Raw genomic sequence first — 57,671 nt, 5'->3', positions numbered from 1 at the left:
TTCCAGGACAGATTCTCAAAATTGCCCCGAGAAGGATGAATATGCAAGGGGAACACATTTTAATGACAAAAGAGGAATTTAAAGATTGGCTCTTCAATCAGAAGATTAAACGAAAAATAAGTCTTATCCAGCAGCATCATACATGGGTCCCAGACTATAGTCGGTTTAATGGCTCCAACCATTTTGGGCTGTTAACCGGTATGGAAAATTATCATAAGAATCATATGGGCTGGAAGCATATCGCCCAAAATATTACGACTTTTCCAGATGGGAAGGTTGCTGTCTCAAGGCCACTACATATTGTCCCAGAAGGCACAATTGGTAGTAAGGCTAACTCTGTCGGTATTGCAATTGAACACCTTGGAAATTTTGATATTGGCCATGATGGGATGACGAAAGAACAAAGCGACACAATTATTTATGTCAATGCTGCCCTTAGCCTTAAATTTGGATTAACTCCTTCCGTTGACAGTATTACCTACCATCATTGGTGGGATCTGCGAAACGGCGAAAGAGTGCTGGATAAAGGGCCTGACTATAATGTTAAAACCTGTCCAGGAACTGGATTTTTTGGCGGCAACTCTACAACAAGCGCCAGAAAATATTTTTATCCCTTGATAACACGCAAAATGGAAGAGCTTCGAAAAGAAATGGATTAAGACAAACCCACTCTACCTTACGGCTGAGTGGGTTTTTAGCTAATGAAATTAAATCAACATACTTTCTTTCTTAAAATAGTCAGGTTGTTCCTTCTTAAATTCATACAAATGAGCTATACCTTTTGTAATATGCTCATTTACAACCTCTTCTGCCGCTACAACATCCTTACATTTAAGAGCATTAAAAATAGCTCTATGTTCATCCAAAACAGTCTCCCAATCCGCAGCCTTTGTTGTGATAAGTCGAAGCATTCGAACCCTCTTATACTGCCCGTTCATTTGGTCGATTCCTTTCCAAATACGGTCCATCCCTAACCCTTTATAAATGAGTTCATGAAATTCATCATCATAAGCTAAAAAGTCTTTTTCGTTTTCTTCCCGTAAGGCAATTTCCTGCATAGTTAAGCATTTTTCTAATTTATATAATGAGTCAGGAGTTAGTTTTTCCGTCGCTTCTCGAATCACAGCAAGCTCCACAGCTTTCCTCATAAATCGCGATTCCTCAATATGTTTCGGATCGATTAAAGATACAAAAGTCCCAATCTGTGGCTTTATTTCTATTAATCCTTCCTTTGCAAGTTGCATCAGAGCTTCCCTAATCGGTGTTCTGCTAACACTTAGCTGAGACCCAATCTCAGATTCTGAAATTGGAGAACCCGGACATAACGAAAAATCTATAATTTTTTCATTTAGATAGGAGTAGACATATTCTCTTCTTGTACCGCCATCACTTCGTCTAACTTGATTATATTTCATAACCCAAAACTCCCTTAAACAAATATCATCCGTAAGCATTTACTTTCACCTGGACAATATAAACTATTATTCTATTATAATCATTTTATACTAAAACGCTTACATAGGATAGTATGAATTACAAAAAAAGGAACCTGGTACTTTTTCCAGGCCCTCTTCTATATTTTAACTATGTAAAAATTTCACGCAGACTGGGTATGGTACAGTGATATCTGAATCAATTAGTGTTAATTTTCCCGTTTGTTCGTCCCTCGCATATAACACAAGGTTACTTGATTCCTGGTTGGAGCCCACGATGAATTTTTCTGTTGGATCAAATACAAAGTCACGTGGCCAATCCCCTTTTGACGATGCCATTTCTACTAATGTTAACTCCCCTGTTGCCTCATTCACTTGGAAAACAGCAATACTGTTATGCCCACGGTTAGCCGCATATACGAACTTCCCATCCTTTGAAATATATATAGCACTACCTTGACTGTTTTCAGTAAAGTCCTCAGGAATGGTTGAAATATATTGAACTTCCGTAAAGCTTCCATTACTGCTGTCATAGGCTAAAACAACCACTTCATTGCTTATCTCTGTCATCAGATATGCATGTTTCCCATTAGGATGAAAAGCAATATGTCTTGGCCCGCTTCCTGGTCGAACCGATAAACTACTTACTTCTTGTAATGACCCATTCTCTACTGCATAAGTGATGAGCTTATCAATGCCTAAATCAACTGCCACCACATATCTTTCATCTGGAGTAAATCCTGAAAAATGGGTATGAGGCTTTTCTTGTCGTTCATGTGGCCCCTTACCTTGATGCGCAGCAACCGATTGGGAAGATTCAATTCCTCCTGTTTGACTGTTAACTGAATACAGTTCGATTGTGCCTTTATGATAGTTAGCCGTTAAAACTTGGTTATTTGCATGGTTTACACTGACATGACAAGGTGATGCCCCTTCAGAAACATAATGGTTTACTCGCTTTAAATCACCTGTTTGGCTATCGATTTCATAAGCAGCAACTCCACCCGATTCTCCATCTTTTATAACCGAATAAAGAAAACGATTATCCTGGCTCACTGTTACATATGTAGGATTTCCTAATGTTGCCGCAAGCTTTATATCCTCTATTTTTTGTTCGTCTGTATCTAAAGTAAACGTATAGACTCCTTTGCTGTCCCCTTTTGTATAAGTACCAACATATCCGATAAACTTGCCCATTGTTGAACCCCTTTCATCATTTATTAATTTGCGTTTCATGCGGTAGTAATTCTCTTACAATCTACATGATCACAGATTTTTATGTCGATTTGTGACTCGATGAATATGTACGGTCAAATAAACTTCTTCTTCCTTGGAAATCTTCCAACCAAACTCTGTCTTTAAAAACTTTGAAACTTTCTTCGTACATTTATAAGCATCTGAATATTTAAGTTTGATCTGCTTATGGAAAAAATCTTCAATGGAATCAGATAATTTTTCCTTGCGCATATACCTCATTCCAAAGAAGCGAAGATGGGTTACAAATCGTTCATAGTTCAGAGAAGTCTCATCAAGCTCCATATCAAAGTGATCTTTCACTATGTTTAGTATATCATTTACCATCTGTGCAATTTGAACGGCTGCTCCCATATTATCTCCTGAGAGTTGCCCATTTACCAAATGTAGAGCAATTGACGCAGCCTCGTCTTCATCAAGTTTAATACCCGTCTCTTTTTCAATAATATCCAAGGCTTTTAGTGCAATTTGGAATTCGGGTCTATAATATTTTCGAATTTCCCATAATAGGGCATTTTTCAATTGAATCCCTTGGTTATGCCTACTAATGGCGAAACTAAGGTGATCTGTTAAAGCCACATATAGGTAATCATCTAGTTTATTAGGTAATTGAGTTTTAGCATATTCTAAAATTTTGGAGGAAATGCTTAAATACAGCTCTGATGTATCTTCGAGTAACTTGGCAAGCTTTTCGGTTATCCCATGCTTTTGCAAGATAAATGTTTTCTCAATTTTCGAAGCATTAATAGTATCTCCAGACTTACGTTGAAAAGCCAAGCCCTTGCCCATGACCACTATTTCTTGATCGAGTTCATTTCTACACATCACAACATTGTTATTTAAAACCTTTTCGATTTTCATGCATCCACCCCGTCCCTAAATAGATTCCCTACTTAATGCTTGTAGATTTTATTAATAATGCTCTTTTAGCATCTCTTCTATTGCGAAAGCTACCCCATCTTCTTCATTTGTTTTTGTATGGTATTTACAGATGCCTAGTATTTCTTTATCAGCATTCCCCATGGCAACACCACGGCCAGCCATTTCGAGCATACTTTTATCGTTTAGGTTATCTCCCATCGACATGACATCCTTCATTTCAATCCCCATGCTTTTAGCTAATTCTGCTAGGGCTAAGCCCTTGATAGCTTCTGGGTGGTTAAACTCTAGATTTAAGTAACCAGAAGAAGTGATTACCACTCCAGTCTCATCTTTTAGCTCATTATACACCTGCTGATGTCTTTCCTCATCGTCTGCAAAGCTTAAAAGTTTATAAATTTTCAGATCATCAATGGCCTCTAATTGTTCATAACTCTCGATAAACTGAACACTTTCATCTTGGAAACGCTGTTCAATTTTTTGATTAATTTCTTCATCTGTAAAATTTGGATTGACTGTTTTCCACCATCTAGTCATCCGATCAATAAAGCTATCTCTTCCAAAAGAAAACAAGCCCTTGTTGGTAAAGAACTCCGTATACATTTCACCATTATGACATGCTGTGTATACCTTTTTACAAACCAATTTATCCATTGGAATATCACGTAAAACGTTCCCGTTTATATCAAAAGAACTAGCGCCGTTCAAAGTAATAATTGGACAAGTAATTCCTACTTCTTTAATGGGCATATTTGCAGCATCATAAGACCTTCCTGTTACAACAACAAATTTTATCCCTTTATCCATTGCCTTTTGAATCGCGCGTACATTTGCCTCACTTACTTTATGATTATTGTTTAATAGAGTCCCATCTAAATCTGAAGCAATCAGTTTCATCCCAAATCCCTCTTTCGTATAAAATGAAAAAACCTAAATAAACTGTCTCCTAAAACAGAAACACCTTACTTAGGTTTTGCCTGCTTTACCAGTAACAATCCTACTTTCTATTATAACAAGATATATATTTAACACAAAGCTAACGCTACTTACATAAAAAAGGCTACTTACAACTTTATGTTATAAGTAGCTTTTCGTCTTATTCTTTAATTGGCTCTGGGTTAAGAGCACCATGTTTAATGATACTAATTAAATAGCCAATTACACCACCGATTATTGCTGGTACAATCCAGCCTAATCCAACTGAGTATAATGGAAGAACTGATGCTAACAGGTCATTTAAAGCAGCAATTTTTACACCTGCTGCATTTAATCCATCATTAACACTTAGGATCAATGTAACTAAAATACTTACCTGGTATACTTCCTTACGTCCCTTGAATAGTGGGTGTAAGAAAGTCAATGCCATTAAGCAAATCGCTAATGGATATAGAGCTACTAAAACTGGTATAGAAAAACTGATAATCGTATTTAAACCAAAGTTTGAAATCACCGCACTAAATACTGTAAAGACAACAGCCCACTTCTTATAAGAAAGTGCAGGAATTAATTTTGAGAAATAAGACGCACAAGATGTAATAAGTCCAATACTTGTTGTTAAACAAGCTGCGATAACAATCACTGCAAGAATAACTTTACCATACCAACCAAAGAAGTGTAGCGAAGCAGCAGATAGGATTGATCCACCATTATCTAAGAATCCAAGACCTTCTACACTTGTTGCACCTAAGAATGCTAGTGAAGAATAGATAACTGCTAGTAAAACCCCTGCTACTAATGCAACTTTACCTGTTGAGATCATGATTTGTTTTTTAGAAGTTGCTCCACGTTGCTTCATGATGTTAATAATGATAATTCCAAATACAAACGCTGCAAGTGCATCCATTGTGTTATAACCTTCTTGGAAACCTTTAAAGAAGCTATTTGACATATAAGTTTCTGTAGGCTCTTGAATTGCACCAATCGGATTTACGAATGCCGCTATAATAAGAATAGCAATTACAATTAATAATATCGGTGTTAACATTTTCCCAACAATATCAACAATCTTACTAGACTTTAAAGAAAAGAATAATGTTACCCCAAAGAACACAATTGTAAATAGGAATAACGGGAGATAGCTCGTTTGATTTTCTAAGAATGGAACGATCCCAATTTCATAAGCAACTGTATTCGTTCTTGGAATTGCAAAAAAAGGACCGATTGTTAAATATAATGCAACAGTAAAGAAAATACCATATATAGGATTAACTCGTCCTGCTAAAGACTCCAAATCACTTTTACCTGAGAATGCTAATGCTAGTATACAAAGAACAGGTAACCCTACTCCTGTAATAATGAAACCAAGATTCGCTGTAAAAACATTGTCTCCAGCTAACTGACCTAATTGTACCGGGAAGATTAAATTCCCTGCTCCAAAGAATAATGCAAACAACATAAAACCAACTGCAATTACATTGCTAAATGAATCTCTCGATGACATATCTATTCCTCCTAAAACACTCTAGACACCTAATTCTCCGAATACATCTAGAGCATAAAAAATTATACTAGTAAACTCACTTGCTTACAAACATCAACTTGATAGGAACTAATATATCACACAAAATATCCAAAAGCAACACTTTTCAGAAAATAAAATTATATCAAAATACTTTTAATAATAAATGTAAGTACTGTTATTTAGTTCCATTGATGGCCTTAATCTATCTCTTGATCCCCATACATATTCTTATACTTTTGACTTGAAGAAGAACCTCAAAAGAAATGGATGAAACTATTATTTGTAAATATGGCTCATTTCATAACGATGCATATCCTTGTTTATCAGAAAAGAATCTTATACATATTAGTAAGCCTGACAACCCAACGCAAAAAAAGGAACCATTTAATTCCGCTGAATTAAATGGTCCCTTTTTAATAATACACTTTAAAATAAAGCAATTTAACGTGTTACCCCACTACAGTATCGGCCCCACCTTCGCCAAATACCATGATGACCACACATGTCATCCACCTGACTTCATTATAATTGACAGCGCTTTCATTTTCAATTAAAACCTTTCCCTAAGATTCGACAATTGAAAAATGTAGGGAATGGTTAGAATCATCTTCATCCGGTATCAACCCGTTTGGAGTCTCGTGTGTTTGTGGGCTTGTCTATCTTTGAACCACTGAAAAGTCCATATTGAAAATCCAAGCCAAGTAGCACTTGCTAAATATCCGCCTATTATATCGGTTGGATAATGAACTCCTAAATAAATTCTGCTGATTCCAATCCCTACTATCATAATTCCACTAAATAAGAGTAGCACTGTTCTCCCCCACACTACTGGAATATGTCGCCATAATAAGAATGTGAAGATACCGTAAAACGTGAAAGCAGTCATCGCATGACCACTCGGAAAGCTATAACCCGAAATTTCAACTAATCTGTGGAATTCTGGTCTTGCCCTTTCAAATAGTCCTTTTAGTAACATGTTCAAAATTGGCGAACCGACCATCACTCCTATAAACAAGACCAACTCATGACGATGCTTTAGTACTTTATAGAGGAAATACAAAATAATAAGGGATAAAACAATGACGACTGGTGCAGATCCGATAAACGAAAGGAACTTCATCATCAAGGTAAGTCCCGCTGATTCCATCCCCTGAACCAAATCTATCACATGACTATCAAAATAAATCACATCATGGACATGAACAAAATAGGCCAGAATCCCAAACACAATAATTGATGAAAGACAAAAAACAACAGCAACTGATAAAGGTTTTCTTATGTTCATTAGCTCCACACTCTTTCTTCTTTGATCGCTCTTAGTATTTTTTCACCTAAAAAAATGTATGCGAAATGGGTATTCCTCACTAAGACGTAGGGTGTGCTAAAATAGAAGAACCTATTATTGTAAAAAGGTTGTGTGTTGAGTGAGACGAATGCTTGCGATAAGTGATATTCATGGTGATTTAGATAAATTTGAACGGCTTTTGGAACTTGTAAACTACAATGATCAGGAAGACCAACTTTTGTTGTTGGGAGACTATGTTGATCGAGGACCACACTCAAGGGCTGTTTTAGATAGAGTAATTGAATTACGCGAAAAAGGAGCAATCGCTTTGATTGGCAATCATGAAAAGATGATGATGGAAGCCTTCCGCGCTGATTCAATGAGTGTCAAACGATGGTTTTACAATGGCGGGATTAAAACATTACAAAACTATGGCTATTACATTGAAAAGGATGATGCAAAATATTGGTACACGACGGAGGAAATGCCTAATCTTCTTCAAATAAACAAAGAAATATACCCACATTTAGAAATTTTAAAGGAATTTCCATACTACTATGAAACAGAAACTCATATTTTTGTTCATGCAGGGGTTCATCCTGAAACACCATTAGAATCAACTGACCCCCATTTATTAGTCTGGATTCGCGAGGAATTTCACAATGGCTACACGGGACATAAGACCGTTGTTTTTGGTCATACACCAACCAAATATCTACATAAGAGTAATGAAGTTTATTTCGGAAAAAATAACATTATCGGTATTGATGGCGGCTGTGCATATGGAGGAAGACTCTACTGTCTCGATGCTACCAATTCGCAGATTTACTATGTGGACTAGGTAGAGTAGGGACGGTTCTTTGGGAACCATCCCTTATCATCACCCGTCACTTTTAATAATTTCAACAAATTTTGTAGATGCTGGTGATAATGGAACATTTTTAACGTAACAGATTCCAATGCTCCGTTTTGGGATCTGTTCTGTAAGCTTTACCTCATGTAAGATGCCACTTTTTAAATATTCCTGCGAAAATTCTCTCGTGACACAGGCAATACCTAGATTTATTTTAGCAAACTCCAATAATAAATCATGGGAACCCAGTTCAAACTCGGGTGATATCCTTAATCCCTTTGACAATAAATATTCCTCGACATATTTCCGCGAAATGGATTTTGGCTCTAAAAATATTAATGGATATTCTACCAAATCGGAGACGTTTACTGCCTTATGTAGAAGCTCTTTATAATTTTTCCCGCACACAAAAATATCATGAATATCCATACATGGTATTTGCGCAAGGGTAGGGTCATTAACTGGAAAGTTACAAATGGCTAGGTCAACTTCACCTAACTTCAATAAAGAAATAAGCTCCTGGGTTGTCCCATTTTCTATTTTAAACTTTATATTGGGATACTCCGTATGGAAGGTTTCCAAAAATGCGAGTAAAAAGTATTTCGATATTGTATCACCTACCCCTATTCTTAGTTCCCCTTTTGTTAGGTTCTTAAATTCCAAAATCATTTCCTCACCAACATTGATGAGATTCATTGCCGAATGGACATATTCATATAAAAGCTTTCCCTCGTCAGTCAAAGAAACCCCTTTAGGTGTGCGATTAAACAGTCTTATATCTAATTCTCTTTCTAGCTGCATCATCGCTTGACTAACTGCAGGCTGTGTCATAAACAGGTCCTTGGCAGCTTTGGAAAAACTCCCATTCTTAGCAACTACACTAAAAACCTTATATAAATCTAATTTACCTACCATATTAATACTCCTTATACCCATTATTAGATATATTAATTTTACTTATATCACATGATAGATGTATAGTACTAGTAGATAATATTTACATAAAAACTAATCAGCATGTAGGAGTGATTGTTTTGGAAAGAGTAGTTGGAACAGTTGTAAGGGGTTTACGTGGCCCAATCATCAATACAGGTGACAGCATCGAGCAAATCGTTGTTAATACTGTATTAACCGCTTCTGAGGTGGAAGGCTTTACGATTCAAGATAAAGATATCATTACGATTACAGAATCTATTGTCGCACGTGCTCAAGGAAACTATGCGACAATCGACCATATTGCAAAGGATGTACAATCAAAATTTGGTGATGACACAATCGGTGTTATTTTTCCAATCCTAAGCCGTAACCGTTTTGCAATCAATCTTCGCGGAATTGCAAAAGGCGCAAAGAAAATCGTCCTTATGTTAAGCTATCCATCTGATGAAGTAGGTAACCACCTAGTGGATCTTGATTTACTTGATGAAAAAGGCGTAAATCCTTGGACGGATGTGTTAACAGAGCAACAGTTCCGTGAACTATTCGGACATAATAAACACACTTTTACAGGTGTAGATTACATTGATTATTATAAATCGTTGGTTGAGGAATATGGCGTTGAATGTGAAGTCATCTTCTCAAATAACCCAAGAACGATTCTAGACTATACAAAGAGCGTGCTAACTTGTGACATTCACACAAGATTCCGTACAAAGAAAATTTTAAAGGCAAACGGCGGAGAAAAGATTTATAGCCTTGATAATATTCTTTCAGAATCAATCGATGGTAGTGGCTATAACGAAAACTATGGTTTACTTGGTTCTAACAAAGCAACGGAGGAAAGCGTGAAGCTCTTCCCTCGTAATTGCCAACCGGTTGTAGATCAGATCCAGGAAGTTCTTAAAGAGAAAACTGGTAAAACGGTAGAGGTTATGATTTACGGTGACGGTGCATTTAAAGACCCTGTCGGAAAGATTTGGGAGCTTGCTGACCCAGTTGTTTCACCTGCCTTCACAGCTGGCCTTGAAGGTACACCAAATGAGGTTAAATTAAAATATCTTGCTGATAATAATTTTGCTGACTTAAAAGGTGAAGAACTTAAAAAAGCAATTTCTGAGTTTATTAAAAATAAAGAAGGCGACCTTGTCGGACAAATGGAAGCTCAAGGTACAACCCCTAGAAGACTAACGGACCTGATTGGCTCTCTATCTGATTTAACTTCAGGAAGCGGAGACAAAGGTACCCCGTTCATCTATATCCAAGGTTACTTTGATAACTATACGAAATAAACAATACCAAATCCCCTGTAATCAAACAGGGGATTTTTTTCTACGTAGACATGTTTCCTTTTTGCGATTTGTGGTATTCTCTTACTAAACAAAAATAAGTACCATGGGGACGGTTCTCCTGGTTCGAAAACCCAAGAGAACCGTCCCTGTGGTTCATGACACAAGGAAGGATGATATTTTTGTTTGATTTTCTCGATATCAATTGGGAGGCTCTACTCCTGAATACCGGAATCATCATTTTAAAACTAATCGGGGTCTTTATCGCATTTTTCATTGTTAAAAAGATTGGAAACAAAGTGATTGACCGAACTTTTACAAAGTTACAGGATAAACAAAACATTACCATAGGACGGGCTCATACGCTTCAAAGACTAATGGAAAACATTCTTTCATATGCATTAATCTTTATGTTAGTTGCATCCATTTTTGGCATTTTTAATATTCCTGTTGCAAGTCTGATTGCCGGTGCTGGAATTGTTGGACTAGCGGTCGGTTTTGGTGCACAAGGACTCGTAAGTGACGTTGTGACAGGCTTTTTCTTATTATTAGAAAAGCAAATTGATGTTAACGACTATGTCACCATCGGAGCTATTGATGGCGTTGTAGAGGCAGTGGGTTTACGAACCACTCAAATTCGCGGTTTTGATGGAACCTTACATTATATTCCGAATCGCGACATTACAAGTGTAAGTAACCATTCCCGCGGAAATATGCGTGCTCTTGTAGATATTGGGATTGCCTATGGGGAAGACATTGATAAAGCGATAACCGTGATGCAAGAAGTATGTGACCAGGTTGCTGCCGAGAATCCAGTTATTGTTGAAGGACCAAATGTCATTGGGGTTCAAGCACTTGGAGCATCAGATGTCGTTTTACGTGTTATTGCCAAAACAGAAAATGGTGAACACTGGGGCGTTGAGCGTCAGCTTCGAAAAGCTTTTAAAGATGCCTTTGATAAAAACGGGATTGAAATACCATTTCCTCATCAAGTCACCATTCATAAAAATGACGAGAATCCGCAAAGAATGGGACAAGCATAATGTAAAAAGGGGCATCCAGATGAGGATGCCCCTTCTCTATTATCGATTAAAATTAACTGCTTCTGTCTGATCCAATGTAATCATTGTTTCACTTGGCTTTGTTTCTGCAATGATTTTTCCATTTCTAAATGAGTAGCGAACTTTCGCTTGTTTACGGATTGTTTCATATTCATTTTCTGCTGACATGACAATGAAGTTTGCCGGCTTTCCTTCTTCAATTCCGTAGCGATCTTCAATGTGCAGTGTCTTAGCACTGTTTGTCGTAATTAAATCAATGGAATTCACAATTTGCTCATAGCCCATCAATTGTGAAGCGTGGATTCCCATATGAAGAACCTGTAGCATATTGCCCGTTCCTAGTGGATACCATGGGTCAAAAATATCATCATGGCCAAAGCTTACGTTTAGTCCCGCTTCTAGTAATTCTTTAACACGAGTAAGACCTCTACGTTTTGGATACGTATCAAATCTACCTTGTAAGTGAATATTCACAAGTGGATTTGACACAAAGTTAATATTTGAAAGCTTAAGTAAACGGAAAAGCTTGTACGTATACGCATCATTGTATGAACCCATCGCTGTAGTGTGGCTTGCTGTTGTACGAGTACCAAGTCCGCGCTCATAGGCTTCCTTTGCTACAACCTCAACAAATCTTGATTGTTCATCATCAATTTCGTCACAATGAATATCAACTAATCGATCATATTTTTCAGCTAAATCAAAAGCAATTTTCATTGAATTTACACCATATTCACGGGTAAATTCAAAGTGAGGGATACCGCCAACGACGTCCGCACCCATCTTTACTGCTTCTTCAAGCAATTCTACTCCATTTGGGTAAGATAAAATTCCTTCCTGAGGAAAAGCTACTAGTTGAATATCTACGTAATCCTTCAATTCCTCTTTTACCTCAAGCATTGCTTTTAATGCTGTTAGACTTGGGTCTGTAACATCGACATGCGTACGAACATGCCCAATCCCCTGAGCAATTTGCCATTTTAGTGCTGTTTTCGAACGTGTTTTTACATCTTCAAGGGTTAAGGTTTCTTTACGCTGTGACCAGCGCTGAATCCCCTCAAATAAAGTACCGCTTTGATTCCACTCCGGTTCGCCTGCCGTTAATGTTGTATCTAAATGGATATGTGGCTCAATGAAAGGTGGCAAAACGAGTGAGCCACCTACATCAATTACTTCCTCATTTGCCTCTAATTCACTCAGTTCTTGCGTAATTTTTTCAAACTGGCCTTCTTTGATCACGAGATGCCAGAGACCTTCTTTTCCTCGTAAGGTTGCATTTTTAATAATCAACTGAAATCACCTTTGCTTCTTTAAGTTTTTTTGCTTCCGCTAGTTTCATGAATACGAAGTAAATAACTGCTGTTCCTAGTAGTGCATTTAGTGGTGTAATCCCAGGTGCTACTTGCGCAAAGGCTACACCTACGCCCCATGCCGCAATTGAAACCCAGTTTACTGATTTAAAAGTCATCTCATCAAAAGCTTTATATTCTCTGTGCTTAACAAAGAAGTAGTCTGTAATGATGATGGCACCGATAGAAGGGATCGCAGCACCAAGAAGTGTTAGGAATCCTACAAAGTTGTTGTACATCCACATTGCTAGTATAGTTCCAACTAGTCCATTTACCACTACAAATACTTTTTTAGGAATCTTCGTGATGTTTGCAAATCCTAAACCTGAAGCATACAGTGCATTGTCATTAGTTGTCCAAATATTTAACCCGAGTACAATAATAGCCGGAATCATTAATCCTTGTAGAAACATTACTTCAGAAATATCTGCTAAGCCATAAGACATCGATCCGATTGCTCCGAAAAAGAACATTAAAGAGTTTCCTAAGAAAAAGGCAATCACTGTTGCAATTACTGCTGAGCGTGATGTTTTGGCAAAACGTGCAAAGTCTGGTGTTAACGTTCCTGCGCTAATAAATGACCCGATGCAAATCGTAAGTGCTGCTGAAAGTGTGATGGATACGGTTGGTTTGTACTCCATTAGAGCCCCTATTCCACCTAATGACTCGGTTGCCTCAACTGCTGAGTAGCTACCGAGAATCGCAATTGCTGGTACTGCTACAAATCCTAAAATAACCAGTGCTTTCATTCCAAAAATTGAAGTTGCTGTCATTGCAAGCCCAAAGATGAATATTAAGGCGTACACATTCCAGTCCATTGCATTTGCAACTGGAACCGCGAACATCGCTACACCAACTCCGAACCAACCAACTTGGGTAAATCCTAGTAAAAAGGATGGTAGATACGATCCCTTATCACCAAATGCATACTTTGCCAAAAGGTGTGTCGATAATCCTGTCTTCGATGCGATATAAGCTAGGGTTCCTGTAAAAATTCCTAGCGCTAAATTCCCTGCTAACACAATTATGATAAACTCTGAAAAAGTTAAGCCCATCCCAATTTCCCCACCAGCCAGCATACTTGCTGAGAAAAACGTAAGGCCTAGCATTACCGATAATGTCTTCCAAAAACCGTTTCGATTAGATTGTGGCACTGCTTGCCATGAGAACTCTGAATCCATTTTTTTCATAAATGATTCCTCCTGTATGATCATTTCTGATACCAGAAGCAAGCAGAAAAAAAAAGAGGCTAATTACCAGGTATCCTGACAATTAGCCTCTTCATCTATTAAAAGAGCACAGGGAAAGTTTATACACGTTTCCCCACGTCTTTTAATAAAATCCCGCCGTCCTTGTCAGCCTCTCTGGACTGAATTAAAGGTACCAGTTATTAAATTAATGTTATTATTGCACAAAAATCTCCATATCGTCAACAACTATATTTAAAATGTTAGACTAGAATACTATTTCCCCGAAAATATAAAAGCCCATCACCAGTAGGGTGATGAGCAATTTTATTATTGAGCTGTATAGCCACCGTCAACGATTAAACTGTTTCCTGTCATGAATGAAGAATCATCACTAGCAAGGAATAATACAGCTTTAGCCATTTCTTCTCCTTGTCCAAGGCGCTTCATTGGAGTCATACTACGTAACACTTCTTTGCTTTCTTCAGGAATAATTGGAGTATCAATGAAACCTGGGCAAAGAGCATTTACACGAATATTTTGTTCAGCATATTCAAGTGCTAATGAGCGAGTTAAGTTCACTACGCCACCTTTTGCTGCGTTATAGGCTGCTGAACCTGGTGATCCCACCCAACCATACATAGATGCAGTGTTTACGATTACTCCACCATCTGCTTTTAAGAATTCACGGATCGCTTCACGTGCTACTAAGAAAACACCATCTAAGTCAACATTAACCGTATTTCTCCACTCAGAATATTCTAATTCATGTGATGGTTGAACTCGTCCAATACCAGCATTATTGAAAACAATATCCACTTTACCGAATGCTTCAATTGTTTGTTTATAGATATTTGCTACTTCTTCTTCACTTGTAATGTTTGCTTTTACAAATAAAGCTTCCGCGTTTAGCGCTTTCAATTCTTCCTCAAATGCTTTTCCCTTTTCTTCATTTAAATCAACAAGGACAACCTTTGCTCCTTCTTCAACAAATAAACGAGCTGTTGCCGCTCCAATTCCTGAAGCTCCCCCAGTAATGATAGCTACTTTATCTTGTAATTTTCCCATTATAAAGTCCCCCTTATTGTATAATATGGATAGTATTACCCTATAGTAGAGTAATATTTACTCCAAAAGGCTTTGTCACCATTTGGTCACAATTCTATTTTACTATCTTGACTAGACTTAACAATCATCAAAGAAATTCAAAATGTCTATATAATAGACATTTCCAATAAAAATGTCTATTTTGCGGAGGTTTTTTTATGAATGATGAATTGGATCTCATTTCTAAACGACGAAATCGAACCCAAGAACACTTAAAGCATGCTCTTATTGACCTTATCAAAGAAAAGGGTTACCATTCCGTTTCTGTAAAAGACATTGTAGATAAGGCCTCCTATAATCGCAGCACCTTCTATGTTCACTACCATGACAAAATTGATTTAGCCGAAGACTTGTTAGATTTCATGATGGTAGGCTTGTGGGATTCGGTTGGAAAACACCATCTTCCTGGACAAAAAGTGTATACATCTAAGATTGGCAAGCCTTCTTTTAATATCGTTTCCTATATTTATGAGCACCGGGATTTTTTTGAACTCATTAAATATGACGACACTCTACCAGGGCTACATACAAGTTTCCCTCAAACCATTTTAAAAATTTATCAAGAAAAATTTATATTTGAAACAATCAACAATATCCCGGTCAACATGGACTATTTTAAACGCTATACAGCCTATGGCTTTTACGGACTCATCCAAAATTGGATTACAAGCGGCTTTAAAGAATCTCAAGAGGAATTTATTGAGGAAGTCATTGAATTAACAAAAACACATATCTATTCGTTTAAATATACAGGTCATTAAAGAGGACAGGTTCACAGAACCGTCCTTTTTTTAGATATGCTTCCGAAGTTCCAATTCTACTAGTTTCATATCCTCCAAAAGAAGGGGATACAAATTCGGCCTTCTTCTGGCCGCAAGTGGATGATAGCCAACTGTCGTTTGATAGCCGTTCGTCTGATAGAAATTGCCCCTAAGCCCTTTGACTTCAAGCTCTGGATTCTGAAAAAAGGATTGCACTGCTACGTTGCCTAAACAAACAATAAGTTTAGGTTTTTGTTCCTCCAGTTGAGAATACAAATGGTTTATACAAATTTCGCGTGTCTTTTCCTTATCATAGGCTCGTTTCGGTTGTCTTTTTAAAATATATGTAACATATATTTGCTCTTTATCTAATCCCGCTTCATAGGTTGCCTTTTGCAAGGTCTGCCTCGTTCCACAAACCATTGGATTACCTTCACGACCTTCACGAGCACCTGGATTATCCAAAATAATCATGATCGGTGCTTTCGGATTACCCTCACCCCAAATCATTCGCGCCCCTTGCTGATACAACCCACAATCCTCACAATTCTTCACATCTTCGGGTACTGGATCCTCATCCCACATCACCGGACAAAATGAATTCATCTTATTCACACTCCTTGAGATTAGGATTACCAGATGAAATGAAAATCAACTAAAAAAATCTGGACTATTGAGTAAGTCCAGATTTTTATTTAAAGAACATTCTCGGTTACAATTTGAAAAATAAGAAGTACCGTTACAACCCTTAAAATCGGCTTTACATATTGAGGCTTTAATTTCTGCGCAATACGCACCCCAATTTGTGCTCCTGTAAAAGAACCAAGTAACAAGGCTATGGCAACTGGCCAAATGAGCTTACCTGTCGCAATATAGGTCACCGCAGCCCCAAAGCAACTAGAAAACGTAGCAAGGCGGACCAACCCAACCGCACGAATGTATGCAATATTTAAATGATTATATAGATAAAGCATTAAAGTCCCCTGACCAGGTCCAAATAGCCCATCATAAATGCCAATACTATATAGCCCGGGTGCACTAATTTTATTGAACTTCAAAGGCTCATTTCCGGTAAAATTTCCTTTTCCCACAAAAGAAACAATGAAAGCGAATAGGAGCAGGACAATCGCTACAATATACATATTTTCAGCCGATATCTGTGACGCGATAAGTCCCCCGCTTACCCCACCAGAAAGACTAACCGGTATAATCCAAATTGATTCTTTTAAAGAAAGCTCCTTCTTCCGTAACAAGTAGAAGAAACTTGAGAACGAACTAATTGTATTGGCAACCTTATTCGCACCAATTGCTGAATGAACAGGAACACCTAAAAGCAACATCGACGGCAAACTAATTAATCCCCCACCACCAGCAAGCGTCCCCAAAGTCGTCGCACAAATCCCAATAAAAAACAGAATCAAATATTCCATTCAATAACACCCCTTGTACCCTAAGTATAGTAGCAAAAGAGTGATTAAGAAATTTAATCTTTATTATTGAAATGGATAAGTATTTCCTATGGAGTACCGGACACAAAATGTTAACGGAATATTCACACTTAAAGGGTTGATTTTCTATTAAAATAGGGATGAATAAAAAGAAAAGAAGTGGAAGGTTGTTACTTAAAGTGCGAACTGAATCAGAGGAATTGTTAGCTCTACGTTCATTAGATACTCGAATGGAGTTAAGATCCTTTTCTAACTTAAAATACAGAAAACAGCCTAGCTTAATTCGCTAGGCTGTTTTAAACTGTCTATCCTATTCCTAATGACCTATATTCTCCTGAAGATTAAATTGACAGTCATACATATCAATGTAAAAGCCTTTTTTCTTTAGAATCTCTTGATGTGCTGTTATAAATGATTACTCCCTTAACAGACTTGTTAGAGAATTATTGATTATTTTTATAGGATTCATTAAACTCATTGATTACATCTGTACCGCCAGATTTCTTCCATTTTTCAATGGCATCCTTAAATCCTTCTTTATCAATATCACCTAACATATATTGGTAGCTTGCATCTTTAATAATTTGAGCAAGTAATTCACTTTTTTCTATAAATGTTGGAGAATCAAGTGGTACAGTCGGATCATGAATCAGATATTTTTCGTTATCAATGGTTAGTGCCTCCGCCTTTTCTTTTACATCATAAGTAAACGCACCGTCATATCTACCATTTGTTGCTGCTTCTCCAATCTGAATGGAATTGTATGGCTTCACTTCTCTTGTAGATAAATCTGAGTCAAGAACTAATGCTTTTCCATCCTTTACTTCATAATGTTCACCCTCAACACCCCAATAGATTAAATTAGCACCTTCTGGGCTTGCAATGAAATCATAGAATTCAAGAATATCCTTTAATTCCTTTTCCGTTTCTACAGATGATTTTGGAAATAATACCATATTTCCATAGCCAGGAATTGCCCAAATTCCAAACTTTCCATCCGGACCTGTAATTTTGTTTTGGACATCAAGAACAACATCTGGATTTAATTGAACTGCGTCATTATAAAGACCTTGAACATCGCCAATTGCCCCAATGTACATCCCGGCTGTTCCATTTTTAAACAAGGCTTGCTGATCATCCTTACTTGTAACAGGGAAATCACTATTCATATACCCTTTTTCCCTTATGTCTTTAATGAAATCCATAGTATCCAAATACTCATCAAACATAAATTCCGGTAAAAGTTTCCCGTCCTTTTCGCCCCAATTATTTGGTGTGCCAAACCAAGATGATACTGATTTAAATGCACCATATACTAAATCTGAACGATCAGTAATACCAATTGTATCTTTTTTACCATTACCATCCGGATCATTCTCAGTAAATGCTTGAGCCATTTTATAGATATCATCTATCGTTTCAGGTGTGCCTAGTCCTAGTTTATCTGCCCAATCCTTCCGATAGATTAAGCCCTGTCGTGAAAGTGGAGCCCCCTGATAAAGACCATAAATTTTACCGTCAACAGCTGTATTATTTATTATCGTTTGGTTTAAGTTACTTAAGTGTTCAAAGTCTTTGAGATAAGGACCGATTTCCCAAAACTGCCCATCACGAATCGCTTCTTTAAAGTTTAGGTATAATGCCGTATTCCCTACATAAACAGCCTCTGGTAATGTACCCGTTGCAAATGCAGAGTTAATCTTTTCCTCGTAATTCCCACTTGGTACCCATTGAAACGTTAGGTCCATTCCACTCTTCTCTTCCAATAATTTTTCAATTCTGTCATTTGGCACCTCAGGGTTATGTAACACCGTCATAATTGTCATACTTTTCTTTCCAGTCTCTCCTGACGATTTTTTGTTATTACAGCCTGATAAAGTTATAACTGTTATTAATAGCAATAAAATGAGGACTTTTACATTTTTCTTACCAAAGCTCAACTTACCCACTCCTTTGAATCATAAATTTTATATGATTTCATAATACTCGTATTTTTATATTACAAATATAATCATTTCATAACATTGAGTGAATTTTCATAATATTATGTCCCGTTGACACTATATGATCCATCAATTCTTTTTCCTAGAGAACAAAACTACTAATAATTACGCCACATTAATAAATAATAAACTAATGGAATCTAGATCCATAAGGTAAAAATAGTCCGAGTAGTAAAATGATAATCAATCCTGGAGTCAATGTATATTCCTCCAATCTCTGTGTTGTTCACAGCTACTTTATCTTAGTAATTCCTATGTATTGCTGGGTAAATTTTTTTAAAAATTTTTCCTCTCTATGAAAACACAAACTATACTCTTTTTGTTTTACATATTTTTCAGAAGACTTTCAGAAGCTCCCGGATTATAGACAAAATCCGAATATATACATAGTTAGTTGTCTATAATGAATCCTTTCAAATCATAATTACGCATATTTAGAAGCATATCAGCCGTATATTTCGGTATTTGGGGCTAATTCTAAGATAGACCCGGATTATGTAACCTAGACATGTTATAAATAGGTTTTATCGCGGAATATGCTGATTTATCGCGTTTGATGCATTGTTATCTTTAATGATATAGTTATTCTAGTTAAGCGAACTGTGCATTTCATTTTTATTTAACAAGAGATATTCTTGTGAAATTATTCACAAAAAAAGGGAGTTGATAAGATGGGATCTAATATCCAATCGGAGCAAAATCGCAACGAAGCGTTGAGTGATGACTATTCCTTGGATAGAGTACCTCTTAACAAAAGAAACATGAGTTGGTTAAGTATAACGAATATTACATTCGGAATTGCAACGGCTATATTTTATTTTCAAATGGGAAGTGTAATGGCACTTCAATTTGGTGCTATTAACGCCATCATTTCCGCTATATATGCGATTATCGTTGCCGGTATTCTTGGAACATTCATTGCGTACCTATCTGCAAAGTCAGGTATGAACGTAAATTTATTATCAAGGGGTGGCGGGTTCGGCTATATTGGCGCATCATTAACCTCCATTATTTATGCCACAAATTTCATCATGTATTGTGCACTTGAAGGTTTAATCTTAGTTTCCGCAGTCCACGAATTCTTACCTAGTATTCCAGAATGGGCTTTAATTCTTTTCTTCGGTACTATTGTCATTCCATTAAACTGGTTTGGAATTAAGCAGTTGGATAAATTACAAAAGTGGTCATTGCCATTGTTCGGTGTCTTTTTAGTTGCGGCAATCGTAGTGGCAGCTATCAAGCCATCTGTTTATGATGGAACTTTCTGGTCCTATATGCCAGAAAATGTCCAGGTTGGAGGAACCGCTCTCTTGCTTTGTATAGGCATGCAGCACGGGATTATGGGATTAACTCCACTACTCGCATCCGATTATGCACGATTCCTTAAACCTAAGGACACGAAAATTGGAGTATTTGCAATCGGGTTTGTCCCGCAGATCTTCTGTTTTGGTGTAATGGGCGGCTTAGGTATTTGGTTTGGTGTTCGTCTAGGCGAACCAAATCCTGGCGTGTATATCGTAATGCTTCTAGGAATGTGGGGAGCGTTGTTTACGATGATTACCCAAGTAAGAATTAACGTCACAAATATCTATAGTGGTTCACTATCTCTTTCAAATTTCTTCGAAAACATATTTAACTTTAAACCCGGAAGACGCTTTTGGGTAGTTGTAACCGGAGTATCTGCCATCTTCTTAATGCTAACCGATATTGTCAATCATCTTGGCACAGTCTTAACCTTTCAAGGGGTCTTCTTACTATCTTGGGCAGCTATTTTAGTTACAGATGCTGTCGTTGTTAAGAAATTATTAAAAATTGGCCCTGGATATTACGAGGCGAGACAAGAGAACTTGTATAAATGGAATCCCGTCGGTGTTGTCGCTTTACTAATTTCAAGTGCCCTCGGTACAGTAGCTGCACTTGGATTTATGGGAACCTTTTTACAAAGTACAGCAGCATTTTTCGCAGCAATCCTAGCATCTATCCTAACGATTATTTTAGCCATTGCCACAAAAGGAAAGTACTATATTAAAAAAGAAGCAACTGATATCAAAAAAGAAGAGTACGTCGCTTAACATGTTAACCCTCTACTATCTTATAAAAATGTAGAGGGTTTTTTTATAACCTTTAATGTGTAACTGGGTATGGGCAGCGCCCTCACTTGGCACCGGCAGTAGATTCCTTGGTTCCTAACCGTAATGTTGTATTTGTTCGGGGGCATAGCCAAGACCTCATCCATATTTGGCAAGGCCCATAAGAAATTGAAAACCAAGTTCAACTCAAATGGGGGTTCTCAAGCTTTGAACCTCCCCTTTATTTATCGCCATTAGTGGTCGTCAATTCATCATCAATTCTACTCATGAATTCCTCTGCCGCATTGTAACCTTGTTGTTTTAAATACCAGTTGTTTGCGGCTGCTTCAATTAGCCCTGCGACATCTCGCCCAGGCTGAAGCTGAATCTCAATTGAAGGAATCTTAACACCCATAAATTCCATCGTGTTGATTTCTTGTTCTAGATCATTATACAAAGCATCTTTTTCCCACTTCGTCAAATGAATATCAAGGGAGATGCGGGTTTCATCCTGAAAAGCTTTTCGTCCGTACATTCGAACCACATTTAATAACCCGATACTGCGAAGAGCTAAAAACTCCTTTGTCTTTTCATCATGTGTACCTAGAATCGTTTGTGGACTTAGCTTTTTTAAGACGACGATATCATCTGCTACAAGCCGATGTCCCCTGCGAATCAAGGTATGCGCAGTCTCACTTTTTCCTACACCAGAATTCCCCCGAATCAGGATACCAATCCCCGACACATTCATACAAACACCGTGTACAGCAATTTCTTCCGCTAATTCCTTAATTAAAAAGGCATCTAACTTTACGATAAAATCAGACGTATCCTCGGTCAATTTTGTGACCAGTAACGGAATGCCTTGCTCCACACAATGCTGTGTTAAATACGTTAAGCCCTCTTCCCCACATGTTACGATAAAACAAGGAGGATGATATTGAACAATATTCCCAATCCGAATCCTACGCTCTTCTTTTGTGAGCTTATGTAAATACGTGACTTCCTTTTTCCCTAAAATTTGAACCCGCTCTGTTGGAAAAAAATCGAAGTGACCAACGAACTCTAGACCCGGTCGATGTACTCGGGATTGCGTAATTGTATTCTTTAACTGGTCTTCACCAGCCAATACCTTCAATGAAAACCTACGGACCAAGTCTTTCACGGTTATCCTTTTCACTGTACCCTCACCGTCCAAATCATATTTAAGTGTATTATACTTTATTAAGGGTGGAAACGTCATCAGTATGTTAATGAAAAAGAGCCTCCCTTTAGGAAAGGCTCTTATCTCTCATTCCCTTTTTCAACCGGATTGTCTTCATAAGAAACCCAATCACTATAACTGCCTGCATATAGCCTGACATCCTTAAATCCTGCCATTTTCAAAGCAATATAATTTGGAGTAGCTGTTACACCTGAACCACAATAAACAATGATTGAGTCCTCTTCATTAAGGTCTGCAAATCTCTTCTTCTGTTCTTCACTACCTTTGAAGGTTCCTCGCTCCATACCCTCTATCCAACATCTATTTATTGCGCGGGGAATATGTCCTGCGATTCGATCGATAGGTTCAATTTCCCCTTTATAGCGGCTTTCATCTCTCGAATCTATTAAAATGGGAGAGTCTTTTTTCTGATCAACGATTTCCTTAACTTCTTCATAAGAAGCTAACATGTTTTCACGTATATTTATGTTAAATGAAGCTGATTCTAATTCTGGTATTTCATTTGTTGTGGGATAACCTGCTTCAGTCCAACCTTTAAAGCCTTCGTTTAGTACATAAACCTTCTCATGTCCAAGATAGGTTAGTAACCACCAAAAACGGGATGCAAACTGACCTTCACCACCATCATAAGCAACCACCGTTTTTGAATGATCAATTCCAACTTTTTCAACTTCACGTTTAAACTGCTCTATCTCTGGAAGTGGATGTCTTCCCCCATGCTCCGAAACAGGAGCGGATAGCTGCTTTTCTAAATCAAAATAAAAAGCACTCGGAATATGACTTTCCTGATAGAGTCTTTCTCCTTGGGTTGGATTTCCTAAAGCAAACCGGCAATCCACAATTTTTACATCCTTGTTATGTAATTGTTCAACAAGCCATTCCTTATTCACTACGAAATCCATCTCATCGCCTCCATCTTCATTCTTAGCCATTTAGCTTTTTGACAAATACTACTTTTAGATAGTTTCCTTCCTTATACTCCGAAATTGTTTGAAAGTCCGAAGGTAATGTAAATTCCTCTTTAATTTCGTATTTGCAATTACTTTCCTTAAAGGCCGCATCAATAAAGCCCTTAAATTTTTTCATATCAAAGGATGCACTATTTGTTGAAGCAACAATTATCCCATTATTTTCTGTAATGACAATTGCTTCCTTCAAAAGATTTTTATAGTCCTTTTCAGCACTAAATGTCATTTTTTTCGACCTTGCAAAACTAGGAGGATCAAGAATGACCATGTCAAACTTTAAGTTCTTTTTACCTGCGTATTTAAAATAATGAAAAACATCTTCAACTATAATATCATGGGCCTCATAATCAATTCCGTTTACACTAAACTGCTCAATCGTTTTCGGCAAACTACGATTCGCTAAATCCACACTCGTTGTCTTTGCAGCTCCACCTATTGCTGCAAACACAGAAAAAGCGCCTGTATATGAAAAAGTATTTAATACCGTCTTCCCTTCTGCATACTTATCGCGAATTGTCCTTCTTACATCCCGCTGATCAAGAAACACCCCAACCATGGCTTCTTCGTTAAAATACACGGCAAAATTAACCCCGTTTTCTTTAACAATAATCGGGAACTGGCCACGTTCACCTTCTACAAACCCGTCTTCTTCAATTAATTTCCCGTCTTCACGAAATCGTTTTTTCTGATAAATTGCTTTATACTGGGCTAGATTTTTAAGAGAGGTTATCACATAATCGGAATATGTATAGATACCTTTACTGTACCAATTGATTAAATAATACCCATCAAAATAATCAATGGTGAAGCCCCCAATTCCGTCTCCTTCCCCATTAAATACACGGAAGGCATTTGTTTCCTTGTCATTAAAAAATGACTTTCTTTTGTCTATGGCAGCTTTTATCTTCCTTTCAAAAAAGGACTGATCAATCTTTTCATGCTTGTTTCTCGTTAGGATCCAGCCATATCCTTTGTTTTGCTTGCCATAATAGCCCTTCCCAATAAATGAATTTCTTTCATCAACAAGGTTAATTTGGGCTCCTTCTTCTAAATGGCTTGTATTATTCATCACTTGCTTTGTAACAAGAGGATACCCTCCTTTATACTTATTCGCGAGTTTTGAATTAACTTGTATATTCAATTCCGTTTCCATGTTCTCCATCCTTATCCTTAGGTTTTCTTTCTACTATGATACAGTTCTCTTCGTTCATTTAAAAGGGACAGTACCACGCCACCATATAGTAACGAGTACTGTCCCAATCTTTTTTACTTATTCATTGCAGAAAGAAAATCCCCCAATAGACTGTCTAAATCAGCATCCTCCGCATCATTTTCTTCTTTATTGGGTTCATCTTGCTTGGCAGCTTCCCAGTTAAAATTATTTAAGTCATCCTCAAAGTTGGCCGCATCTTCAGCTACCGCGACTTCGTCAACCGATTGTAATTGGCCTTCCTCAGCGATAGGCTTAACCTTATGTTCCTCCACGGATAATTCCTCTTGAAGATATAGGGCTTCATCTAAATCTACTGATTTGCTATTTAACGAAGCCAGTAGTGCAGTCGCCCGAACCGGGTCAGATAAAAGGTGGTAAATAATACTTCCTAGCAATGCCTCAGAATGCTCATGTTTAAGCCAATTGCGCTGTGATTTACTTAATTTATGAGGGAGTGGAACGGTAATCACTTCCCGCTCCCTTGAATAGGTCTGGCCGACTCCTTGCATGACAAACTCAGCGATTTTACTAGAAAAATTCCTTCGCTCTGTTTCCTTCAGTTTTTGTAGATGCTTTAATAAATGATCAGGTGTATCAGATGGTACTCGAAACGAAATCGCTTGGCCCCTCTTTACCTCAGGTGAGGTTGTTTTCATAGGATCACCTTATCTTATTTTTTTGAAAAACTTATTTTTTTACTGGCTCTTGTGGTACCTTTTGCTTCTCATTTTTTCTTATAAAGTCAGTAATGAGCTTATAATAGGCATTTGCCATCATCCAAATACTTTCTTTTTCATCTTCAAAGAATTCAATATTATAACCGTCAAGGTTGTTATTTAATGTTTTAATATAATCCTTTAGCACATTTGATCCGCCACCCACGAAATAGCAGATTTCCGTCTGAGAGTTTTTCAGCCAAACATTTCGAAGTAATCGATATTGCTTTTTCGCCAATTCAAGCAAGATTCGGTCCGTAATATCATGAACGCTTGTCCGACTACCTTTTACCATAATATGATTTCGGTTGTTTTTTCTCGTAATAATATCAACTACATCTCGGCGGCTATCTAACTCTATTCCATGCTTAGAGCGTATTTCTTCTCTAATTGCTTCTAAAGACTCAGATACCCCAAGATTAAAGCCTTGGGCCTTATCATCATCGACAGTTCGGTTACGAATCACCGCAATATCCGTGGAAAGACCACCAATATCCTGAATTAAAATCCGTTTATCAATTAAATCCTTATTGATTACTTTCAGATTATTATCCATTACAAGATTAATATAAGCGGCAAAACCTTCTGGATAGATTTTGACTTCATTGAATTTAATGTTGACCTTTAATCCTTGATATCTTGGTGTTACAAGAAATTCCACTTGATGAACAGATCCAGTTAGCTTTGAACGATATCCAGCATCTTTTCCTTCTTTTACTTCTCGAAGTGGTAATCCTGTTCCTAGCGTGTAATTTGCATCAATTACATTTTTTGACCTTGGAAAGGAAGATGTATTACCCTCCCGTACCGCATCCAATGCCAAAGTAGCAAAAAGCATAATTAATGTCTGATCCTCTTCTGATTTGCTGCTACCTGGGTCCAACTCTGATGCACTGTTACTCTTGGTTGCTAAATGCCCTACACGATAAATGACATTATTCTCTTTTAGGGCAGGGGAGTGAACCTTGATATGAATTCCTTCCAACGGATCCTTACTATTTAATTCTTCTATTCCAATTACCGGACGGTCCTCGGTGTCTCTTGCAATAATATTAGGTATATTTAATTCGTACTCTAGTTCTCCGAAGATCGCCTTAATAGAGTCATTTCCAACATCAACTGCTGCAATTCTGGACATAGTCATTCAAACATCATCCCTTTTCAATTTAGTTAGATTTGTTGCTATGTACGTCTGTTGAACTTTTTTACCTAATAAAAGCGTATAAGAGATTACTAGATTCCACAATGATTCTCAGTAAAAAGAAACAAAACTGTAAACCTGTAAACACTTTGTAAACATGTCGTTTTTTGTATACATTTCTGTAAACATTGAACACAAACTCGTTTACATGTTGTCACACCGGGATGTATACAGATTTGTAAACGTGTAAACGGATTCGTATACACCTTGTTTACTTTTTGTGTACGTGTAAACAAATTTGTAAACAACAAGAAAATAAAAAAGATGCTCCCAAAATTATTGGAAACATCCCTATATTTCGGATTCAATTATTACTTAATTTGCCCGTTTCCACGAATTGTATATTTTGTGGAGGTTAAGGCCTGTAACCCCATTGGTCCACGAGCATGTAGTTTTTGAGTACTAATTCCAATTTCTGCACCAAATCCAAATTCAAATCCGTCTGTGAACCTGGTTGATGCATTATGGTAGACAGCTGCTGCATCCACTTCTGTAAAAAATTTCTCTACATTTTCAACGCTCGATGAGATAATGGCTTCGGAATGCTTTGTTCCATATCGATTAATATGAGTAATGGCCTCTTCTACACCCTCAACCACTTTCACGGCAATTTCTAGCCCTAAAAATTCCGTACCCCAGTCTTCCAAGCTCGCAGGAATAATTTCCTTTCCTACTTTTTGGACCATTTCATCCCCATGTATTTGAACGTCTTTTTCCTGCATGGCTGTTATCAATTCTTGTATATGCTTTGATGCCCAATCCTTTTGGACAAGAACATTTTCAATCGCATTACATACCGATGGACGTTGTGTTTTCGCGTTAATTGCAATCTCAATCGCCATTTTTGGATCAGCTGTTTCATCTATATAAACATGACAATTTCCTGCTCCTGTTTCTAATACAGGTACTGTCGAATTTTGAACAACAGTCTGAATTAATTTCGCACCACCACGCGGAATCAACACATCTAGATACTCATTTAATTTGAACATTTCCGATGCTGTTTCTCGGCTTGTATCCTCTACTAATTGAACAGCATCAACTGGTAGATTACTTAACTCAAGCCCACGCTGAATTACCTTCACAAGCGCTTTATTTGAATGAATCGCTGTAGAGCTACCACGTAGGAGTACTGCATTTCCCGTTTTCAAACATAAACTTGATGCATCAACCGTTACATTTGGTCTTGCCTCATAAATCATTCCGATTACCCCTAAAGGAACTCGAACTTGTGCAATCTGAAGTCCGTTTGGACGCTCCCATTCCTCTATTAATTGTCCAATTGGATCCTCTAGTTTCGTTAATTGAACAAGGGCATCTGCCATATCTTGAATCCGCTGTTCATTTAACTTTAAGCGGTCAAGTATAGACTCACTCATTCCATTTTCTTTTCCTGTTTGTAAATCCTTGTTGTTTTCTTCCAAAATAAACGTTTGTTCTTTGATCAGTTGCTCAGAAATTGTCGAAAGGGCCTTATTTTTTTGTTCTGTGGTTGCCTTTGCTAAAAGCGATGCTGCTGATTTTGCCTTTTTCCCTTTTAGAATTAACTCACTCATACTTAACTCTCCTCTCTTTTTGACTTACCCAATTATCTCTATGAATGACAACACGTTGATCACTGTTTACCTTAACCATAGCCTTTGTGCTCGATAAACCTTTAATTTCTACTAATTGTTCAGAAGAATAATTTACTTTTCCTTTTCCGATTATATCTCCTTTAAGGTTTACAACCTCCACAACATCATTGATTCTAAAATCTCCAATTATGTTTGTAACACCTGCAGGTAGAAGACTTTTACCATGCCTTAAAATGGCTGCTGCAGCACCCTGATCGACTTCAATTTTCCCACTTGGAATTGAGTGTAAGGCTAGCCACTGCTTCGACGTATTCATACTAGGTCGTGAGGAGTCTCCAATATACGTTCCATCCCCTTTTCCTGCAAGAATATCGACAAATTTTTCGTCTCCAGAACCAGATCCAATAAACACTTTTACTCCCAAACCAACTGCTGTCCTTGCTGCCTCAATTTTTGACTTCATTCCTCCAGTGCCTACCTTTGACCCTGCCCCAGAAGCTCCACTTACTAATTCATCGTTAATCTCATTGAGGAAGTTGTACCTCTTTGCATTTGGATGTGTTCGTGGATTTTGATCATAGATGCCATTGACATCTGTTATGATAATTAAAAAGTTAGCATGTACAAGGCCACTTACTAATGCCGATAACATGTCATTATCTCCAAAGTTTAATTCTTCTAGTGATACGGAATCATTCTCATTAATAATCGGTACAACATTCCGTTTTAGAAGTTCTGATAAAGTTGCATTAGCATTATTGTACTGATCCTTGTATAGAAAATTTTGTCTTGTTAATAGTAATTGCGCGGCAACAATACCATGCTTTTTAAATTCTTCCGTATACCCTCTTAGTAGAAGTCCTTGGCCCACTGCTGCAGCTGCTTGCTTGCCAGCGACAGTTTTAGGGCGGGAAGAATAGCCAAGGTCCATAAATCCAGCTGCAACGGCCCCAGATGAAATGAGAATGACTTCATGCCCAAGTTCTTTTAAACGAGCTATCGCATCCACATGTTCTCTAAGCTTATCGTTACTAAGGCCACCATTTTGATTTGTTAAAGAACTGCTCCCTATTTTGACAACAATTCGCTTCTTCTTCATTTCATTCACCACCCATTAAAGTGTATAAAAAAAGGCCCTTTCATCCCTATAAAAAAGGACGAAAAGACCATGTCTTTCGTGGTACCACCTTTATTGATACTAAAATCGCTCTTAGTATCCACTCGAAACCTTTAACGCAGGCAACGGTTAGGTTTTCCTAACAGTTCAAGGGACAGGTTCAATAGCATTGCAGGTTATAAAATCTTTCAGCCCATGGATTTTACTCTCTTTTACCTGAGGACTACTTACTAGTTCCCTCTCATTACTTCTTATTATTGAATTAGTCCGTAAATAACTTTTAAATTATAGATTAGGAATATTATGAATCAAATTTACACTTGTGTCAATGGAAGTCAGCATTAATCAAGAATTACCATTTATAAAGGTACCTTTAAATACAAAACCTACTAATTGATATTTGAATATAATTGTCTTAGCATTTTAATTGACATAAATAATAACATCTATATAATAATTATTATAAACAAGTATTAATTATAGATTTATTAGTCAATAATGCTAATAATCTATATTAAATATAATTAATTGGAGGAATTTTATTATGTCACTTATTGGAAAACAAGTAGAACCATTCACATTACAAGCTTATAGAAATGGTGATTTTATCGAGGTTACAGAGGAAGACTTAAAAGGTCATTGGAGTATTGTTTGCTTCTACCCTGCTGACTTCACTTTCGTATGTCCTACTGAATTAGAAGATTTACAAGAACAATACCCAGCATTACAAGACCTTGGTGTTGAAGTATTCTCTGCTTCTAGAGATTCTCATTTCACTCACAAAGCATGGCATGATTCTTCAGAAGCAATTGGTAAAATTACTTATACAATGATTGGTGACCCTGCTCACGTACTTTCTCGTCAATTTGATGTATTAGTTGAAGAACTAGGACAAGCTGACCGTGGTACTTTCATCATTGATCCAGATGGTGTAATCCAAGCTGTTGAAATCAATGCAGACGGTATTGGCCGTGATGCAAGCACACTTATTAACAAAATTAAAGCTGCACAATATGTACGTAACAACCCTGGTGAGGTTTGCCCTGCTAAGTGGAAAGAAGGAGAAGCAACACTTAAGCCAAGCCTAGACCTAGTAGGAAAAATCTAAGGAGTGCTTTAAATGATACTAGATGCTGATATAAAGCAACAATTAGCTCAATATCTCCAACTTTTAGAAAGTGATGTTCTACTCAAAGTTAGCGTGGGTTCTGATAGTGTATCAAAAGATATGCAGGCCCTTGTTGATGAGTTGGCAGAGATGTCTTCTAAAATTAAGGTTGAGTATGTTCAGTTAGAGAGAACACCAAGCTTTAGCATCAATCGTATCGGCGAGGATTCTGGTATAACATTCGCTGGAATCCCTCTCGGACATGAGTTTACTTCATTTGTGTTGGCTCTTTTACAAGTAAGTGGAAGAGCTCCGAAGATTGATCAGAAGCTAATTGACCAAATAAAAGAGATCAAAGGTGAATACCACTTTGAAACATACGTAAGTTTAAGTTGCCATAACTGCCCTGATGTTGTACAAGCTTTCAACGTAATGAGTGTTCTTAACCCTGGCATCACACATACAATGATTGATGGTGCTGCTTTTAAGGAAGAAGTTGAAAGCAAGGATATCATGGCTGTTCCGACTGCTTTCTTAAATGGAGAAGCATTTGGTAATGGTCGTATGTCACTAGAAGAAATTCTTTCAAAAGTTGGCAGCGCACCTGATGCATCAGAATTTGATGAGAAAGATCCATTTGATGTTCTTGTTGTTGGAGGCGGACCAGCAGGCAGTAGTGCAGCCGTATATGCAGCGCGTAAAGGTATTCGCACAGGTATTGTTGCTGAACGCTTTGGTGGCCAGATTATGGATACACTTGGTATTGAGAACTTTATCAGTGTTAAGTACACAGAAGGTCCTAAGCTTGCAGCAAGTCTCGAAGAACATGTTAAAGAATATAATGTTGATATCATGAACCTACAGCGTGCGAAACGCATTGAAAAGAAAGACTTTGTTGAAATTGAACTAGAAAACGGTGCTGTATTAAAAAGTAAAACCGTGATTCTTTCAACTGGTGCTCGTTGGCGTAATGTCAATGTACCAGGGGAAGCAGAGTTCAAAAACAAAGGTGTCGCATACTGTCCACATTGTGATGGTCCATTGTTTGCTGGTAAAGACGTAGCTGTTATCGGTGGCGGTAACTCTGGTGTTGAAGCAGCAATTGATCTTGCTGGTATTGTCAAGCATGTAACAGTTATTGAATTTAATTCAGAGCTAAAAGCTGATACAGTGCTTCAAGATCGTCTTTTCAGTCTTCCAAACGTAACGGTAATTAAGAATGCACAAACAAAAGAAATTACGGGTACTGACAAAGTAAACGGTATTACTTATGTTGACCGTGATTCCGGTGAAGAAAAACACATTGAATTACATGGTGTATTTGTTCAAATTGGTCTTGTACCAAATACCGATTGGCTTGGCGACACAATCGAACGTAATCGAATGGGTGAGATTGTAGTTGATAACCACGGTGCAACAAGTATTCCTGGTGTATTTGCTGCTGGTGACTGTACAGACAGCCCATATAAGCAAATCATCATTTCAATGGGATCAGGTGCAACTGCATCATTAAGTGCATTTGACTACCTAATTCGAAACAATTGGGATACAACTACTGATGATTCTAGTCAAAAGAATCTCGTTCATCAATAATCCTTTTCAATAGTAAAAGTCGCTATCAACCTAACTGGTTAATAGCGACTTTTTTACTTTTATATTTTCTTAACAAATTCAGACTTTAATTTCATCGCACCAAATCCATCAATTTTGCAATCAATATCATGGTCCCCTTCAACTAAGCGAATACTTTTTACCTTCGTACCCTGTTTGAGTACAGATGAACTCCCTTTTACCTTCAGATCTTTAATTACTGTAACGGTATCTCCATCAACCAACACATTCCCATTTGCATCCTTGATGACTTTAACGCCTTCATTAACTTCCTCTTCTTGATTCAATGGCCACTCATAAGCGCATTCTGGGCATACTAGTAATGCTCCATCCTCATACGTATACTCTGAATTACATTTTGGACAATTAGGCAAATTACTCATTATTCCTCCTATAAAGTTTAATATTTGATATTCCCTATCTTGATTATATCCTTAAAAAAAAGATTATGTTTCTCTATCAATTTAATGATGCCCCTGATGTTCCCCATCCGTACCGTTAGTAGGAAGTGTTGTTGGCACCTGTGATTCAGTACCGGGTTCTACTAATAAGAATTGGCCCATCATGCCGTCATCTTCATGTCGCAATAAATGGCAGTGATACATCAACGGAAAATGAGGGTCAGCATAATTGCCAAATTCCACAACAATTCTTACCTTTGAACCATTTGGAATAAAAACAGTATCTTTTCTTCCTCGCTCATACTCTGAAGGTGGCTTATCATTTATGTCTAAGACTCGAAAGGCGGCATTATGAATATGAAAATTATGCGACCATCCAAAGTTGTTGATCTCCCATATTTCTGTTGCTCCTGCTGGAACAACCTCGTCAATACGATACATATCCATTAACTTGTCATTAATCTTATTCTCCATTGTAAGCTTGAACTGACGAACTCTAGCATCTTTTGGTGCCTCTATTGGTGGTACGCTTGAAAGTTGCCCAGTAACTGGGGTTGACTCTTTTAATTCAGAAGCTGCTACTATCTTTAACAAATCGAATTCACCATTATCTATACCGTTATTTCCGCTATAACTATGGAGAATCGTCTCCTCACCTGGCTCAAATTCTACAACAATTTCTGCACGTTCACCTGGACTTAGCATAAATCGTTCCAGGGTTACTGGCTCTTGAAGGAGGCCAGCATCGTTGCCTACAAGTTTGAAAGCTCTCCCATCGCTAAAGCCAAAATTATAGGCTCTTGCATTCGAACCATTGAGCAATCGAAAACGAACCTGACTCGTTTTAACTTCAAGATAGGGGTCATACGTTCCATTCACAAGTATTTCATCACCAAGTGTGCCAAATACTCCCTCTTCGTCCTCAGTTAATTGTCCCTCATTCGTAAACAATTTATCTTGTATAATGAGTGGAATATCATCTACTCCATATTCAGAAGGGAGTTTTTTTGAATCCTCATCATCGATGATGAACATGCCTGCAAGTCCTTTATATACATGCTGGGCTGTCTTTCCATGTAAGTGAGGATGGTACCACGTGGTTGCAGATGGTTGATCAATCGTCCAATGGGGAGTCCAAGTTTCCCCAGCATCAACCATTTGGTGTGGACCTCCGTCCATTTTGGCTGGCAATCTCATTCCATGCCAGTGTAGAGTTGATGGTTCGTTCAAACTATTTACAACATTAAAAGAAACCTTGTCCCCACGAGAAACTCTAATCGTTGGACCTAAATAGGCCCCATTAATCCCCCAAGTATCCGCAATCTTACCTGGTAACAATTCTGTCTCTCCCGTTTGCATGGTCAATGTAAAGTTTTTTGTACCATCGGCCTCTATTGTAGGCTCAATAAGTGGTGGAAGTTTTAATGGCTGATCAAAGTCTAGTTTTCCCACATTTGTAACAATATCTTCCTTACCACAACCAGCTAAACTAATCATAAGTAACATACTAAAAAGCACAAAAAATCTATTATTTGATCTCAATTTTTCCCCTTACTTTCTTTCTTACCCATACGGTAGTTTTATATATACCTTGCTTCTAGCCTATTTTACTATCATTTTTTCTTTAGCCTTGGTGATTCATGGTTTTGTCATAAAATCGACACAAATCACCTAGGAAGTAATATAAGCTTCGCCCCATTTTCTATGCCTGATGACCTAAAGCAAGTCATACTGCTGGTACAAATATGATACAATAGTCTAATAGTATTAAAGCTTCATGGAGGTTTCATAATGAAAGTAAATAAGGGCATATTGTTTGTATTATTGGGTGCTGGATGTTTTGGCTTTACACCAGTCTTTGCGAAATTGGGGTTTAGCTACGGCTACTCACTTGGCCAAATAAATATTGTTCAAATGTTGATTTCCTCGTTTTTATTATGGTCTATCACTCTAATTAAACGACCTAGCTTTAAAGGACTTACCAAGCACAATCTTCCCCTAATCATGATGACCGGATGTTTTACCGGATTAACTAGTATTTTTTATTATGGGGCCATGCAATATCTTCCTGCTTCATTGGCCATTATTTTAATGTTTCAGTTCGTTTGGATTGGAATTATATTAGAGTGGATTTTCAGCAAAGTGAAACCCGCTCCTATCACTGTTTTGTCCATTTTTTTAATATTAATCGGCGTCTTTTTTGCTTCCAATATAATAAATGGCGACATCCAAGGGCTACCTCTTAAAGGTTTCCTGTTTGGTATTTTATCTGCATTTACTTATGCAGGATTTATTTTTTTCAGTGGAAAAGTCGCTGTAGATGTAGACCCATTGGCTCGTACTTCATTAATGGCAACTGGGTCAACCATATTAATACTAATCATATTCATGCGCGACATTCCATCTGTTTTTCCATTAGAAACAAACTTAGTTGCAACAGCTGTTGGTGTATCCTTATTTGGTGCAGTCTTTCCTCCACTCTTCTTCGCGGTGGGAGCACCGTTGGTTTCTGGAGGAATTGCAAATATCTTAACATCCATCGAATTACCCATCGCCATCCTATCAGCTAGTATTATATTGTCCGAAACTGTCACACCACTTCAATGGGTCGGAACTGCTATTATATTAGCAGCGATTGCGTTGAATGAGCTTGGTGGTAAACTATTTAAAGTTCGAAAGCATAATAAAGAAGTTATATATCGATAAAAACAAACAGCCCCTCTAGTAGGAGCTGTTTGTTTTTTCTATTTAATGTCTAAATTCCTCAAAGCCCTGTCACATAGGTAAGAAATAACCGTTTTCGTCAAACTTCATTTCATGTAGGTCCTCTAATACTTCAATGTTTTCTTGATCCTTTAATTCATTAAATATAACTTCAGATACATATAGTTCTCCGATATGAAGTGTATTTGGAATCCTAGCAATTCTAGCTTTTTCAGGTGATACACCCCAATTTGCACGGAGTGCCGCTTTTAAAGCTTCTTGATCATTATCAAGAATAATTGGGATACTTGCTCGAGCTAAAAATGTACTTGTAATTACATTTTCATTCATTGCCTGATAATCAATTTTTTCAAATAAGCGCTTTGTAGTTAAGTCGGCTAAGCCAATTCCCAATGCATTGCCATGGCTCGCCTCACTTAAATTTGAAGCAATGACATATTTAATGCTTGGCTTTTGGGGCTCTTCAACTCCGAGCACCCGGATACGCCCAATAATATTGGTATCCATTCCTGTCCCACTATAGTTTTTCCCAATCTCGTCAACGACTAAGATATCCATATTTTCGACTGGAAGGCTTGGCATTAACTCAAATGCCTCTTTTAATAATTCTCTTTCACGCTCTTCAACTCGATCTTTTTCGATAGCCTCGATGATGGCTGTTTCTTCATGAGCGTTTTCAACAATAGCTATACCAAATAAGGTTTTAGAATTGGCGATAGCCACTTTGCCGACCTCTGGCATCATTTCGCTAATTCCTTTAATACCATGTGTATGTAAAGCTAGGGCTTGTTTGTGTTTCCCCATTCCAATTGACGCCATTTTCAAAACGCCACTCTCAACCTTGTTTTTAAAATCAGTATGCGGCTTAACACGGCCCATAACGATTATTCCATCTGCTTGATAAGCGTTCTTATCAATATAAACTGGGACTCCATCAGAAGTTTTACCCACTTCAACAACATCCATGGATGAACGTATTTCACATCCTGTTGATTCTTCAGTAACGCCTAACCCCTCTAAGACTTCGATTTGTCCTTCAGCGGTGGCTCCACCATGACTTCCCATTGCTGGGATTATAAATGGAGACGCTCCTCTTTTTTTAATTTCATCTGCAACACTTTTAACGATTAATGGAATATTGGCGATTCCTCTACTTCCCACAGTTATTGCAATCTCCATACCTGGCTTAATTTTTTCATCCGCATTTACATGAAGAAATTGCTCTACAATCGCTCCTGGGATATCTTTTATACTTTCCGTTTGGAATTTCTGACGTATCTTTGCAACCTTTGGTAAAGTCATCATCCTTGTCTCCTTTACAGAAATACTACTTGTTGATAAAAAAATGGTTTCTATACAAAGTCAGCAAGAGATCGTTTGACCTCTTGCTTGATATTCTTCCTATTATGCTTTTTTCTTTGGAGCTAATTCAACTGCCATACGTAGAGCTTCTTTTAATGATTGCTCGTCCGCAATATTTTTACCAGCAATATCAAAAGCCGTCCCATGGTCAACACTTGTACGAATGGTTGGAAGACCTACTGTAATATTAACCCCAGCCTCTAGACCTAACACTTTAATTGGTCCATGACCTTGATCGTGATATTGTGCAACAACTATATCAAAGTCTCCACGTCTAGCTCTAAAGAATAATGTATCTGCTGGAAGTGGTCCTTGAACATTTATTCCTTCTGCTTGCGCTTTTTCAATAGCCGGAACGATCTTTTCTTCTTCCTCACCATGACCAAAAAGCCCATTCTCACCAGCATGTGGGTTAATTCCACAAACAGCGATTCGAGGAGATTCAATTCCTGCCTTTTGTAATGTCTCATGTGCAAGTTTGATAACCGTATATTGACGTTCAGCATTAATCTTATGAATTGCATCAAGAAGTCCAATATGTGTTGTCACATGAATGACTCTTAACGCTGGTGCAGAGAGCATCATCGCAAAATCCTTTGTATTTGTTAATTCTGCTAAAATCTCTGTATGACCCGGATAAATATGGCCAGCTTTATGAAGTGCTTCTTTATTTAGTGGCGCTGTACAAATCCCTTGGATTTTGCCTTCATTTGCGTATTGAATAGCTCTTTCTAAATAACGGAAAGCTGCATTTCCAGCTTCTGGTGAAACTTGTCCCCAAGGTAAATCTTCAGAAACTAAATCAAGATCGATAATATCAATTGTGCCATATTGAGACTTTGCTTCTTCTGGTTTGGTAATGCTATTTAATTCAAGATCAATATTTGTTACGTTTAAAGCTCTTTTTAAAATTTTTACGTCGCCTACAACAAATGGACTGCAGTTATCATAAATGTTTTTATCATTCAAAGATTTTACGATAATTTCAGGTCCGACACCAGATGGATCTCCCATTGTAATCGCGATACTTGGTTTATAGCTAGTCATATCTAATTCCTCCTGTAAATTTCTCTTATTTGGACATGCAAAAATCAATAATGATTCCTATATCAGTACTCATTGAGTACGTGTACTTAATTCAGTAACCTTTTGAAGTGCCTTAGAAAGTGCTTGTTCGGTTCCAAACGCACCCGCCTTGGTGACGAGTGGAATGCCGTCATATAATCCTCCAAAGAGCTTTCCATAAGGTATACCAGGCTCTACTTCACCAATGACTCGAATCCCTTCACCTTGTAACTCTTTACATGTAGCACCTGCAATATCTCCACCTGTTAAAACGGCACCGCAAATTTTCTTACTCTCGATTAATTGACCAGCAATTTCTCCCATTGCATGGGCTATTGTATTCCCAACATCGAAGTTTGATAAACCAAGTTCACGTTGTAAATCCTTTACTTTCCCTATTACTTCCTGGTCTCGGTTCGTCGTCACTACTAAGTCGCCTTTATCTAGCAATGCTTTACTTTCTTTCACAATACGATCAATTTCAAGTTTTCTCCTATCCTCAAAAAAGAATTCTTCAGGAGAAATAACAATTTCTGCTACATCATTTTTTTCTTTAAGGACCTGAATTTGCTGCTGAGTAATAGAATTGACACTACCCGCAACCACTAATACAGGATCTCGGTCACAAACTTTAGTTGTATTTATTACCTCTTCCTGGGTTTCTTCGAAGAAGATGTGTGAAGCGATTCCTGCGGATCCCACCCAGAGATATTTCTCTTGTAAAGCTTGTGCTGCTTTAACGATGATTTCAAGTTCCTCATCTGTCGTTGCATCGATAATGATGATTTTCGAAGTATCACTTAAGGATAATTCCTTCATTATATTAGATAAGTGGTCGATCCCTTTTCTAACATGAGAGATTGTAATTAGTTCAACATCCCTTTTACTTTGTTTCTGTACCAATTTTGGCAGATAACTTTCATTTACTGGGCTGGCAGGGTCTTTCGCCATTTCAGCTTTCTCTAATGGAACTCCGTTTACAAAATGTTCTCCATTAATAGTCGCGCGATTACTTTTTGGAAAAGCTGGTACTACAAATGAAACCTTATAGTCAAAAGCATCCATTACTGCATCAATTTCTGGACCAATATTTCCCCTCATCGTTGAATCTATCTTCTTAAAAACAGTAGAAACACCTAATTGCTTCAATTGTGACGATAGATCAAAAACGATGTCATAAGACGTACCGGCTTCTATTGCTCGACTGTCTGAATTTAAAACAATGACATCTTCAGTAAGATGTGACGGTTGTAATTGTGTATATGAAAATAGCACTGTTGTATTTAAACCCTGTTTTGCAAACTGAACTCCCGTGTCGTTTGCACCCGTTAAATCATCTGCGATTACCGCTAGTTTCACCTACATCCCGCCCCCTTTACTAGTTAGTTTGTATAATTTAGCTTTTTTTATTTTGTTTCGAAACAAGCTTCACACTGCATGTAGCGTTTCAACTCTTCTTTTTAAAGTACGTTATATCCTTTTTATGTGGCATTTTTAAACAAAGACCTAAAAACGCTTACACTTATCATAAAACAATATGTTGCATTTAGCAATAGATTTAATGATATTTATTCTTATTTTTAAAATATGTTGCATTTTACATCAAATCATAAGAAAGGCACAAGCTTTATTTTAGCTTGCGCCATAATGTAGAACGGTTAATCCCTAATCGCTTAGCTGCTTTCGATTGGTTCAACCCTTCTTCTTCTAGTACTTTTCTGATCACTTGTTTTTCTATATCTTCTAATGTGCCGGTTATATCAATCTGTACGAATAGATCATCTTTCTTTTCCTTTAGATCTATTCGTTCCAAAAGTGCCTTAACTTCTTCTTTTTCAATATAATAAGTATGTGATTGTAAAAATAATTGTTCAATTACTTGTTTAAGTTGTTCGATATTTCCCGGCCAATCGTATTTAATTATCTCTTCCATGGCTTCCTGACGAATCCCTATGACTCCATTTCCATACTTCGGATGTAATTCAGTAATAAATAAATGGACTAAATCCTCGATATCCTCCCTACGTTCTCGTATTGGTGGGATATGGATTGTTAGCCCCGCCAAAGCATTATATAACTCTTGATGGAAAGAACCACTTTTCACCTTATCGTCCATATTATCATCGGAAGATACGATCCATTTTAGCTTTTTTCCATTTCCATTTGTATAAACTTGATAGAGTTCCTTTTGAACATAAGGGTTTAATTTATGAATGTTTCTTAAAAAAATAACACCCTCTGATAACGTAAGGAAAAAGCCTTCATTTATTTCTTTAAGTTGTTCCGCGGTTAATTGTTCGCAATTTAAAATAATAAATGGCTCACTTTGAGACCTTCTATTTTGGTAGATCGACTGAGCTGCTACTGATTTCCCATTTCCCTTTTCGCCTGAAATCCAGACAGCATCATCCTTTTTACTGTATTGCTCAATTTTCTTCAAGACATTTTGAATTTGTTCGCTCTTACCTGTAAAAGGAGAGAACGTTAAATCTGGGGTATGAATTTCAATTGCATTAACGTTGATCCCTTCTCCTTGGTTAGCAGATTCATTAGAAAGGTTATTTTCTATAAATAGAACAATATGATTTTCGTTTGAACATGCTGTTATTTTCCAAAACGTATCATCTATGTGTATGGTTTTTGAAATTTTTTGACCTGTAATAACGATTTCCTGTATTAAATTTCTTATCGTATCTGAGTTCTTTACCTTTGCCCAATTAAATTCTTGATTGAAGCGTTCATTACTGTAAATGACCTCTTCATCTTTGTTAAGAACTCCAATTGCTTGCTCGCTACAACTGAGAATCGTTTTAAAAAAAGAAACGTCCTGTTGTAATTGCGAAAAGACATGGTAGGTTCTCCTTGTTTCTTCTAATGCGTCAATAATAGCCTCTTTGCCTGACGTGATTAATACCCCGGTCAAACCTAATTCTTTTGCAACTTGAACCGTAACCACATCACCTATGACCACTTCATAATCACGATCTTTTAGATTCGTTAACATTTCTTTTACTTCTATTTCTTTTGTAATCGTTAATGTTTTAATATCGAAATCCAGGAGTTTACATATTGTACCCGCACCCTGTGTAATATTGGAGAAGCCCACAATCGCAGCTTTTCGCGAAAATCCTTTAACCATCGTTAAAATACGTAACACATCATAGCCAGATACTTGAATATCAATTACCGGTATCGAGACAGCCTCCTGAATTAATGAAGCTGTCCCCCCACGACTTATAATGACATGGTAACCGTTCTTTTCAGCCTCTTTCGCAATGGCTACTCCTTCATGCAAGTTCCCTAGTTCAATCCGAAACTCTATATCATGAACATCTTGTGTGACTTCTTTCATCATTTCATATAATCCCTCATAAGGGACAATTGCCAATGCCTTAATCATTTCCCCATCACCCTTGACTTGATTTAACCATCCTATTATTCGTTACTTTTAGCTAACACCTTGTTCATGCTTCCGCTTACGTACCCCTGTAGATCAAGAGTGACATATTTATAACCGAATAACTGAAGATTTTCGATAATTTCTTGATGATTGGTTAAGATGCGCTCCATGTCTTGAGGCTCTACCTCAATTCTAGCAATATCTTCATGCGTCCGAACACGCACTTGTTTAATACCTAACCCTTTAATGTATTCCTCTGATTTTTCAACTTTTGTTAACTTTTCTTGCGTTATCTTTTCACCATAAGCAATTCTTGATGATAAACATGCAAACGATGGCTTTTCCCAGGTTGGTAAATGTAATTGCTTGGAAAGTTCACGTATTTCATCCTTATAAAGATTTGCTTCTTGAAGTGGCCCTCGTACACCATGTTCTTTGGCTGCCCGAACGCCAGGACGGTGTTCACTCATATCATCTGCAATTAAACCATATACAACGTTCTTAAATCCTTTTTCACGCATGATTGGAACGATTTCCTCAAATAACCCATTTTTACAAAAATAACAACGGTTCCTGTCATTTTCCGCATAACCTGGAATGCTTAGCTCCGAAGTTTCAATTACTTGATGTGTTGCACCTATCTCTTTGGCAAGCCTCTTCGCTTCCTCTAATTCACTGGATGGATATGTTTCAGAATCAGCCGTAACCGCTAAAACTTTCTCTGCTCCCAAAACATCTATGGCTACTTTTAATAGAAATGTACTATCTACTCCACCAGAAAAAGCAACCACCACATTTTCCATCTCTTTCAATATTTCCTTAAGTCGTTCATACTTTTCTCGCATTCTTTATTCCACCTATATCAATAAATTTAGTAGTAAACAAGTGATAATTAATAGATTATCGTGTTTTAAATCTAAACAACTTTGCATTTTGCAACACTTTTAATTATAAGCGATTTATAACCAAAGTAAAAGAATATACTAAAGCGATTTCATTTATGGCATAAATTGCATGTGCAATCCAATATAATTCCTCGTCTGTTTGTATAGTAAAGAAAAAGAGCCCTATAACTGAGCTCTTTAACGGTTTTTACTTTATGAACTTAGATAAACATGTTAGCAATTAAGATAAGAATTAATCCTGTAAACCACATAAGAGTCGTTGGTACTGACCAAACCAAGATTTGCTCTTTTACATTTTTAATACCTAACATACGGTTTACTACCCAGAAGAAGCTATCATTAAAGTAAGAGAAAATAAGTGATCCTAATGCAGCAGCTTGAGCAGCAAGTGCCATGTTCACATCTAATTGAGCTAAAATTGGCGCTGAAATAGATGCTGCAGTTATCATCGCTACTGTTCCACTACCTTGAACTAAACGAACCATACTAGCTACAAAGAAAGGAATTAGAACTGCTGGTAACGGTAGGTCTGCTATTTGTTGAGCAATGTAATCCCCTGTACCACTTGTACGCAATACGTTTCCTAGCGCACCACCTGCACCTGTTACTAGTAAGATAATACCAGCATCTTGAATACCTTTTTCCATTTCTTCAAGAGTTGTATTACGGCCTAGTTTTCCTGATAATGCATAAATAGCTGTGATTAAACCAAGTGCAACCGCTATGATTGGTGTACCTAAGAAAGTAAAGATTCCATAAATACCTTCTGTTAATTCTAAAGCTGATAATGTTGTATTGATAAAAATAAGGATAATCGGAATTAGGATTGGTAAAAACGATCTTGCAAATGATGGCAGTTCTTTTGATCTTTCATTTACAATTTCCAATAACTCTGGGTAAGTCATTTCTTTTTCAGGTCTAACATATCCAGATTCTGATTCATCACTTGGAAGTTGATAAATTTTCTTACCAAGCCATTTCGCATATAAAACCCCTACAATCATTAGAGGTATACCAAATCCAAGACCTAAAGCGATCATTAGACCGATGTCTACACCGAAAATTCCTGCAACACCTAATGGACCTGGAGTTGGAGGTACGATGGAGTGTGTAAGTACAAGACCAACTGCTAATGATACACCGATCGCTATAACTGATTTTCCGGTTTTCTTTGAAAGTGTCTTTACTAATGGATTTAAAATAACGAAAGCAGAGTCTACAAAAATCGGAATGGAAATAATATAACCCGCTATTGCCATTGCCCACTCTTCTTTTTTCTTACCAACAAATTTAATTAATGAATAGGCTAATGTTTCGGCAGCACCTGTTATTTCAAGAATACGCCCCATCATAACACCTAATCCAATTACAATACCTACTGAAGCTAACGTGCTCCCGAATCCTGCTGAGATAGCTCCAGCAACTTCACCAGGAACCATTCCTCCAACAAGTCCAGCGATTGAAGCTCCTATTATGAGTGCTAGAAATGCGTGAATTTTTGTTTTTAATACAAGTAAGATTAATACGATTACCCCGAGTATAAGCCCGGAAACCATTTGGATGCCTGACGGTTCCATTTTATTACTTCCCCCTTAATTTGAAGATGTGTTTTTATTTGAATTGAAATAATGGATGAGATACCAGCTTTCATTTTTTGTAAAGGTCTGTTAGAACATACCGATTAGTACCGCTTACTAAATTTCTCACTTACAAGTATACGGTTACATTTTTTTACATCGGCACAAATAGGACTATTACACTTGAGCTAATCAATAGATATTCTACTAAATAAAACTTTCTGTAACATTTGTTTCAATAATAAAGTGTACAACTCCGTTAGCATCTCGATCCATCCCCAAAAAAACACTGCAAGTGCTTACAATCGAAGGGTAAAAATAAGTGGTATCAACCACTAATCGATTAGTCCTATTTATAGGTAAAATTGCAACACATTATTAAAAGTTTCATATAAAAGATGAATTGTTCGCTCAAGAAATGTTGCGTATCGCATCACTACTTGTTCTTTATCAGATTCTATACTGTTCTAACAGTCTTGTCAAGTAGACAATAATCGACATTTTGTTTATTTTTACAACAATATACTCATTTCACTTATAAACTCCTCTATATTAATAGACTAATTGATTCATCACTGTTAAATTTTACTACACGTAATATTAACCGGTACTTGTTTCCTATTCTAAAATAATAGAAGAATCCCCTGCAGTCTGAGTAAACCATATATTTCAACTACTAGTATGCTAGAAATATTCTTGCAATATAATTGCCACAGATGAAACCAAATTATCACCTCCCTGTTCTTTTTCTACAGAATATCTATGATACGATTATTGAAAATTAGCAACTACAGAATATGGAGGGTAAAAAATGCTAAAAAAAATGGTAGCAATCTTGACAGGTACTGTACTCTCAGTAACAGTAAGTGCAAATGTACAAGCTTCAATGATTACAGTACAAAAAGGAGATACCCTTTGGGATCTATCACGCGCACAAAATACATCAGTTAAAAATACAAAAATGTTGAATCACCTTTCGACAGACCTCATACACCCTGGGGATGAACTATTTATTGCACCAGAAAAACAATATACGGTTAAGAAAGGCGACACATTGTGGGACATCGCCATAAATCATCAGGTACAGGTTTCGCAAATAAAAGAATGGAACCAATTACATAGTGATCTTATCCATCCTGGATTAAATCTAGTAATCTTCGAAGGTGCAAAAACAGTTGCAACAGCTGTTGTAGAAAAACCGGTACAGTCAGTTGCAGGTACAACAAAAGAAACTAAAAGCACAGTTACATCTGATAAAAAGACAAATAAGAGCACCCCTGTAGCACCCGCTACACCTGCAGCAACTACAGAAAAGCCAAAAGAAAGTGCACCTGTAGCAGCCGCTACTGAAAAACCAAAGGAAAGCCAAGCTACAAAACAAGCGGCATCAACAACTAGTAATACAAGTCAGAAGGAAATAACTGTAACAGCTACAGCTTACACCGCTACATGTGATGGATGCTCCGGTATTACATCTACTGGTATTAACCTATTGGAAAATCCAGATGCAAAGGTGATTTCAGTTGACCCATCTGTTATTCCACTTGGTAGCAAAGTTCATGTAGAAGGTTATGGCGAAGCAATTGCCGGAGACACTGGTGGAGCGATTAAAGGAAACAAGATTGATATATTTATTCCTTCCAAGCAAGATGCAATTAATTATGGTGTCCAACAAGTAAAGGTAACGATTTTAGATTAAGGAAATTGGATAACTTAGCTATTACAAAAAAAGACCCTACAAAACATTGAGCTCAATGTTTTGTAGGGTCTCTTTTATTATTTTTTGAAAAACGGCTTCATTCTATTATATAGTAGATAATCGTCATTCTATTTTCCATTCATTCTTAGTACCACCATACATCCCCATTGTGTAATCTCCTATTAATTCTAATGAACCTCCTATTCTATTTACCGTTCAACTGCTTATAAAGCATATAAATTTCGACAATTTCCCCTTCGTTCCTAAAACTATTCTAATAATAATAACATGTTCAAAAATGCACTTATATAGTGCTTATCATCTAAAAACTCCGTAAACATGAGCATTACTGATACGTAAGAAAAAAATTCTTCCTAATTAACAAAATTATAATTGATTTCTGAAAACTATTTCTATATAATAGCAACTAATTCCTTATTTAGATAATAAATTATATTTAAAGTATTTTAAATTGGTAGTGAAAGTAAAATTATTATCCTTTTGTGATAGTCATTTAGAAAAAAGTACTGAAAGGGGGAGAATGATTGCATTATGAATTAGATGAACTGGACAGTGGAATTATTCGACATTTATCGATTGATGGCAGGATGTCGTTTAAAGAACTTGCCTGCAAATTAAATGTAACAGAAAAGACAGTAAGGCTTCGTTACAAAAGCTTAATTGAAAAAGAAATTTTAAACGTGGTAGGCATTGTTGATCCAATTACTGTCGGAATTAAGGCTGGAGCCATTATTTTAATTAAGGTTCATCCTAAGTCTATACAAACTGTTGTGAAAGACTTACAGGAAATTAAATGGATTCGCTATATTTCATTAGTTTCAGGCGAATATCAACTTCTTATACAAATAGCTGTTAAAGATCAAAAGAAAATCACAGATACTATCATTCTTTTAAATGAGAATGAAAATATATTAGAAATAAATTCCATTGTTCAGCTTGATGTATATAAAAATACGTTTGAATTTATCTAATGACAATTTTTTTAAACAATTCGTAATTCTAATGAAAAAGGGAGAGAGTTTAATGAAAATATTCATTTCTGCTGATATGGAGGGTATTTCTGGAGTTGCTACCAACCAACAATTAAAAACCCCTAGTGAGTATCAACGTTTTCGTAAACTAATGACAGCTGATGTAAATGCTGCAATCGAAGGGGCATTCAATGGTGGTGCAACGGAAGTAGTCGTAGCTGATGGGCACGGTAATATGTCCAATATTATTATAGAAGAATTAGATTCTAGAGCTCGACTAGTGTCAGGTAGTAATAGAGTGATGTGTCAGCTTGAAGGTCTTAATGAAACATTTAGCGGCATTATGTTTGTTGGTCATCATGGACGCGAAGCTGGATCTGATGTAACCGTAATTAGCCATACATTGGCAGGTATTTGTGTAAAGGAAATGAAAATTAATGGCAAGGTTGTTGGGGAGACAGAAATGAATACAATGGTTGCAGGTTCTCTTGGTGTCCCAGCTATTTTCATTAGCGGAGACGATGCTTATGTAAAAGAAGTGAAAGAAACCTTACCTAACGTAGAAGGGGCAGTGACCAAAAGAGCGGTTGATAGATTTTCTGCAGAACTTCTACATCCTGAAGTAGCGCAAACTATCATTCGTGAGAAAGCAGAGAAAGCTGTTAATCGTATTGGAGAGTTTACACCTACTAAAGTGAATGGCCCTATTACATTTGAAATTGATTTTAAAGGCCCACAACAAGCTAAAATGACAACGACTCTTCCTACTGTTGAACTAATTAGCCCAACAAAAATTCGCTTCACTTGTGATGACATGGTGACAGCGTACAAACATATGTGGGGTTGTGTCATTATTGCAATGACAGCTACAAACGGTGTACTAGGTAGTGTAAATTCATAATTACTCGTTTATCAAATAAGTAGAAACTTAAAGCCATTTTTTGTGTTAAGCCCCTGCGCCTGTCCCTCCCTCTACTATTTTGTAAGAATTTCATAGGTACATAGTTTGTTGAGGCAGACGAAGGCGCATTAGCTTTTCATATTCTGGAGGTGTTGTGTTACATGTATATAATTAAACGATTTCTTACCATGTTACTTACGATTTGGGTAATAGCTTCCCTAACTTTCGTAATAATGAAATTTATCCCTGGTGACCCATTTGCATCTGACTCTAATGCATTACCACCAGAAGTGTTAGAAAATATGCGAGCAAAGTTTAATTTAGATGAACCCTTACCAGTTCAATATGCTCTCTATTTGAAGAATCTCGTCATGCTAGATTTAGGTCCTTCCATTCAATCCGAAACTCGTACAGTAAACCAGATTATTTCGGACGGATTCTCCGCATCTGCAATTCTCGGTCTTCAGTCCATTATTATTGCACTTGTAATTGGACTTATGTTAGGGATTGTTGCTGCTTTAAACCATAACCGATTCCTAGATTATACATCGATGATTATTGCCATAATCGGGATATCAGTACCTAGCTTTATATTAGCACCATTTTTAATCAAATATTTTGCAGTTGAGTGGGGGCTTCTCCCAGTTGCTTCTTGGGGTACATGGCAGCATACCGTACTTCCTTCATTAGCATTAGCAACAACACCTTTAGCTGTTATTGCTAGATTTATGAGGTCTAGTATGCTTGAGGTCATGAACCAAAACTATATTAAGACAGCAAATGCTAAGGGATTATCCACAACGAATCTAGTTTTAAAACATGGAATACGAAATGCAATATTACCTGTTGTGTCTTTTATAGGCCCTTTATTTGTTTCATTAATCACAGGTACATTCGTAATTGAAAATATATTCGCAATTCCAGGAATTGGTCGTTACTTCGTAGATAGTATTTTTAATCGTGATTACCCAGTAATCATGGGTACAACGGTATTCTTTAGTACGATTCTTGTTGTAACTCTTTTTGTGATTGATATTTCATATCGTCTCATTGATCCTAGAATTAAGTTATCAAGTAAGGGGGATTAACATGATAGAGAAAAGTGTGGATCATTCCCTATTTCGTCCGGCAGATCCAAAAAAACTAAAGGCTGATCCAATACAACGACCAAGTCTGAGTGTTTGGAAAGAAACCGTATTAAGTATTCTTAAAAATAAACTTGCTATATTTGGTCTTGCTTTATTGGTTGTAATCATGTTTTTCGCTATTTTTGGACCAATAATGGCACCTTACTCGGCATCCGATCAAGACTTAACGAAAACAAACCTGGCTCCTTCAGGGGATCATTGGTTTGGAACAGATGATTTAGGTCGTGATATGTGGGTTAGAACATGGATGGGTGCTCGAATATCCCTTACCATTGGTCTTGTTGCAGCCGTAATTGATTTATTCTTAGGGGTTGTTATCGGGGGTATCTCTGGTTATATGGCAGGTCGCGGAAAGCTAGGAGATCGAATTGATAGTGGACTAATGAGAATAGTAGAAATCCTTTATGGGATTCCATACCTGTTAGTCGTTATTCTGTTGATGGTAATGATGGAACCCGGGGTAACCACCATCATAATTGCACTATGTGTAACGGGATGGGTCGGGATGGCCAGAATTATACGTGGACAAGTTCTGCAATTAAAATCTCAAGAATACGTATTGGCAGCACAAAAGCTTGGTACATCACATGCAAAAATAATATCCCGACATTTAGTACCAAATATGATGGGGATTATCATCGTCAATTTAACGTTTTCCATTCCAAGTGCAATCTTTGCTGAAGCATTTTTAAGTTTCCTAGGACTGGGTGTACAAGCTCCATTCGCAAGCTGGGGTACCATGGCAAATGATGCATTAGGAGTTATTTTAAGTGGACAGTGGTGGCGTTTATTTTTCCCTGCAGTGTTAATCTCACTAACAATGTTTGCATTTAATGCATTTGGTGATGGATTACAAGATGCTCTTGATCCAAGATCTCGAGATTAGGAGGTTTTTAGATTGGCCCATTTATTAGAAGTTAAGAATTTAGAAGTTAATTTTAAAACGTATGGAGGAGAAGTCAAAGCTGTACGTGACGTATCCTTCCATGTAGATAAAGGTGAAATACTTGCTATAGTCGGGGAAAGTGGTAGTGGTAAAAGCGTTACGGTTCAATCTATTATGGGATTGATTCCAACTCCTCCAGGTGTTATTAGAGGAGGTACCATTCACTTTCACGATAAAGATATTCTAAAGATGTCCAAAAAAGAAATGCGAAAAATTAAGGGTTCAAAAATAAGTATGGTTTTCCAAGATCCGATGACATCTTTAAATCCTACCATGCGCATTGGAAAGCAAATTGAAGAAGGACTTATCCTTCACCAAGGGTTATCTAAAGAAGATGCAAAAAAACGAGCAATTGAAATGATTAAACTCGTAGGTATTCCAAACCCTGAAGAGCGATATAATCAATTTCCACATGAATTTAGTGGAGGTATGAGGCAAAGAGCGATGATTGCAATCGCCTTAGCGTGTAATCCGGAGTTGTTAATTGCAGACGAACCTACAACCGCACTTGATGTAACAATTCAGGCACAAGTCCTTGAGCTTATGAAGGATTTACAGAACAAATTAGATACTTCTATTATTTTAATAACACACGACCTCGGTGTAGTTGCTGAAACTGCACAACGTGTAATTGTAATGTATGCTGGGATGATGATCGAAAGCGGAACGGTCTTTGACCTATTTGAAAATCCAAAACACCCTTATACTTGGGGTTTGCTTGAATCCATACCAAAAGTTGAGGATGGAGAGAAAAAACCATTGGTTCCAATTGAAGGATCACCACCAGATCTTTTTTCTCCTCCAAAAGGATGTCCATTTGCTCCTCGTTGTAAATTTGCAATGGACATTTGCTTAGAGGAAATTCCACCAGATTTTGAAATAGAACAGGGACATACAGCAAAATGCTGGTTGAACGACCCTAGAGCTCCAAAGGTAGAAGATTTAGTTGCAGCAGGGAGTGAAGAATAATGACGGAACATATTCTTGAAGTTCAACAGCTTTCAAAGTATTTTCATATCAATAAAAATCAGACTGTTAAATCGGTAGACGATATTTCTATCTCCATTAAAAAAGGGGAAACATTTGGCCTTGTAGGTGAAAGTGGTAGCGGTAAGTCTACCTTAGGAAAGACAATTGTAGGCTTACAGACGCCTACATCTGGAAACATCTTCTACAATGGTAAAGATGTAGAAAAATTAGACAAAAACACAAAAAAAATAATTAACCGTGAACTGCAAATCATTTTCCAAGACCCACATGCATCTCTTAATCCTAGGATGCAAGTTGGGGACATCATCGCAGAAGGTATGGACGCTTATAAGCTAGCAAAAGGACAAGAACGTCAAAATCGCATCTATGAATTACTTGAAAGAGTCGGACTACGACCAGAACATGCAAAACGCTATCCACATGAATTTAGTGGTGGTCAACGACAACGTATAGGTATTGCAAGAGCACTTGCCGTTAAGCCAAAGTTTATCGTTGCTGACGAACCTATTTCTGCTTTAGATGTGTCCATCCAGGCGCAGGTTATTAATTTGCTAGATGATTTAAAGAAAGAGGAAGAATTAACATATTTGTTTATCGCCCATGATCTAGGAATGGTAAAACATATAAGTGATCGAATCGGTGTAATGTACTTAGGAAAGATGATGGAAATGAGTGAAAGTGACGAACTTTTTAAAAATCCATTACATCCTTATACACAGGCACTGTTATCAGCTATTCCTAACCCAAATCCACGAGCAGATAAAAGAGAACGTATTGTTCTTCAAGGTGATCCGCCGAGTCCGGTAAACCCTCCAAGTGGTTGTCGTTTTAGAACAAGATGCCCACATGCAATGGATATTTGCTCTCAAAAAGCCCCAGAGTGGAAAGAGGTTCATAAAGATCATTGGACAGCTTGTCACTTGTATTAACTAGAGGTAGTTACTATCCCTAAAGATAGATTACTATAAGCTAGGTTCTTCTGTTTTGTTTGTATCATAATGGGTTTCAAATGACAGCTAGAACGTAACAAAAAAGAAGGGAAGATTTAAATATGAAGAAATGGCTAGTATTATTAGTCACTGTACTATCACTCTCAACAGTACTCGCTGCTTGTGGCGGAGGTAATGAAAGTGGTGGCGAAGGTACAGAAGTTAAGCAAGAAATTGTCGTTAATGCGATGTCTGAACCACCTGCAATTGACCCTGCATTAGCAGAAGATACAACCTCTGGTTGGGTTATCGATCATATTTTTGAGGGTTTATATACTCGTGATAAAGATGGAAACCCAGTCCTTGGTGTTGCTGAAGATGTAAAGGTTTCTGATGATGGGAAAACATATACTTTCACACTTCGTGAGGATGCAAAATGGTCTGACGGTTCACAAGTAACTGCGCATGACTTTGAATATGCATGGGAGCGTGTGCTGAATCCAGAAACAGGAAGCTCATTTGCATTTTACCTCTATTATATTAAGGGTGCAGAAGAGTATAACAAAGGAAACGGAACAGTCGAAGACGTTGGTATAAAAGCAGTTGATGACCGTACATTCGAAGTAGAACTAACAAGTCCACTTGGTTATTTTGATAGTTTGCTAACGTTATGGACATTCTATCCTGTTAAAAAAGACCTTGTAGAATCCAATAAAAATTGGGCTGCAGAAGCAGAAGGTTATATCAGTAATGGTCCATTCAAAATGACAAAATGGGCTCATGATAGTGAAGTAGTTATTGAGAAAAACGACCAATATTATGCAAGTGATGTCGTGAACCTAAACAAGGTTACCTTTAAAATGGTAAACGAAGCAACAACGTACTATCAAATGTTCAAAACAGATGAACTCGATTTAATTATGACATTGCCTACAGATGCAATTGATGCTGAAAAGCAAAATGAAGAATATCATGCTGTACCGTATTATGGAACATATATGTATATGCTAAATGTAGAAAAAGAACCATTCAACAATGCTAAAGTGCGTAAAGCATTTGCAATGGCAATAGATCGTAAAGCACTCGTAGAAAATGTAACAAAGGGTGGAGAAACACCAGCATTTGGCATGGTACCTCCTGGAGCAGAAACTCCTGATGGCGACTTCCGAGAAGTTGGTGGGGACTATTTAAAAGAGGACTATGATGAAGCGAAAAAGCTACTAGCTGAGGGAATGGCTGAAGAAGGTTGGACAGAGCTACCTGAAGTTACATTATTGTATAACACAAGTGAGAACCATAAGAAAATTGCTGAAGCTGTACAAGAAATGTTTAAGAAAAATCTTGGTGTTTCGATTAAATTAGCCAACCAAGAATGGGGTACTTATTTAGATACAACCGAACAAAAAAATTATCAGATGGCTCGTATGGGCTGGATTGGTATCTTTGTTGATCCAGTTGTAATGCTTGACTACTATTTAGGTGATAGCCCAAATAACCGTACTGGATGGGTAAATGAAGAATTTGATAGTCTCATGCAGCAAGCGAAAGTGGAGCAAGATCAAGCAAAACGTTACCAACTTCTCCATGATGCTGAAAAAGTATTAATGAATGATTTACCATTTATTCCGGTTTCATTCTATACAAATACATTCCTTACTTCAAATGAATTTGAAGATATTGCCTACTATGTAAACCGTTATCCTATGTTAAAATGGGCTAAAAAGGTTTCTGAATAATCGTAAACAGGCAGAGTGAGCCATTTGTTTGACTCCCTCTGCCCTATTAAATAAGGGGCTTAAGAAGATGAAAAAAGTTATTTTTCCACTATTCATTATCCTTTTCTGGATCGGGATAATTGCATTTCTGCATCTATCCTTACTTGAATGGATAAATGTAACCTTCCTAATCGGACTGATTTCAGGTTTGATTGCTATATCCGTGAGGATTATTCATACCGGATTTTTACGCCTTTTTATGTCTGGTTTTAAGAAGTTGAATATGACTATGATGCCAAAGTCTAGGTCATTACAACAAGTGGATGAGGAATTAGAAAATAATGAAGACATCATTCAATTTAAGCATAACCTTTCTATGATGATTTATAAGGTAACATTACAATTTTCGATTTTGACAATATCTCTTTCTGTTATTGGACTATTTGTATTTTATAAATAAAGCAAATAGTCTTTTTTTGTATATACTAGACCATTCAAAAATAAAGATAGGGTGAATTAGAAATGGAAATGACACTTGAATCAAAATTACATAGCTATTTAAACGCAGTTTCTGCTTATAAGCCTACTGCTATCCCAAACCAAAATACAGTTACATTTTTAACTAAGAAAACTGGCATACCTCAAGTATGGAAGTGGAACAAAGATACTTCAAAGATTGAACAATATACGGATTTAGAAGATCGTATTTTATCAGTCTATCATTCACCATCTGGTGATAAAACCGTTGTTGGAATGGATTCAAAAGGGAATGAAAAACAACAGTTTTATCTTCTAAAAGAGGAGGGGAAGATTGTTGAAGAATTAGTGGTCTCTCCTCCCCATTTCCACTACCTTGGAGGTTGGTCTCCTGATGGTAGTAAAATTGCCTATTCGAGCAATAGAAGGCATCCAGGAGCCTTTGATGTATTTATTATGGATGTTGAAACAAAACAAGAATCCGTTGTATTTGAATATGATGGAAACTGTACACCTCTAGTATGGCTAAAAAATGGAGAACAGCTAGTTATCAGCATTCAAGAGACAAATATAGATACATCATTATATGTTCTAGATATACATACTGGAGAAAAAAATAGAATTGGATTTGAAGGAACTCAGGCAAGATACCAATCTCTCATTTTAACAAAGGATGGTAAAAACGGCTTCGTGTTATCTGATGCTTACAACGATACATTAGATATCTACCAATTTAGTTGGGATGAGCCTACTGCACTGAAAAATTTATTCTCAATTGATAAATGGGATGTTGAAGAGATAGCATTGTCACCCAATGAGGAAAAGCTAGTGTATACGGTCAACGAAGGGGGAATATATTCACTTACCATATTTAATTTGATGACAGGTAAACATGATCAAATAATGGGCATTCCAAATGGCGTTTTGGACTCTCTTTCCTGGTTAGATGACAAAAACCTGATATTCAGCTTAAATAGTCCAACCCTCCCTGGGGATATATGGAGAGCCTCCATTGACCTAAAAAAAGCAGAAAGACTTACATTTGTAGGACGTTCAGAAAGTGTCGAGAACCTATGGCTAGAGCCTGAACTATGTACGTTTTCCTCCTTTGATGGGTTAGAAGTTCCATATTTTATCTATGGGAAAAAGGAGCAGTCTCAGCCTCTTGTCATATACGTCCATGGTGGTCCGGAATATCAAATTAAGGCGGAATTTAACCCTGTTATCCAATTTCTAGCTGGCCAAGGATTTGCCGTGGTAGCACCAAATGTCCGTGGTAGCATGGGGTATGGAAGAAAATATGTACAATTAGATGATGGACGAAAGCGTATGGATGCTGTTGCTGACCTTGCTTGGCTTGTTCAGGATCTTATTACAAACAGGTCAGTTGATAAGAATAGAATCGGAATTATGGGAAGAAGCTATGGGGGCTTTATGGTTCTTGCGGCTTTAACACACTATCCTGATATTTGGGCAGCAGGAGTAGACATTGTTGGGATTTCTCATTTTAAAACCTTTCTTGAAAACACTGGTTCATGGCGCCGAAAATTGCGTGAGTGTGAATACGGGACCCTTGATGAAGATGTAGATTTCTTTGAAGAGATAGCACCATTAAATCATACAAAGAATATATCTGTTCCATTGTTAATTTTTCATGGGCGTAATGATACGAGGGTGCCCGTAAGCGAGGCGGAGCAACTATACTCTGATCTACGCACTCAAGGTAAACAAGCTGAACTGGTCATTTTCGAGGATGAAGGGCATCAAACGGAAAAAATGGAAAACCACATTAAAATGAATACAATGATTGTTACCTTTATGAATCAATATTTAAAAAGATGACTTTCCTAAAAGAGAAGTGAAAAGATATTTTACACTTCTCTTTTTATTTTAATTTGTTGCACAATTATACTTTTTTCCCTTTCGATTCAATTTTACTAGTGCAAATATATATTTTATTCCCCTTTTTAAAAATTATTATTGATTTCTGAAAATTATTTTTATATAATGACTATTATTCATTCCTAATTTAGGTAGGAAAATCGTTTCTAAATATTGCTAGTAGGTAATTTCCAAATTAGAAAACCGATTTTCGGTAAAATTAAGGTATTTTAGTATCTATTTAGGTACATGGTTATTATTCATAGAGTCTACTACTGCTTTTTAAGTAACACGACGATATGATCCAATAAAATTGATACAAAGGAGAGAAAAACATGAAGAAAAAGTGGCTAGTATTATTAACATTAGTTATCGCAGTTTCGTCCATTCTTGCCGCATGCAGTAGTAGTTCTACTGGTAAAGAATCAGGTGGCAAGAGTTCCGCAGATGTAAAACAGGAAATGGTGGTTAATATTAAGACTGAGCCACCTGCGATTGATCCAGCAATGGCAACAGATGTTCCTTCTGGATGGGTTTTAGATCATATTTTTGAAGGCTTGTATACACGTGATAAAGATGGTAACCCTGTATTAGGTGTTGCTGAAGATGTTAAACAATCAGACGATGGAAAGACTTATACGTTTACTTTGAGAGAGGATGCTAAATGGTCTGATGGTACTCCTGTAACCGCATATGATTTTGAATATGCATGGGAACGTGTCTTAAGTCCTGATACAGGAAGTGCATTTGCATTTTACTTGTATTACATAAAAGGTGCTGAGGATTATAACAAAGGAAAAGGTTCTCTGGAAGATGTAGGAATCACTGCGAAAGATGATCGTACCTTTGTTGTTGAATTAAATTCTCCACTAGGTTATTTTGATAGTCTATTAACATTATGGACATTCTACCCAGTAAAGAAAGAGCTAGTTGAAACGAATAAAAACTGGGCAGCTGAAGCTGAAGGCTATATTAGTAATGGTCCATTTAAAATGACTGAATGGAAGCATGATAGCCAAGTAGTTATTGAGAAAAACAAAGAGTATTACGCACAAGATGTTGTGAATCTAGAAAAAGTTACATTCAAAATGGTTGGAGAAGCAACGACATTCTATCAAATGTTCAAAACAAAAGAACTTGATTTAGTTATGACATTACCTACTGATTCTATTGATGCTGAAAGAAAGAATCCAGAGTATAAAGAAGTCCCTTACTATGGAACATACATGTATATGTTTAACGTCGAAAAAGAACCATTTAATAATGCAAAAGTACGTAGAGCATTTGCAATGGGAATTGACCGTGATGCGTTAACAAAAAATATTACAAAAGCAGGAGAAACTCCAGCATATGCAATGGTACCAACTGGAGCACAAACCCCAGACGGTGAATTCCGTGAAACTGGTGGAGACTATTTCGAAGAAAACTATGAAGAAGCTAAAAAGCTTTTAGCTGAAGGTATGGCTGAAGAAGGCTGGACAGAACTACCAGAAGTAACGTTGCTCTATAATACAGACGAGAATCACAAAAAGACTGCAGAGGCAGTTCAAGAAATGTTGAAAAAGAACCTTGGGGTAGATATTAAGCTTGGTAACCAAGAATGGGGTACTTACTTAGACACAACCAAGCAACATAACTATCAAATGGCACGTATGGGTTGGATTGGAATATTCGTCGATCCAGTGGTTAACCTAGATTACTATTTAGGGGATAGCCCGAATAACCGTACTGGATGGGTAAATGAAGAATTCGATAGCGTGATGGCACAAGCTAAGGTTGAACAAGATAATAAGAAACGCTATGAACTTCTTCACGAAGCTGAAGAAATTCTTATGACAGACATGCCGTTTATGCCAGTATATTTCTATACAAATAACTACCTTGTTTCAGAAAAATTTGAAGATGTTGCATACTATGTAAACCGTTATCCTACATTAAAGTGGGCTAAGAAGGTTTCTGAATAAAGTAAATGGCAGAGAGAGTTTATAAAGACTCTTCTCTGCCTTTTTTTAAACAAAAACAAAAAAGTACCCATAAAGGGTACCCCATTATATTCGCTTTTCTTCTTTTAAAATATCCTCAAAGACATCTACCACTTTTTTATCGTAGTGAGTCCCTGCTAGTCTTTTTAACTCATCTATAGCAATTTGTGGAGTTAAAGCCTTGCGATATGAGCGGTCTTCCGTCATTGCATCAAATGTGTCACTTACGGCAATGATTTGTGCTTCTATAAGTATTTCGCCCTCCTTTAACCCATGCGGGTAACCGCTTCCACCTACAAAACAAGCTTATCTCCGTGTTTACCATATTTAGCATGCATATAGTTAAATGTAAGTTTTTGTAAATAAACATTGCGTTGCTAAAATCCAACTCAGTACAATAAAGGAGACTACATACAAAAATAAATGGAGGCAATGACCTTGGATTATGTTAAACCAACCCAGTTAATAG

At 37.1% G+C, this 57,671-nt stretch carries 49 protein-coding genes, 1 pseudogene and 1 other annotated feature (2 of these 51 cut by a window edge); of the genes and pseudogenes, 21 read left to right on the top strand and 29 right to left on the bottom strand.

Annotated features, from left to right (window positions below; all coding sequences use genetic code 11):
- On the top strand, positions 1-659 hold the 3' portion of the coding sequence (locus CKK03_RS01030) for a LysM peptidoglycan-binding domain-containing protein (protein WP_099360780.1). 334 nt of this gene lie to the left of the window's left edge; the window shows 659 of its 993 coding nt (coding positions 335-993); its start codon lies off the left edge, out of view; its stop codon occupies positions 657-659.
- A 48-nt stretch (positions 660-707) separates the two neighbouring features.
- On the opposite strand, the gene CKK03_RS01025 is transcribed toward CKK03_RS01030, so the two are convergent.
- The 6 genes from CKK03_RS01025 to CKK03_RS01000 form a co-directional block, all read right to left on the bottom strand.
- Positions 708-1,415, bottom strand: coding sequence for a GntR family transcriptional regulator (locus CKK03_RS01025; RefSeq protein ID WP_180271106.1), 708 nt, complete (start codon positions 1,413-1,415; stop codon positions 708-710).
- A gap of 165 nt (positions 1,416-1,580) precedes the next feature.
- Positions 1,581-2,630, bottom strand: a complete 1,050-nt coding sequence (locus tag CKK03_RS01020) for a lactonase family protein (protein ID WP_099360778.1) — start codon at positions 2,628-2,630, stop codon at positions 1,581-1,583.
- Positions 2,631-2,699: 69 nt separating this feature from the next.
- A complete protein-coding gene (licT, locus tag CKK03_RS01015; protein ID WP_099360777.1) occupies positions 2,700-3,548 on the bottom strand; it encodes a BglG family transcription antiterminator LicT in 849 nt (282 codons plus the stop codon).
- A gap of 51 nt (positions 3,549-3,599) precedes the next feature.
- On the bottom strand, positions 3,600-4,463 hold the full coding sequence (locus tag CKK03_RS01010; protein WP_099360776.1) for a Cof-type HAD-IIB family hydrolase: 864 nt from the start codon (positions 4,461-4,463) through the stop codon (positions 3,600-3,602).
- Between the two features lie 199 nt (positions 4,464-4,662).
- On the bottom strand, positions 4,663-6,006 hold the full coding sequence (gene brnQ, locus CKK03_RS01005; protein ID WP_099360775.1) for a branched-chain amino acid transport system II carrier protein: 1,344 nt from the start codon (positions 6,004-6,006) through the stop codon (positions 4,663-4,665).
- A gap of 640 nt (positions 6,007-6,646) precedes the next feature.
- A complete protein-coding gene (locus tag CKK03_RS01000; RefSeq protein WP_180271105.1) occupies positions 6,647-7,312 on the bottom strand; it encodes a phosphatase PAP2 family protein in 666 nt (221 codons plus the stop codon).
- Positions 7,313-7,451: 139 nt separating this feature from the next.
- Between CKK03_RS01000 and CKK03_RS00995 the strand changes: the two genes are divergently transcribed.
- Complete coding sequence (locus CKK03_RS00995; protein WP_099360774.1) at positions 7,452-8,153, top strand: metallophosphoesterase family protein; 702 nt, start codon at positions 7,452-7,454, stop codon at positions 8,151-8,153.
- A 39-nt stretch (positions 8,154-8,192) separates the two neighbouring features.
- On the opposite strand, the gene CKK03_RS00990 is transcribed toward CKK03_RS00995, so the two are convergent.
- A complete protein-coding gene (locus tag CKK03_RS00990; protein ID WP_099360773.1) occupies positions 8,193-9,080 on the bottom strand; it encodes a LysR family transcriptional regulator in 888 nt (295 codons plus the stop codon).
- Between the two features lie 119 nt (positions 9,081-9,199).
- On the opposite strand from CKK03_RS00990, the gene CKK03_RS00985 reads away from it, so the two are divergent.
- Together CKK03_RS00985 and CKK03_RS00980 are read left to right on the top strand one after the other, a co-directional pair.
- On the top strand, positions 9,200-10,390 hold the full coding sequence (locus CKK03_RS00985) for a coenzyme F420-0:L-glutamate ligase (RefSeq protein ID WP_099360772.1): 1,191 nt from the start codon (positions 9,200-9,202) through the stop codon (positions 10,388-10,390).
- 179 nt (positions 10,391-10,569) lie between these two features.
- Entirely contained in the window at positions 10,570-11,430 is an 861-nt protein-coding gene (locus tag CKK03_RS00980) for a mechanosensitive ion channel family protein (protein ID WP_099360771.1), read from the top strand.
- Between the two features lie 39 nt (positions 11,431-11,469).
- On the opposite strand, the gene CKK03_RS00975 is transcribed toward CKK03_RS00980, so the two are convergent.
- The 3 genes from CKK03_RS00975 to CKK03_RS00965 form a co-directional block, all read right to left on the bottom strand.
- Positions 11,470-12,738, bottom strand: coding sequence for a cytosine deaminase (locus CKK03_RS00975; RefSeq protein ID WP_099360770.1), 1,269 nt, complete (start codon positions 12,736-12,738; stop codon positions 11,470-11,472).
- The gene (codB, locus tag CKK03_RS00970) at positions 12,728-13,987 is read right to left on the bottom strand and encodes a cytosine permease (protein ID WP_099360769.1); all 1,260 of its coding nucleotides are present in this window, start codon (positions 13,985-13,987) and stop codon (positions 12,728-12,730) included. Before codB ends, CKK03_RS00975 begins: the two co-directional genes overlap by 11 nt.
- Before the next feature lie 327 nt (positions 13,988-14,314).
- On the bottom strand, positions 14,315-15,052 hold the full coding sequence (locus CKK03_RS00965; RefSeq protein ID WP_099360768.1) for an SDR family NAD(P)-dependent oxidoreductase: 738 nt from the start codon (positions 15,050-15,052) through the stop codon (positions 14,315-14,317).
- A 197-nt stretch (positions 15,053-15,249) separates the two neighbouring features.
- On the opposite strand from CKK03_RS00965, the gene CKK03_RS00960 reads away from it, so the two are divergent.
- On the top strand, positions 15,250-15,852 hold the full coding sequence (locus CKK03_RS00960) for a TetR/AcrR family transcriptional regulator (protein WP_099360767.1): 603 nt from the start codon (positions 15,250-15,252) through the stop codon (positions 15,850-15,852).
- 30 nt (positions 15,853-15,882) lie between these two features.
- Here CKK03_RS00960 and CKK03_RS00955 read toward each other — a convergent pair whose 3' ends face one another.
- The 3 genes from CKK03_RS00955 to CKK03_RS00945 form a co-directional block, all read right to left on the bottom strand.
- Positions 15,883-16,458: a uracil-DNA glycosylase gene (locus CKK03_RS00955; RefSeq protein ID WP_099360766.1), complete on the bottom strand. Its 576-nt coding sequence runs from the start codon at positions 16,456-16,458 to the stop codon at positions 15,883-15,885.
- Positions 16,459-16,547: 89 nt separating this feature from the next.
- Positions 16,548-17,282, bottom strand: coding sequence for a sulfite exporter TauE/SafE family protein (locus tag CKK03_RS00950; protein ID WP_099360765.1), 735 nt, complete (start codon positions 17,280-17,282; stop codon positions 16,548-16,550).
- Between the two features lie 461 nt (positions 17,283-17,743).
- Positions 17,744-19,240, bottom strand: coding sequence for an extracellular solute-binding protein (locus CKK03_RS00945; RefSeq protein ID WP_245863942.1), 1,497 nt, complete (start codon positions 19,238-19,240; stop codon positions 17,744-17,746).
- 734 nt (positions 19,241-19,974) lie between these two features.
- Between CKK03_RS00945 and CKK03_RS00940 the strand changes: the two genes are divergently transcribed.
- On the top strand, positions 19,975-21,375 hold the full coding sequence (locus CKK03_RS00940; RefSeq protein WP_099360764.1) for a purine-cytosine permease family protein: 1,401 nt from the start codon (positions 19,975-19,977) through the stop codon (positions 21,373-21,375).
- A gap of 238 nt (positions 21,376-21,613) precedes the next feature.
- Here CKK03_RS00940 and hprK read toward each other — a convergent pair whose 3' ends face one another.
- The 7 genes from hprK to proB all read right to left on the bottom strand — a co-directional run bounded on the left by hprK (position 21,614) and on the right by proB (position 29,371).
- A complete protein-coding gene (hprK, locus tag CKK03_RS00935) occupies positions 21,614-22,552 on the bottom strand; it encodes an HPr(Ser) kinase/phosphatase (protein ID WP_099360932.1) in 939 nt (312 codons plus the stop codon).
- A gap of 104 nt (positions 22,553-22,656) precedes the next feature.
- Positions 22,657-23,499: a sulfurtransferase gene (locus CKK03_RS00930; RefSeq protein WP_099360763.1), complete on the bottom strand. Its 843-nt coding sequence runs from the start codon at positions 23,497-23,499 to the stop codon at positions 22,657-22,659.
- Positions 23,500-23,521: 22 nt separating this feature from the next.
- On the bottom strand, positions 23,522-24,718 hold the full coding sequence (locus CKK03_RS00925; protein ID WP_099360762.1) for a class I SAM-dependent rRNA methyltransferase: 1,197 nt from the start codon (positions 24,716-24,718) through the stop codon (positions 23,522-23,524).
- A 113-nt stretch (positions 24,719-24,831) separates the two neighbouring features.
- The gene (locus CKK03_RS00920) at positions 24,832-25,434 is read right to left on the bottom strand and encodes a hypothetical protein (RefSeq protein WP_099360761.1); all 603 of its coding nucleotides are present in this window, start codon (positions 25,432-25,434) and stop codon (positions 24,832-24,834) included.
- Positions 25,435-25,465: 31 nt separating this feature from the next.
- Positions 25,466-26,638, bottom strand: coding sequence for a ParM/StbA family protein (locus CKK03_RS00915; RefSeq protein WP_099351427.1), 1,173 nt, complete (start codon positions 26,636-26,638; stop codon positions 25,466-25,468).
- A 368-nt stretch (positions 26,639-27,006) separates the two neighbouring features.
- A complete protein-coding gene (locus CKK03_RS00910; protein ID WP_099360760.1) occupies positions 27,007-28,251 on the bottom strand; it encodes a glutamate-5-semialdehyde dehydrogenase in 1,245 nt (414 codons plus the stop codon).
- On the bottom strand, positions 28,244-29,371 hold the full coding sequence (gene proB, locus CKK03_RS00905; protein WP_099360759.1) for a glutamate 5-kinase: 1,128 nt from the start codon (positions 29,369-29,371) through the stop codon (positions 28,244-28,246). Before proB ends, CKK03_RS00910 begins: the two co-directional genes overlap by 8 nt.
- A 51-nt stretch (positions 29,372-29,422) precedes the next feature.
- Positions 29,423-29,643: a binding site (T-box leader), on the bottom strand.
- A 290-nt stretch (positions 29,644-29,933) separates the two neighbouring features.
- Here proB and ahpC point away from each other — a divergent pair.
- Positions 29,934-30,497 carry an alkyl hydroperoxide reductase subunit C gene (gene ahpC, locus CKK03_RS00900; protein WP_099351424.1) on the top strand — a complete coding sequence of 188 codons (564 nt, stop codon included), beginning with the start codon at positions 29,934-29,936 and terminating at the stop codon, positions 30,495-30,497.
- Positions 30,498-30,509: 12 nt separating this feature from the next.
- Positions 30,510-32,090, top strand: coding sequence for an alkyl hydroperoxide reductase subunit F (gene ahpF, locus CKK03_RS00895; protein WP_099360758.1), 1,581 nt, complete (start codon positions 30,510-30,512; stop codon positions 32,088-32,090).
- Positions 32,091-32,149: 59 nt separating this feature from the next.
- Here ahpF and CKK03_RS00890 read toward each other — a convergent pair whose 3' ends face one another.
- Both CKK03_RS00890 and CKK03_RS00885 read right to left on the bottom strand, forming a co-directional pair.
- Positions 32,150-32,491, bottom strand: coding sequence for a zinc ribbon domain-containing protein YjdM (locus CKK03_RS00890; RefSeq protein WP_099360757.1), 342 nt, complete (start codon positions 32,489-32,491; stop codon positions 32,150-32,152).
- An 81-nt stretch (positions 32,492-32,572) separates the two neighbouring features.
- Positions 32,573-34,051 carry a multicopper oxidase family protein gene (locus tag CKK03_RS00885; RefSeq protein WP_245863940.1) on the bottom strand — a complete coding sequence of 493 codons (1,479 nt, stop codon included), beginning with the start codon at positions 34,049-34,051 and terminating at the stop codon, positions 32,573-32,575.
- Between the two features lie 249 nt (positions 34,052-34,300).
- On the opposite strand from CKK03_RS00885, the gene CKK03_RS00880 reads away from it, so the two are divergent.
- Positions 34,301-35,215: an EamA family transporter gene (locus tag CKK03_RS00880; protein WP_099360756.1), complete on the top strand. Its 915-nt coding sequence runs from the start codon at positions 34,301-34,303 to the stop codon at positions 35,213-35,215.
- A gap of 69 nt (positions 35,216-35,284) precedes the next feature.
- Here the strand turns inward: CKK03_RS00880 and CKK03_RS00875 are convergent, their stop codons facing one another.
- The 6 genes from CKK03_RS00875 to CKK03_RS00850 form a co-directional block, all read right to left on the bottom strand.
- Positions 35,285-36,535, bottom strand: a complete 1,251-nt coding sequence (locus tag CKK03_RS00875; protein WP_099360755.1) for a nickel pincer cofactor-dependent isomerase, group 22 — start codon at positions 36,533-36,535, stop codon at positions 35,285-35,287.
- A 102-nt stretch (positions 36,536-36,637) separates the two neighbouring features.
- Complete coding sequence (gene pdxA / locus CKK03_RS00870) at positions 36,638-37,642, bottom strand: 4-hydroxythreonine-4-phosphate dehydrogenase PdxA (RefSeq protein WP_099360754.1); 1,005 nt, start codon at positions 37,640-37,642, stop codon at positions 36,638-36,640.
- Positions 37,643-37,711: 69 nt separating this feature from the next.
- Entirely contained in the window at positions 37,712-39,019 is a 1,308-nt protein-coding gene (locus tag CKK03_RS00865; RefSeq protein ID WP_099360753.1) for a four-carbon acid sugar kinase family protein, read from the bottom strand.
- Positions 39,020-39,287: 268 nt separating this feature from the next.
- Entirely contained in the window at positions 39,288-41,060 is a 1,773-nt protein-coding gene (locus tag CKK03_RS00860) for a sigma-54-dependent Fis family transcriptional regulator (RefSeq protein WP_099360752.1), read from the bottom strand.
- Positions 41,061-41,095: 35 nt separating this feature from the next.
- Positions 41,096-41,905 carry an ATP-dependent sacrificial sulfur transferase LarE gene (gene larE / locus CKK03_RS00855; RefSeq protein ID WP_099360751.1) on the bottom strand — a complete coding sequence of 270 codons (810 nt, stop codon included), beginning with the start codon at positions 41,903-41,905 and terminating at the stop codon, positions 41,096-41,098.
- Positions 41,906-42,165: 260 nt separating this feature from the next.
- A complete protein-coding gene (locus tag CKK03_RS00850) occupies positions 42,166-43,542 on the bottom strand; it encodes a GntP family permease (protein WP_099360750.1) in 1,377 nt (458 codons plus the stop codon).
- Positions 43,543-44,353: 811 nt separating this feature from the next.
- Between CKK03_RS00850 and CKK03_RS00845 the strand changes: the two genes are divergently transcribed.
- From CKK03_RS00845 to CKK03_RS00795, 11 genes are all read left to right on the top strand, one after another.
- Positions 44,354-45,241 carry a 3D domain-containing protein gene (locus CKK03_RS00845; protein ID WP_099360749.1) on the top strand — a complete coding sequence of 296 codons (888 nt, stop codon included), beginning with the start codon at positions 44,354-44,356 and terminating at the stop codon, positions 45,239-45,241.
- 545 nt (positions 45,242-45,786) lie between these two features.
- Positions 45,787-46,233, top strand: coding sequence for an Lrp/AsnC family transcriptional regulator (locus tag CKK03_RS00840; protein WP_099360748.1), 447 nt, complete (start codon positions 45,787-45,789; stop codon positions 46,231-46,233).
- Positions 46,234-46,285: 52 nt separating this feature from the next.
- On the top strand, positions 46,286-47,134 hold the full coding sequence (locus tag CKK03_RS00835) for a M55 family metallopeptidase (RefSeq protein WP_099360747.1): 849 nt from the start codon (positions 46,286-46,288) through the stop codon (positions 47,132-47,134).
- 161 nt (positions 47,135-47,295) lie between these two features.
- On the top strand, positions 47,296-48,222 hold the full coding sequence (locus CKK03_RS00830) for an ABC transporter permease (RefSeq protein WP_099360746.1): 927 nt from the start codon (positions 47,296-47,298) through the stop codon (positions 48,220-48,222).
- Position 48,223: 1 nt separating this feature from the next.
- Positions 48,224-49,168 (top strand): ABC transporter permease, encoded by a 945-nt coding sequence (locus CKK03_RS00825; RefSeq protein ID WP_099360745.1) that lies wholly within the window; start codon positions 48,224-48,226, stop codon positions 49,166-49,168.
- Positions 49,169-49,180: 12 nt separating this feature from the next.
- Positions 49,181-50,197: an ABC transporter ATP-binding protein gene (locus CKK03_RS00820; RefSeq protein WP_099360744.1), complete on the top strand. Its 1,017-nt coding sequence runs from the start codon at positions 49,181-49,183 to the stop codon at positions 50,195-50,197.
- Positions 50,197-51,147 carry an ABC transporter ATP-binding protein gene (locus tag CKK03_RS00815; RefSeq protein WP_099360743.1) on the top strand — a complete coding sequence of 317 codons (951 nt, stop codon included), beginning with the start codon at positions 50,197-50,199 and terminating at the stop codon, positions 51,145-51,147. The genes CKK03_RS00820 and CKK03_RS00815 overlap by 1 nt, the downstream gene beginning before the upstream one ends.
- A gap of 122 nt (positions 51,148-51,269) precedes the next feature.
- Entirely contained in the window at positions 51,270-52,883 is a 1,614-nt protein-coding gene (locus CKK03_RS00810) for a peptide ABC transporter substrate-binding protein (protein ID WP_099360742.1), read from the top strand.
- Between the two features lie 67 nt (positions 52,884-52,950).
- Complete coding sequence (locus CKK03_RS00805) at positions 52,951-53,322, top strand: DUF3899 domain-containing protein (RefSeq protein WP_099360741.1); 372 nt, start codon at positions 52,951-52,953, stop codon at positions 53,320-53,322.
- Between the two features lie 62 nt (positions 53,323-53,384).
- A complete protein-coding gene (locus CKK03_RS00800; RefSeq protein ID WP_342744882.1) occupies positions 53,385-55,181 on the top strand; it encodes a S9 family peptidase in 1,797 nt (598 codons plus the stop codon).
- A 374-nt stretch (positions 55,182-55,555) separates the two neighbouring features.
- Positions 55,556-57,184 carry a peptide ABC transporter substrate-binding protein gene (locus CKK03_RS00795; protein WP_099360740.1) on the top strand — a complete coding sequence of 543 codons (1,629 nt, stop codon included), beginning with the start codon at positions 55,556-55,558 and terminating at the stop codon, positions 57,182-57,184.
- An 84-nt stretch (positions 57,185-57,268) separates the two neighbouring features.
- Here the strand turns inward: CKK03_RS00795 and CKK03_RS24220 are convergent.
- Positions 57,269-57,481, bottom strand: a pseudogene (locus CKK03_RS24220) (HD-GYP domain-containing protein); the annotation flags it as partial.
- 159 nt (positions 57,482-57,640) lie between these two features.
- On the opposite strand from CKK03_RS24220, the gene CKK03_RS00790 reads away from it, so the two are divergent.
- Positions 57,641-57,671, top strand: the beginning of a protein-coding gene (locus CKK03_RS00790) for a formate/nitrite transporter family protein (protein ID WP_099360739.1). 815 nt of this gene lie beyond the right edge of the window; only the first 31 of its 846 coding nucleotides appear in the window; the start codon lies at positions 57,641-57,643; the stop codon falls past the right edge of the window.

Origin of the sequence: Fredinandcohnia onubensis (genome assembly GCF_002734215.1) — a bacterium.
Taxonomy (GTDB): domain Bacteria; phylum Bacillota; class Bacilli; order Bacillales; family Bacillaceae_L; genus Ferdinandcohnia; species Ferdinandcohnia onubensis.
The sequence above is the reverse complement of the archived record's forward strand: the minus strand, read 5'-3'. Positions and strand labels throughout refer to the sequence as shown.

Excerpts from the sequence above, each read along its gene's own strand:
- larE (WP_099360751.1), bottom strand. The coding sequence starts at position 41,905 with ATGCGAGAAAAGTATGAACGACTTAAGGAAATATTGAAAGAGATGGAA.
- ahpC (WP_099351424.1), top strand. The coding sequence starts at position 29,934 with ATGTCACTTATTGGAAAACAAGTAGAACCATTCACATTACAAGCTTAT.
- CKK03_RS00930 (WP_099360763.1), bottom strand. The coding sequence starts at position 23,499 with ATGGATTTCGTAGTGAATAAGGAATGGCTTGTTGAACAATTACATAAC.
- CKK03_RS00800 (WP_342744882.1), top strand. The coding sequence starts at position 53,385 with ATGGAAATGACACTTGAATCAAAATTACATAGCTATTTAAACGCAGTT.
- CKK03_RS01020 (WP_099360778.1), bottom strand. The coding sequence starts at position 2,630 with ATGGGCAAGTTTATCGGATATGTTGGTACTTATACAAAAGGGGACAGC.
- CKK03_RS00830 (WP_099360746.1), top strand. The coding sequence starts at position 47,296 with ATGTATATAATTAAACGATTTCTTACCATGTTACTTACGATTTGGGTA.
- CKK03_RS00890 (WP_099360757.1), bottom strand. The coding sequence starts at position 32,491 with ATGAGTAATTTGCCTAATTGTCCAAAATGTAATTCAGAGTATACGTAT.
- CKK03_RS00805 (WP_099360741.1), top strand. The coding sequence starts at position 52,951 with ATGAAAAAAGTTATTTTTCCACTATTCATTATCCTTTTCTGGATCGGG.
- CKK03_RS00955 (WP_099360766.1), bottom strand. The coding sequence starts at position 16,458 with ATGAATTCATTTTGTCCGGTGATGTGGGATGAGGATCCAGTACCCGAA.
- CKK03_RS00910 (WP_099360760.1), bottom strand. The coding sequence starts at position 28,251 with ATGAGTGAGTTAATTCTAAAAGGGAAAAAGGCAAAATCAGCAGCATCG.
- CKK03_RS00920 (WP_099360761.1), bottom strand. The coding sequence starts at position 25,434 with ATGAAAACAACCTCACCTGAGGTAAAGAGGGGCCAAGCGATTTCGTTT.
- CKK03_RS00825 (WP_099360745.1), top strand. The coding sequence starts at position 48,224 with ATGATAGAGAAAAGTGTGGATCATTCCCTATTTCGTCCGGCAGATCCA.
- CKK03_RS01000 (WP_180271105.1), bottom strand. The coding sequence starts at position 7,312 with ATGAACATAAGAAAACCTTTATCAGTTGCTGTTGTTTTTTGTCTTTCA.
- CKK03_RS00850 (WP_099360750.1), bottom strand. The coding sequence starts at position 43,542 with ATGGAACCGTCAGGCATCCAAATGGTTTCCGGGCTTATACTCGGGGTA.
- licT (WP_099360777.1), bottom strand. The coding sequence starts at position 3,548 with ATGAAAATCGAAAAGGTTTTAAATAACAATGTTGTGATGTGTAGAAAT.
- CKK03_RS00965 (WP_099360768.1), bottom strand. The coding sequence starts at position 15,052 with ATGGGAAAATTACAAGATAAAGTAGCTATCATTACTGGGGGAGCTTCA.
- CKK03_RS00925 (WP_099360762.1), bottom strand. The coding sequence starts at position 24,718 with ATGGAAACGGAATTGAATATACAAGTTAATTCAAAACTCGCGAATAAG.
- codB (WP_099360769.1), bottom strand. The coding sequence starts at position 13,987 with ATGAAAAAAATGGATTCAGAGTTCTCATGGCAAGCAGTGCCACAATCT.
- CKK03_RS00810 (WP_099360742.1), top strand. The coding sequence starts at position 51,270 with ATGAAGAAATGGCTAGTATTATTAGTCACTGTACTATCACTCTCAACA.
- CKK03_RS00950 (WP_099360765.1), bottom strand. The coding sequence starts at position 17,282 with ATGGAATATTTGATTCTGTTTTTTATTGGGATTTGTGCGACGACTTTG.
- CKK03_RS00815 (WP_099360743.1), top strand. The coding sequence starts at position 50,197 with ATGACGGAACATATTCTTGAAGTTCAACAGCTTTCAAAGTATTTTCAT.
- CKK03_RS00845 (WP_099360749.1), top strand. The coding sequence starts at position 44,354 with ATGCTAAAAAAAATGGTAGCAATCTTGACAGGTACTGTACTCTCAGTA.
- ahpF (WP_099360758.1), top strand. The coding sequence starts at position 30,510 with ATGATACTAGATGCTGATATAAAGCAACAATTAGCTCAATATCTCCAA.
- pdxA (WP_099360754.1), bottom strand. The coding sequence starts at position 37,642 with ATGACTAGCTATAAACCAAGTATCGCGATTACAATGGGAGATCCATCT.
- CKK03_RS00875 (WP_099360755.1), bottom strand. The coding sequence starts at position 36,535 with ATGACTTTACCAAAGGTTGCAAAGATACGTCAGAAATTCCAAACGGAA.
- CKK03_RS01025 (WP_180271106.1), bottom strand. The coding sequence starts at position 1,415 with ATGAAATATAATCAAGTTAGACGAAGTGATGGCGGTACAAGAAGAGAA.
- CKK03_RS00880 (WP_099360756.1), top strand. The coding sequence starts at position 34,301 with ATGAAAGTAAATAAGGGCATATTGTTTGTATTATTGGGTGCTGGATGT.
- CKK03_RS00960 (WP_099360767.1), top strand. The coding sequence starts at position 15,250 with ATGAATGATGAATTGGATCTCATTTCTAAACGACGAAATCGAACCCAA.
- CKK03_RS00915 (WP_099351427.1), bottom strand. The coding sequence starts at position 26,638 with ATGACTATGTCCAGAATTGCAGCAGTTGATGTTGGAAATGACTCTATT.
- CKK03_RS00860 (WP_099360752.1), bottom strand. The coding sequence starts at position 41,060 with ATGATTAAGGCATTGGCAATTGTCCCTTATGAGGGATTATATGAAATG.
- CKK03_RS00835 (WP_099360747.1), top strand. The coding sequence starts at position 46,286 with ATGAAAATATTCATTTCTGCTGATATGGAGGGTATTTCTGGAGTTGCT.
- CKK03_RS00940 (WP_099360764.1), top strand. The coding sequence starts at position 19,975 with ATGGGATCTAATATCCAATCGGAGCAAAATCGCAACGAAGCGTTGAGT.
- CKK03_RS01010 (WP_099360776.1), bottom strand. The coding sequence starts at position 4,463 with ATGAAACTGATTGCTTCAGATTTAGATGGGACTCTATTAAACAATAAT.
- CKK03_RS00990 (WP_099360773.1), bottom strand. The coding sequence starts at position 9,080 with ATGGTAGGTAAATTAGATTTATATAAGGTTTTTAGTGTAGTTGCTAAG.
- CKK03_RS00795 (WP_099360740.1), top strand. The coding sequence starts at position 55,556 with ATGAAGAAAAAGTGGCTAGTATTATTAACATTAGTTATCGCAGTTTCG.
- proB (WP_099360759.1), bottom strand. The coding sequence starts at position 29,371 with ATGAAGAAGAAGCGAATTGTTGTCAAAATAGGGAGCAGTTCTTTAACA.
- brnQ (WP_099360775.1), bottom strand. The coding sequence starts at position 6,006 with ATGTCATCGAGAGATTCATTTAGCAATGTAATTGCAGTTGGTTTTATG.